Origin of the sequence: Chromobacterium violaceum ATCC 12472 (assembly GCF_000007705.1) — a bacterium.
In the GTDB taxonomy this organism is placed as follows: Bacteria; Pseudomonadota; Gammaproteobacteria; order Burkholderiales; family Chromobacteriaceae; genus Chromobacterium; species Chromobacterium violaceum.
Genome location: NC_005085.1, coordinates 951223 through 1007058, shown reverse-complemented (window position 1 = coordinate 1007058; position 55836 = coordinate 951223). Strand labels below are relative to the sequence as shown.

52 protein-coding genes, 4 tRNA genes, 1 pseudogene and 1 riboswitch (2 of these 58 cut by a window edge) are annotated in these 55836 nt (G+C 63.7%); of the genes and pseudogenes, 14 read left to right on the top strand and 43 right to left on the bottom strand.

The window, feature by feature from the left end; translation table 11 throughout:
- Positions 1 to 28, top strand: the 3' portion of a protein-coding gene (locus CV_RS04745) for an MFS transporter (protein ID WP_011134528.1). 1172 nt of this gene lie to the left of the window's left edge; only the last 28 of its 1200 coding nucleotides appear in the window; the start codon falls outside the window, past its left edge; its stop codon occupies positions 26 to 28.
- Between the two features lie 51 nt (positions 29 to 79).
- On the opposite strand, the gene CV_RS04740 is transcribed toward CV_RS04745, so the two are convergent.
- The 6 genes from CV_RS04740 to hppD form a co-directional block, all read right to left on the bottom strand.
- Positions 80 to 155 (bottom strand) — tRNA-Phe (locus tag CV_RS04740).
- A 6-nt stretch (positions 156 to 161) separates the two neighbouring features.
- Positions 162 to 237: transfer RNA gene (locus tag CV_RS04735), tRNA-Phe, on the bottom strand.
- 155 nt (positions 238 to 392) lie between these two features.
- Positions 393 to 1037 carry a maleylacetoacetate isomerase gene (maiA, locus tag CV_RS04730; protein WP_043595528.1) on the bottom strand — a complete coding sequence of 215 codons (645 nt, stop codon included), beginning with the start codon at positions 1035 to 1037 and terminating at the stop codon, positions 393 to 395.
- Entirely contained in the window at positions 1030 to 2007 is a 978-nt protein-coding gene (locus tag CV_RS04725) for a fumarylacetoacetate hydrolase family protein (RefSeq protein WP_011134526.1), read from the bottom strand. The genes maiA and CV_RS04725 overlap by 8 nt, the downstream gene beginning before the upstream one ends.
- A gap of 175 nt (positions 2008 to 2182) precedes the next feature.
- On the bottom strand, positions 2183 to 3316 hold the full coding sequence (locus CV_RS04720) for a homogentisate 1,2-dioxygenase (protein WP_011134525.1): 1134 nt from the start codon (positions 3314 to 3316) through the stop codon (positions 2183 to 2185).
- Positions 3317 to 3437: 121 nt separating this feature from the next.
- Positions 3438 to 4514, bottom strand: coding sequence for a 4-hydroxyphenylpyruvate dioxygenase (gene hppD / locus CV_RS04715; RefSeq protein ID WP_011134524.1), 1077 nt, complete (start codon positions 4512 to 4514; stop codon positions 3438 to 3440).
- Between the two features lie 422 nt (positions 4515 to 4936).
- Here hppD and CV_RS04710 point away from each other — a divergent pair, with 422 nt between their 5' ends.
- Positions 4937 to 5422, top strand: coding sequence for an Lrp/AsnC family transcriptional regulator (locus CV_RS04710; protein ID WP_011134523.1), 486 nt, complete (start codon positions 4937 to 4939; stop codon positions 5420 to 5422).
- 58 nt (positions 5423 to 5480) lie between these two features.
- Here CV_RS04710 and CV_RS04705 read toward each other — a convergent pair whose 3' ends face one another.
- The 3 genes from CV_RS04705 to ahcY all read right to left on the bottom strand — a co-directional run bounded on the left by CV_RS04705 (position 5481) and on the right by ahcY (position 8438).
- On the bottom strand, positions 5481 to 6026 hold the full coding sequence (locus tag CV_RS04705) for a TIGR00645 family protein (protein WP_011134522.1): 546 nt from the start codon (positions 6024 to 6026) through the stop codon (positions 5481 to 5483).
- A 52-nt stretch (positions 6027 to 6078) separates the two neighbouring features.
- The gene (metF, locus tag CV_RS04700; RefSeq protein WP_011134521.1) at positions 6079 to 6915 is read right to left on the bottom strand and encodes a methylenetetrahydrofolate reductase [NAD(P)H]; all 837 of its coding nucleotides are present in this window, start codon (positions 6913 to 6915) and stop codon (positions 6079 to 6081) included.
- Positions 6916 to 7037: 122 nt separating this feature from the next.
- On the bottom strand, positions 7038 to 8438 hold the full coding sequence (gene ahcY / locus CV_RS04695; protein ID WP_011134520.1) for an adenosylhomocysteinase: 1401 nt from the start codon (positions 8436 to 8438) through the stop codon (positions 7038 to 7040).
- Positions 8439 to 8510: 72 nt separating this feature from the next.
- Positions 8511 to 8602, bottom strand: a riboswitch (S-adenosyl-L-homocysteine riboswitch).
- 89 nt (positions 8603 to 8691) lie between these two features.
- Between ahcY and CV_RS04690 the strand changes: the two genes are divergently transcribed.
- Positions 8692 to 10278, top strand: coding sequence for a histidine kinase N-terminal 7TM domain-containing protein (locus CV_RS04690; protein WP_011134519.1), 1587 nt, complete (start codon positions 8692 to 8694; stop codon positions 10276 to 10278).
- 52 nt (positions 10279 to 10330) lie between these two features.
- Here CV_RS04690 and metK read toward each other — a convergent pair whose 3' ends face one another.
- A complete protein-coding gene (gene metK / locus CV_RS04685) occupies positions 10331 to 11500 on the bottom strand; it encodes a methionine adenosyltransferase (protein ID WP_011134518.1) in 1170 nt (389 codons plus the stop codon).
- 76 nt (positions 11501 to 11576) lie between these two features.
- Between metK and CV_RS04680 the strand changes: the two genes are divergently transcribed.
- Together CV_RS04680 and CV_RS04675 are read left to right on the top strand one after the other, a co-directional pair.
- Positions 11577 to 12473 (top strand): lysophospholipid acyltransferase family protein, encoded by an 897-nt coding sequence (locus tag CV_RS04680; protein ID WP_011134517.1) that lies wholly within the window; start codon positions 11577 to 11579, stop codon positions 12471 to 12473.
- Positions 12470 to 13336 (top strand): lipid A biosynthesis lauroyl acyltransferase, encoded by an 867-nt coding sequence (locus tag CV_RS04675; protein ID WP_011134516.1) that lies wholly within the window; start codon positions 12470 to 12472, stop codon positions 13334 to 13336. Before CV_RS04680 ends, CV_RS04675 begins: the two co-directional genes overlap by 4 nt.
- Positions 13337 to 13418: 82 nt before the next feature.
- Here the strand turns inward: CV_RS04675 and CV_RS04670 are convergent, their stop codons facing one another.
- Positions 13419 to 14153, bottom strand: a complete 735-nt coding sequence (locus CV_RS04670) for a ribonuclease T2 (RefSeq protein WP_011134515.1) — start codon at positions 14151 to 14153, stop codon at positions 13419 to 13421.
- A 362-nt stretch (positions 14154 to 14515) separates the two neighbouring features.
- Here CV_RS04670 and CV_RS22705 point away from each other — a divergent pair.
- A pseudogene (locus CV_RS22705) lies at positions 14516 to 15282 on the top strand (IS5 family transposase).
- A 352-nt stretch (positions 15283 to 15634) separates the two neighbouring features.
- Here the strand turns inward: CV_RS22705 and CV_RS04665 are convergent.
- The 19 genes from CV_RS04665 to tpiA form a co-directional block, all read right to left on the bottom strand.
- The gene (locus tag CV_RS04665; RefSeq protein ID WP_011134511.1) at positions 15635 to 16369 is read right to left on the bottom strand and encodes a ribonuclease T2; all 735 of its coding nucleotides are present in this window, start codon (positions 16367 to 16369) and stop codon (positions 15635 to 15637) included.
- Between the two features lie 147 nt (positions 16370 to 16516).
- Positions 16517 to 16813 carry a DUF2818 family protein gene (locus CV_RS04660; protein ID WP_011134510.1) on the bottom strand — a complete coding sequence of 99 codons (297 nt, stop codon included), beginning with the start codon at positions 16811 to 16813 and terminating at the stop codon, positions 16517 to 16519.
- A 10-nt stretch (positions 16814 to 16823) separates the two neighbouring features.
- The gene (gene nuoN, locus CV_RS04655) at positions 16824 to 18278 is read right to left on the bottom strand and encodes an NADH-quinone oxidoreductase subunit NuoN (RefSeq protein ID WP_011134509.1); all 1455 of its coding nucleotides are present in this window, start codon (positions 18276 to 18278) and stop codon (positions 16824 to 16826) included.
- 21 nt (positions 18279 to 18299) lie between these two features.
- Positions 18300 to 19799, bottom strand: coding sequence for an NADH-quinone oxidoreductase subunit M (locus tag CV_RS04650; RefSeq protein WP_011134508.1), 1500 nt, complete (start codon positions 19797 to 19799; stop codon positions 18300 to 18302).
- A gap of 40 nt (positions 19800 to 19839) precedes the next feature.
- On the bottom strand, positions 19840 to 21891 hold the full coding sequence (nuoL, locus tag CV_RS04645) for an NADH-quinone oxidoreductase subunit L (protein ID WP_011134507.1): 2052 nt from the start codon (positions 21889 to 21891) through the stop codon (positions 19840 to 19842).
- Positions 21892 to 21924: 33 nt separating this feature from the next.
- Positions 21925 to 22230: an NADH-quinone oxidoreductase subunit NuoK gene (gene nuoK, locus CV_RS04640; RefSeq protein WP_011134506.1), complete on the bottom strand. Its 306-nt coding sequence runs from the start codon at positions 22228 to 22230 to the stop codon at positions 21925 to 21927.
- A 28-nt stretch (positions 22231 to 22258) separates the two neighbouring features.
- Positions 22259 to 22903, bottom strand: coding sequence for an NADH-quinone oxidoreductase subunit J (locus CV_RS04635; RefSeq protein ID WP_011134505.1), 645 nt, complete (start codon positions 22901 to 22903; stop codon positions 22259 to 22261).
- A gap of 9 nt (positions 22904 to 22912) precedes the next feature.
- Positions 22913 to 23401: an NADH-quinone oxidoreductase subunit NuoI gene (nuoI, locus tag CV_RS04630; protein WP_011134504.1), complete on the bottom strand. Its 489-nt coding sequence runs from the start codon at positions 23399 to 23401 to the stop codon at positions 22913 to 22915.
- 20 nt (positions 23402 to 23421) lie between these two features.
- Positions 23422 to 24471 (bottom strand): NADH-quinone oxidoreductase subunit NuoH, encoded by a 1050-nt coding sequence (gene nuoH, locus CV_RS04625; protein ID WP_011134503.1) that lies wholly within the window; start codon positions 24469 to 24471, stop codon positions 23422 to 23424.
- A gap of 3 nt (positions 24472 to 24474) precedes the next feature.
- Positions 24475 to 26796 carry an NADH-quinone oxidoreductase subunit NuoG gene (gene nuoG / locus CV_RS04620; RefSeq protein ID WP_011134502.1) on the bottom strand — a complete coding sequence of 774 codons (2322 nt, stop codon included), beginning with the start codon at positions 26794 to 26796 and terminating at the stop codon, positions 24475 to 24477.
- 3 nt (positions 26797 to 26799) lie between these two features.
- On the bottom strand, positions 26800 to 28095 hold the full coding sequence (gene nuoF / locus CV_RS04615) for an NADH-quinone oxidoreductase subunit NuoF (RefSeq protein ID WP_011134501.1): 1296 nt from the start codon (positions 28093 to 28095) through the stop codon (positions 26800 to 26802).
- On the bottom strand, positions 28095 to 28595 hold the full coding sequence (nuoE, locus tag CV_RS04610) for an NADH-quinone oxidoreductase subunit NuoE (RefSeq protein WP_011134500.1): 501 nt from the start codon (positions 28593 to 28595) through the stop codon (positions 28095 to 28097). The genes nuoF and nuoE overlap by 1 nt, the downstream gene beginning before the upstream one ends.
- Entirely contained in the window at positions 28595 to 29848 is a 1254-nt protein-coding gene (locus CV_RS04605) for an NADH-quinone oxidoreductase subunit D (RefSeq protein ID WP_011134499.1), read from the bottom strand. The genes nuoE and CV_RS04605 overlap by 1 nt, the downstream gene beginning before the upstream one ends.
- On the bottom strand, positions 29841 to 30437 hold the full coding sequence (locus CV_RS04600) for an NADH-quinone oxidoreductase subunit C (RefSeq protein ID WP_011134498.1): 597 nt from the start codon (positions 30435 to 30437) through the stop codon (positions 29841 to 29843). Before CV_RS04600 ends, CV_RS04605 begins: the two co-directional genes overlap by 8 nt.
- A gap of 10 nt (positions 30438 to 30447) precedes the next feature.
- Entirely contained in the window at positions 30448 to 30924 is a 477-nt protein-coding gene (locus tag CV_RS04595; protein ID WP_011134497.1) for a NuoB/complex I 20 kDa subunit family protein, read from the bottom strand.
- Positions 30915 to 31271, bottom strand: coding sequence for an NADH-quinone oxidoreductase subunit A (locus tag CV_RS04590; RefSeq protein WP_011134496.1), 357 nt, complete (start codon positions 31269 to 31271; stop codon positions 30915 to 30917). Before CV_RS04590 ends, CV_RS04595 begins: the two co-directional genes overlap by 10 nt.
- 91 nt (positions 31272 to 31362) lie before the next feature.
- Positions 31363 to 31447 (bottom strand) — tRNA-Leu (locus CV_RS04585).
- 19 nt (positions 31448 to 31466) lie between these two features.
- Positions 31467 to 31823, bottom strand: coding sequence for a preprotein translocase subunit SecG (secG, locus tag CV_RS04580; RefSeq protein ID WP_011134495.1), 357 nt, complete (start codon positions 31821 to 31823; stop codon positions 31467 to 31469).
- 1 nt (position 31824) lies between these two features.
- Entirely contained in the window at positions 31825 to 32571 is a 747-nt protein-coding gene (gene tpiA, locus CV_RS04575) for a triose-phosphate isomerase (RefSeq protein WP_011134494.1), read from the bottom strand.
- A gap of 170 nt (positions 32572 to 32741) precedes the next feature.
- On the opposite strand from tpiA, the gene pstS reads away from it, so the two are divergent.
- The 5 genes from pstS to CV_RS04550 all read left to right on the top strand — a co-directional run bounded on the left by pstS (position 32742) and on the right by CV_RS04550 (position 38228).
- The gene (pstS, locus tag CV_RS04570; RefSeq protein WP_011134493.1) at positions 32742 to 33779 is read left to right on the top strand and encodes a phosphate ABC transporter substrate-binding protein PstS; all 1038 of its coding nucleotides are present in this window, start codon (positions 32742 to 32744) and stop codon (positions 33777 to 33779) included.
- A gap of 83 nt (positions 33780 to 33862) precedes the next feature.
- Positions 33863 to 34825, top strand: coding sequence for a phosphate ABC transporter permease subunit PstC (gene pstC / locus CV_RS04565; RefSeq protein ID WP_011134492.1), 963 nt, complete (start codon positions 33863 to 33865; stop codon positions 34823 to 34825).
- Positions 34826 to 34859: 34 nt separating this feature from the next.
- The gene (gene pstA, locus CV_RS04560; protein WP_076227590.1) at positions 34860 to 35750 is read left to right on the top strand and encodes a phosphate ABC transporter permease PstA; all 891 of its coding nucleotides are present in this window, start codon (positions 34860 to 34862) and stop codon (positions 35748 to 35750) included.
- A gap of 3 nt (positions 35751 to 35753) precedes the next feature.
- On the top strand, positions 35754 to 36527 hold the full coding sequence (pstB, locus tag CV_RS04555) for a phosphate ABC transporter ATP-binding protein PstB (RefSeq protein ID WP_011134490.1): 774 nt from the start codon (positions 35754 to 35756) through the stop codon (positions 36525 to 36527).
- Between the two features lie 246 nt (positions 36528 to 36773).
- A complete protein-coding gene (locus tag CV_RS04550) occupies positions 36774 to 38228 on the top strand; it encodes an inorganic phosphate transporter (protein ID WP_011134489.1) in 1455 nt (484 codons plus the stop codon).
- Positions 38229 to 38424: 196 nt separating this feature from the next.
- On the opposite strand, the gene recG is transcribed toward CV_RS04550, so the two are convergent.
- From recG to CV_RS04530, 4 genes are all read right to left on the bottom strand, one after another.
- Positions 38425 to 40473 (bottom strand): ATP-dependent DNA helicase RecG, encoded by a 2049-nt coding sequence (gene recG / locus CV_RS04545; protein WP_011134488.1) that lies wholly within the window; start codon positions 40471 to 40473, stop codon positions 38425 to 38427.
- A gap of 83 nt (positions 40474 to 40556) precedes the next feature.
- Positions 40557 to 40988 carry a DUF2147 domain-containing protein gene (locus tag CV_RS04540; protein WP_011134487.1) on the bottom strand — a complete coding sequence of 144 codons (432 nt, stop codon included), beginning with the start codon at positions 40986 to 40988 and terminating at the stop codon, positions 40557 to 40559.
- Positions 40989 to 41087: 99 nt separating this feature from the next.
- Positions 41088 to 41924 carry a PhzF family phenazine biosynthesis protein gene (locus CV_RS04535; RefSeq protein ID WP_011134486.1) on the bottom strand — a complete coding sequence of 279 codons (837 nt, stop codon included), beginning with the start codon at positions 41922 to 41924 and terminating at the stop codon, positions 41088 to 41090.
- Complete coding sequence (locus CV_RS04530) at positions 41924 to 42388, bottom strand: DUF4124 domain-containing protein (protein ID WP_011134485.1); 465 nt, start codon at positions 42386 to 42388, stop codon at positions 41924 to 41926. Before CV_RS04530 ends, CV_RS04535 begins: the two co-directional genes overlap by 1 nt.
- Positions 42389 to 42554: 166 nt before the next feature.
- On the opposite strand from CV_RS04530, the gene CV_RS04525 reads away from it, so the two are divergent.
- On the top strand, positions 42555 to 44312 hold the full coding sequence (locus tag CV_RS04525) for a carboxypeptidase-like regulatory domain-containing protein (RefSeq protein WP_140411177.1): 1758 nt from the start codon (positions 42555 to 42557) through the stop codon (positions 44310 to 44312).
- Between the two features lie 62 nt (positions 44313 to 44374).
- Here CV_RS04525 and CV_RS04520 read toward each other — a convergent pair whose 3' ends face one another.
- The 9 genes from CV_RS04520 to CV_RS04480 all read right to left on the bottom strand — a co-directional run bounded on the left by CV_RS04520 (position 44375) and on the right by CV_RS04480 (position 54248).
- Entirely contained in the window at positions 44375 to 44755 is a 381-nt protein-coding gene (locus CV_RS04520) for a RidA family protein (protein WP_011134483.1), read from the bottom strand.
- Positions 44755 to 45945: a radical SAM family heme chaperone HemW gene (hemW, locus tag CV_RS04515; protein WP_011134482.1), complete on the bottom strand. Its 1191-nt coding sequence runs from the start codon at positions 45943 to 45945 to the stop codon at positions 44755 to 44757. Before hemW ends, CV_RS04520 begins: the two co-directional genes overlap by 1 nt.
- Positions 45942 to 46535 carry an RdgB/HAM1 family non-canonical purine NTP pyrophosphatase gene (rdgB, locus tag CV_RS04510; RefSeq protein ID WP_011134481.1) on the bottom strand — a complete coding sequence of 198 codons (594 nt, stop codon included), beginning with the start codon at positions 46533 to 46535 and terminating at the stop codon, positions 45942 to 45944. Before rdgB ends, hemW begins: the two co-directional genes overlap by 4 nt.
- 67 nt (positions 46536 to 46602) lie before the next feature.
- A complete protein-coding gene (locus CV_RS04505; RefSeq protein WP_011134480.1) occupies positions 46603 to 47676 on the bottom strand; it encodes an ABC transporter substrate-binding protein in 1074 nt (357 codons plus the stop codon).
- A 103-nt stretch (positions 47677 to 47779) separates the two neighbouring features.
- A complete protein-coding gene (gene dusA / locus CV_RS04500; protein WP_011134479.1) occupies positions 47780 to 48823 on the bottom strand; it encodes a tRNA dihydrouridine(20/20a) synthase DusA in 1044 nt (347 codons plus the stop codon).
- 504 nt (positions 48824 to 49327) lie between these two features.
- Positions 49328 to 50509: a chromate transporter gene (locus tag CV_RS04495; RefSeq protein WP_011134477.1), complete on the bottom strand. Its 1182-nt coding sequence runs from the start codon at positions 50507 to 50509 to the stop codon at positions 49328 to 49330.
- 12 nt (positions 50510 to 50521) lie between these two features.
- The gene (locus CV_RS04490) at positions 50522 to 51499 is read right to left on the bottom strand and encodes a chromate resistance protein ChrB domain-containing protein (protein ID WP_011134476.1); all 978 of its coding nucleotides are present in this window, start codon (positions 51497 to 51499) and stop codon (positions 50522 to 50524) included.
- Between the two features lie 329 nt (positions 51500 to 51828).
- Positions 51829 to 51904, bottom strand: a tRNA-Ala gene (locus CV_RS04485).
- A gap of 49 nt (positions 51905 to 51953) precedes the next feature.
- Positions 51954 to 54248, bottom strand: a complete 2295-nt coding sequence (locus CV_RS04480; protein WP_011134475.1) for a PAS domain-containing sensor histidine kinase — start codon at positions 54246 to 54248, stop codon at positions 51954 to 51956.
- A 183-nt stretch (positions 54249 to 54431) separates the two neighbouring features.
- On the opposite strand from CV_RS04480, the gene CV_RS04475 reads away from it, so the two are divergent.
- Positions 54432 to 55436, top strand: a complete 1005-nt coding sequence (locus CV_RS04475) for a TRAP transporter substrate-binding protein (RefSeq protein ID WP_011134474.1) — start codon at positions 54432 to 54434, stop codon at positions 55434 to 55436.
- A 60-nt stretch (positions 55437 to 55496) separates the two neighbouring features.
- Positions 55497 to 55836: the 5' portion of a TRAP transporter small permease gene (locus tag CV_RS04470; protein WP_011134473.1), read on the top strand. It continues 251 nt past the right edge of the window; only the first 340 of its 591 coding nucleotides appear in the window; its start codon is at positions 55497 to 55499; its stop codon lies beyond the right edge, outside the window.

Sequence of the window (55836 nt, the reverse complement as noted above, 5' to 3'; positions counted from 1 at the left end):
CAAAGCCGCGGTGGAAGACGCCTGCTGAGCGCAGGCAATGCAAAAAGCCGAATCCTGAGGGATTCGGCTTTTCTTAATCTGGTGGCCAGTCGCGGAATCGAACCACGGACACGCGGATTTTCAATCCGCTGCTCTACCAACTGAGCTAACTGGCCTTGCTGTGGTGGCCAGTCGCGGAATCGAACCACGGACACGCGGATTTTCAATCCGCTGCTCTACCAACTGAGCTAACTGGCCACTTCTTCTGTCAGCGCTGTCACGCCGTCAGAGCCACGCATTTAATCAGAGGACGCCATTCGCGTCAAGGAATAATTGCAAAAAACAGCGGGCTGCAGGCCGTGAAAAACCAGCGGGCCGGCCGCCAGACGCAGCCGGCCCGTCGGATCAAGGGCTTACATCGCGTCCGGCTGCCGCGACGGATGCGCCTCGGCAAACGCTTGCAGATGCTCAAGCGCTTCCGCGACGCGGACGATGTTCGGATACGGCGCCAGATCCACGCCGAAACGACGGGCGCTGAACACCTGCGGCAGCAGGCAGACATCGGCCAGCGTCGGCGCATCGCCTGCCGCATACCGGCTCGGCGACTCGGCCAGCTGTTTTTCCAGCGCGTCGAAACCGGTGCGGATCCAGTGGCGGATCCACTCGGCCTTGCCTTCCTCGTCCTTGCCGTACTCGGTCTGCAAATACTTCCCCACGCGGGTGTTCTGCAAAGGATGGATGTCGGCGGCGATGGCGAGCGCCAGCGAGCGCACCCTCGCCCGCGCCGCCGGATCGGCCGGCAGCAGCCGCGGCGTGTCCGGGTAAGCCTCGTCCAGGTATTCGCAGATGGCCAGCGACTGCGCGATCCTGACGCCGCCGTCGTCCAGCAGCGGCACCAGTCCTTGCGGGTTGATCGCCAGGTACGCCGGGCTCCTCTGCTCGCCCTTGAGCAGGTTGACCGGCTGGTAATGGTAATCCAGCCCCTTGAAATTCAGCGCGATGCGCACCCGGTAAGCGGCGCTGGAACGGAAATAGCCGTACAACACGCGATCAGTCATGTTTCACCACGGTCTGTTCAATCGCGCCGAAAATGCTGTCGCCGGCGGCGTTCCGCATCTCGATGCGCACCGTGTCGCCCACTTTCATGAACGGCGTCTTGGGCGCGCCCTGCTCTATGGTTTCTATCATCCGCTGCTCGGCCAGGCAGCAGGAGCCGACCGAACGATCCTTGTTGGAGATGGTGCCGGAGCCGACGATGGAGCCGGCAACCAGCTCGCGGGTCTTGGACACGTGCGCCACCAGCTGCGGGAAGCTGAACTGCATCTCCACGCCGCAATCGGGCTTGCCGTAGAAGGCGCCGTTGTAGTCGACCAACAGCGGCAGGTGCACCTTGCCGCCATCCCAGGCGTCGCCCAACTCGTCCGGGGTGACCGCCACCGGCGAGAAGGCGGTGGCCGGCTTGCTCTGGAAGAAGCCGAAGCCCTTGGCCAGCTCCGGCGGGATCAGACCGCGCAGCGTCACGTCGTTGACCAGCATCAGCAGGCGGATGTACTTGGCGTCGGCGGGGGCGCCCAGCGGCACGTCGCCGGTGACCACCGCCACCTCGCCTTCGAAATCCAGGCCCCAGGCCTCGTCGCGCAGCGGGATGTCGGCGGTCGGTGCCAGGAAAGCGTCGGAGCCGCCCTGGTACATCAGCGGATCGGTGTAGAAGCTCGCCGGCACCTCGGCGCCGCGCGCCTTGCGCACCAGCTCGACGTGGTTCAGGTAGGCGCTGCCGTCGGCCCATTGGTAGGCGCGCGGCAACGGGCTCAGGCAGCGCTTGGCGTCGAAGGCGACCTCGTCCGGCACCTGGCCGTGGTTGAGCGCCTTGTAGACTTCCTGCAGCCTCGGCTCCGCCTGCGCCCAATTGTCCAGCGCCGCCTGCAGCGTGGCGGCGATCGCGGGCACCGCCACGGCGCGGGTGAGGTCGCGGCTGACGACCATCAACTGGCCGTCACGGGTGTGGTTGTGGTAAGTGGCTAGTTTCATCTTGATGTTCTTTCTGCTAGCGGCCGCTGCGGGCCGTTCCTCTATGTCAATTCTTCAGCCTGGCCTGAACGCGATTGCGTCGCGAGCGGGCCGAGGTCGGCGGGAGAAGCGCAGCGGTACAAATCGTACCGCGAGCATCGCAGCGCCAAGATCGGCTCGCGCAGCAGCAATGGCGTCAGGCCTGTTTGGGTTTCCAGCTGTCCACGTAGCCCTGCCACTCGACGCCGGCCAGCCCCGGCCCCTGCTCCAGCGCGTCGCGGGCGTCTATCATCACCGCCACTTCGTCGGTGAAGGTTTTCGGATCCGTCATCGCCTTGGCGAAGGCCTTCGGGTGCGGACCGTGGGTGAAGCCCGCCGGGTGGAAGGTCAGCATGCCGGGCTTGATGTTGTCGCGGCTGAAGAAGTCGCCGGCGTGGTAGAAGATCACTTCGTCGTAATCGTCGTTGTTGTGATAGAACGGCACCTTCAGCGCGCCCGGATCGGACTCGATCGGCCGCGGCACGAAGGTGCAGATCACGAAGCCATCGGCGACGAAGGTGGTGTGCGCCGACGGCGGCAGGTGGTAGCGGTGGCTCATCAGCGGGCGGATGTCGCGCCAGTTGACGCGCGCCACCGACAGATTGCCGTGCCAGCCGATGGCGTCCAGCGGGTTGTACGGGTAGGTGACGGTGGACAGCGCGCCGCGGCGCTTGATCACCACCTGCCATTCGTCTTCGGTCTGCTGCGCCTTGAAGGCGTCGTCGATGGCCGGCACGTCCAGCACCGCCTCGTCGAAAATCGCGTGCGGACCGACCAGGCCCTTTTCCGGCAATTGGTAGGCGCCGTTGCTGGTTTCGATCAGCAGCATCGTGGTCGGACTGGCCGGCTCGATGCGCCAGCTGGTGGAGCGCGGCACCAGGATGTAGTCGCCGTCGCGGTAGCTCAGGTGGCCGTAGTCGCAGAACAGCTCGCCGCTGCCGCCGTGGATGAACAAAAGGTCGTCGCCGTCGGCGTTGCGGGACAGCTGGGTCATCGCCTGGTCGCAGCGCCAGATGCGCAGCTTGCACTGGGCGTTGTGCAACACCAGCGGCGCGTCCCACGGCGCCGGCGTGCCGTGCGGCAGCTCGTTCAGGTCGTAGGCGCGGGGGCGCAGCGGGCCCTCCCAGGCGCTCCAGGCGGTCGGCGGGTGTTTGTGGTGCAGGTGGGTGGCCGGGCCGAAGAAGCCGCTGCGGCCCACTTCGCGCTCGTAGATGGCCTCGGCCGGGAAATCGGCGTGGGCCTGGCGCGAGATGGTGCCCTCGCGGTGCGGATAACTGATCCATTTACGCATTTTGGATGTCCTGTCGGCGCGGCCGCCTACGCGCGAACCGCGCCATTGCATGATGCACATACGGCAAGACGCCGCGGCGCCCGCCCGGAAACCCGGAGCCGGCCGCCGCGGCGGGAATGGATCAATCGGCCTTCAGCACGCCGCGGCGGATCTGGTCTTCCTCGATGGACTCGAACAGGGCCTTGAAGTTGCCTTCGCCGAAGCCCTCGTTGCCCTTGCGCTGGATGATCTCGAAGAAGATCGGGCCGATCACCGTCTCAGTGAAGATCTGCAGCAGGATGCCTTCCACCGGCGCGCCGTCGATCAGGATGCTGTTCTTCTTCAGGCGGGCGACGTCCTCGCCGTGGCCCGGCACGCGGGCGTCCACCTTTTCATAATAGGTGTCCGGGGTATCCAGGAAGCGGGTGCCGCGCGCCTTCAGCGTTTCCACTGTGGCGTAGATGTCGTCGGTGGTCAGCGCGATGTGCTGGATGCCCTCGCCGTTGTACTGGCGCAGGAATTCCTCGATCTGGCTCTTGTCGTCGGACGACTCGTTGATCGGGATGCGGATCTTGCCGCAGGGGCTGGTCATCGCCTTGGACACCAGGCCGGTCAGCTTGCCTTCGATGTCGAAGTAACGGATTTCGCGGAAGTTGGCGATGCCGGTGTAGAAATCGGCCCAGGTGGCCATATTCCCGCGCGCCACGTTGTGGGTCAGGTGATCGATCTCGGTCAGGCCGACGCCGTACGGATGCTGATCCACGCCCTCCAGCGGAACGAAGTCGATCTCGTAGATGTCCTTGTCCTTGCCGTAGCGGTCGACGAAGTACAGCGCGGAGCCGCCGATGCCTTCCACCGCCGGGATGTTCAGCTCCATCGCGCCGACCGGGCGCTGATACGGCTTGGCGCCGTGGGCCAGCGCGTACTCGTAGGCTTTGGCGGCGTCCTTGACGCGCCAGGCCATCGCACAAGCGGACGGGCCGTGCGCCTTGGCGAATTCGCTGGCCGGCTGGCTGCGTTCGGCGTTCAGGATGAAGTTGATGTCGCCCTGGCGGAACAGGCTGACGTCCTTGCTGCGATGGCGGGCCACCTCGGTGAAACCCAGCGACAGGAACAGCTGGCGCAGTTTCTGCACGCCTTCAGCGTCGGGGGCGGTGTATTCGACGAACTCGAAACCGTCGGTAGCGAGCGGATTTTGCAGCATGGCTTCCATTTTCATCTGTTTCTCCTCTGTTTATAGCCCCATACCTGTCAATCACGGCATGGACTATCAATTTTCGTTCAGACTTTTGTAAACGTGCGCGGATGGTCCGCGTTATGTAAGCTGACCGCATGCCCATCCGCAGGACGGAGGGAGCGGTTAGACGAGGCGTGAGGAAGCAGAGGCAAGGGGAAACGGAATGCGCGGCGGGACGTGCGCGCCGGCGCCGGCCGCCGATGGCGGTACGGCTTGGCTCTCCTCCGAACGACTCGTTATCTGCTGTCACACACCATCGACATGCATCGGCAGTCTTGCGCCGCCGTTTGCGATTTAGGCTTTTTATTCTATGGAAAGCGGCCGGCAATTATCTTGCTAAATGACTTTTTCCGGACGATATTGAAGAATAAAATGGCTCAACAATCCGATTATCAGGAGAAAATATGCCAAGTCTCACATTAGATAAGACAGACTTGCGTATTCTGGCCGAGCTTCAGCTTGACGGCCGGTTGACCAACGTCGAACTGGCCGAGCGCGTGGCGCTGTCGCCGTCGCCCTGCCTGCGCCGGCTGAAACAGCTGGAAGAGTCCGGCGTGATCCGCCAGTACGTCGCGCTGCTCGATCCCGCTCACATCGGTTTGGGCCTGCAGGCCTGGGTGCGCGTCACGCTGGAGAAGCGCGGCAACATGCACCTGCAGAGCTTCATCGAAGCGGTGCAGAACTGGCCGGAGGTGATCAACTGCTTCGCGATGACCGGCGAGATGGATTACCTGCTGCAGGTGTATTTCGAAGACATGGAGCACTTCTCGCGCTTCGTGATGGACGAGCTGCTGCAGCATCCCGGCGTGGAGGACGTCAAATCCAGCTTCGTGCTCAAGGAGATCAAACGCACCACCGCGCTGCCGCTGGGCCAGATGCGCGGCATCTGACCAGTCCCGCGCGGAAAAGCGAAACGGCCCTCACGGGCCGTTTCGCATTGGGGCGCGCTCAATGGCGCTGATGGTGGGCGGTGGTGCCGGCCAGCAACTTGTCGGTGTAGGCGATGGCTGCCGCCGACAGCAGGAAGGCCAGGTGCAGGAACAGCTGCCATTTGATGGTGTGCTCGTCGATGCGGCTGGCGTTGATGAAAGTCTGCAGCAGATGGATGGACGAGATGCTGATGATGGCCATCGACAGCTTCACCTTCAGCACCGAGGCGTTGACGTGGTCCAGCCACTCCGGCTGGTCCGGATGGGTGTCGATGCGCAGGCGGGACACGAAGGTCTCGTAGCCGCCCACCGTCACCATCACCAGCAGGTTGGCAATCATCACCACGTCGATCAGGCCCAGCACCGCCAGCATGATGTCGGTCTCGGTCAGGTGGTTCAGCCCCTCCAGCAGTTCCCACAACTGGGCGAGAAATTTCCACGCGTACACCCCCTGCACCACGATCAGGCCCAGGTAGATGGGCAGCTGCAGCCAGCGGCTGCTGAAGATCACCTGGCCGAGCAGCGATTTCCGGGGTTCGAATTGAGCGGATTGTTGGTCTTGCATGGGCTTTCCTGTCGTTCGCGGCCGCGGGCGGCGTCATTCCGCCCGCGCGCCGTCACAGGCCCAGCCTCTGCCAGATGGTGGAGACCAGGCCCGCCTGGTTCAATGTGTAAAAATGCAGGCCGGGCGCGCCGCCCTGCAGCAGGCGGTCGCACAGCTCGGTCACCACGTCCAGTCCCAGCGCGCGGATGGACGCGGTGTCGTCGTAATAGGACTGCATGCGCAGCCGCAGCCAGCGCGGCACTTCCGCCCCGCACATGTCGGAGAAGCGGCACAGCTGGCCGAAATTCGAGATCGGCATGATACCCGGCACGATGGGAATGTCCACCCCGCGCGCGCGGACTTCGTCGACGAAGCGGAAATAGCTGTCGGCGTTGAAGAAGTACTGGGTCATCGCCGAATCCGCTCCGGCCCTGACCTTGCGCACGAAGTTGGCGAGATCGTCCTCCGCCGAGCGCGCCTGCGGATGGAACTCCGGATAAGCAGCCACTTCGATGTGGAAATGGTCGCCGTGCTCGGCGCGGATGAATTCCACCAACTCGTTGGCGTAGCGGAATTCGCCGGCGGCCACCATGCCCGACGGGATGTCGCCGCGCAGCGCCACCAGGTGGCGGATGCCGTTGCCGCGGTACTCGTTGAGAATGGCGGCGATGTTCTCGCGGGTCGAGCCGATGCAGGACAGGTGCGGCGCGGCGGCCTGGCCCTCGCTGTGGATTTCCAGCACGGTGGACAAGGTGCCGTCGCGGGTAGTTCCGCCGGCGCCGAAAGTCACCGAGAAAAACTGCGGCTTGAACTGGGCCAGCTGCTGGCGCGTGGTGCGCAGCTTGGCCACGCCTTCCGGCGTCTTGGGCGGAAAGAATTCGAAACTGAAGGTACGCGGCGTCTGCGTCATGGTGATCCTCTCTATCGCGGTCCTGGCTGCCGGCCTCTTTGTGCCGTTGATCGTTTGGCGTGCCCGAAAAAAACGGACAGCTCCATTCTATGGGGACTGTCCGTTTCACCTTGGTTCAATAATCAATAACGATAGTGATCCGGCTTATAAGGCCCTTGCTTGGGCACGCTGATGTAGGCGGCCTGCTGGTCGGACAGCTCGGTCAACCGGGCGCCGATGCGCGCCAGGTGCAGGCGGGCGACCTTCTCGTCCAGGTGCTTGGGCAGCACGTACACTTTCTTTTCATACTTGTGGCCGTTGGCGAACAGTTCGATCTGCGCCAACACCTGGTTGGTGAAGCTGTTGGACATCACGAAGCTGGGATGCCCGGTGGCGCAGCCCAGGTTCACCAGGCGGCCTTCGGCCAGCAGGATCACGCGCTTGCCGTCGGGGAAGATGATGTGGTCGACCTGCGGCTTGATGTTTTCCCACTGGTACTGGCGCAAGCTGGCGACTTCGATTTCGCTGTCGAAGTGGCCGATGTTGCAGATGATGGCGTTGTTGCGCATCTTCTTCATGTGCTCGTGGGTGATCACGCCGACGTTGCCGGTGGCGGTGACGAAGATGTCGGCCTGGTCGGCCACTTCGTCCATCCGCACCACGCGATAGCCTTCCATCGCCGCCTGCAGCGCGCAGATCGGGTCGATTTCCGTCACCCACACGGTGGCGCCCAGGCCGCGCAAGCTCTGCGCGCAGCCCTTGCCCACGTCGCCGTAGCCCAGCACCACGGCCACCTTGCCGGCCACCATCACGTCGGTGGCGCGCTTGATGCCGTCCACCAGCGATTCGCGGCAACCGTACAGGTTGTCGAACTTGGACTTGGTGACGGAGTCGTTGACGTTGATCGCCGGGAACGGCAGATGGCCGTCCTTCTCCAGCTGGTACAGGCGGTGCACGCCGGTGGTGGTCTCCTCGGTCACGCCCTGGATGTGCTCCAGGCGCTTCGAGTACCAATGCGGATCGATGGCCAGGTGGCGCTTGATCGATGCGAACAGCGCGGTCTCTTCCTCATTGGTCGGATGGGCGATCACGCCGATGTCCTTTTCCGCCTTGCTGCCCAGCATCAGCAGCAAGGTGGCGTCGCCGCCGTCGTCCAGGATCATGTTGGCGGGCTGCCCCTCCGGCCATTCGAAGATCTTGTGGCTGAACTCCCAGTACTCGTCCAGGCTCTCGCCCTTGAACGCGAACACGGGAATGCCGGCGGCGGCGATGGCCGCGGCGGCGTGATCCTGGGTAGAGAAGATGTTGCACGACGCCCAGCGCACTTCGGCGCCCAGCGCCGTCAGGGTCTCGATCAGCACCGCGGTCTGCACTGTCATGTGCAGGCTGCCGGCAATGCGCGCGCCGCGCAACGGCTGCGCGGCGTGATATTCGTCGCGCGTCGCCATCAGGCCGGGCATCTCGGTCTCGGCGATGTTGAGTTCCTTGCGGCCCCAGCCGGCAAGCGCGATGTCAGCAACATGGAAATCGGAAAAATCAGCCATCGTGAAGCATCCTTGTTCACGCGGCCGGCCAGGATGCGGCCCACCCGCCATCCCGTGCCGCCACGGTCATGAGTCAGGTGAGCGCCGTTGGGTCGCGGGCCGGTGAACGGCCCGCGGCTGCCCGAGCCTGGGGAAGGGTTCTCCTCGCAGCGCTCCTCGGGTGACCGGAACATTATACCCAGTCGAATCGGAAAAGGTAGGACTTGTCATGTCAAAGCGATAAACTAGCGGCTTGCCTCCATTCCGGACCGCCATGAGTTTCGTGTTCACCCCGCTGGCCGCCTTGTCCGGCCTGGCCGCGCTGCTGGCGGCGGCCATCAGCGTGATCGCCTGGAGCCGCAGACGCTTCGCCGGCGTGCGCTGGCTGGCGCTGCTGATGGCCTCGGTCGCGTTCTGGGCCGCCGGCGCGATGTGCGAACTGTCCGTCACCAGCATAGCCGCCAAGCTGTTCTGGTCCAAGGTGGAATACCTGGGCACGCTGAGCACGCCGGTGCTGTTCTTGCTGCTGGCGCTGGACTACAACCATCTCTCGCTGCGCCGGCGCGCGCTGGCCCTGCTGTTCGCCATCCCCGCCATCTGCCTGCTGCTGGCCGCCAGCAACGAATACCACCACCTGGTGTGGACCCGCTTCCAGCCCAGCCCTTCCGGCTACAACCTGCTGGTCTACGGGCACGGTCCGGCGTTCTGGCTGGGCGTGGCCGGCTATTCCTACCTGATGATGCTGCTGGGCAGCCTGTTGCTGATCCGCGCGCTGCACTACTTTCCCGCTCATTTCCGCGGCCAGTCGCTGACGCTGATGCTCAGCGCGATCGCGCCGTGGTTCGGCAACATCCTCTATCTGACCGGCGCTTTCCCACTGCAAGGGCTGGACCCGACGCCGCACTCCTTCGCCTTCACCGGACTGATCTTCGCCATCGATCTGCTATACCTGCGCCAGCTGCACCTGGTGCCGGTGGCGCGCGCGCGGGCGTTCGAGGCCATGGGAGACGGCGTGGTGGTGGTCGACCACCAGTTGCGCATCCTGGACATCAACCCGTCCGGCGCCGGGATGCTGGGCGGCGCGCCGGCGGACTGGCCCGGCCAGCCCCTGCCCGCGCCATGGCTGGAGGCCAGCATGCTGGCTCCCGGCGCGCATCTTGAACTGATGCCGCCAGACGGCGGCCGCATCCTGGATGTCCGCATCTACGACATCGAGCCCTTCCACAAGCCGGCGCGCACCCGCATGCTGGTGATGCGCGACATCACGCTGCGCCGCCAGGCCGAAGACGCGTTGCGCGAGGCGAATCTGCAATTGACCGACAGGCTGGCCCAGATCGAGGCGCTGCAGGCGGCGCTGCGCGAACAGACGCTGCGCGATCCGCTGACCCATCTGTTCAACCGCCGCTACCTGGACGAAACCTTCGAGCGCGAGCGCGAACGGGCCGAGCGCGAGGGCAAGCCGATCGCGGTGGCGATGCTGGACCTGGACGACTTCAAGCGCATCAACGACCGGCACGGCCACCAGATCGGCGATCGCGTGCTGCAGGCGCTGGCCGGCCTGCTGCGGGAGCGGAGCCGGGCCGCCGACATCGTCTGCCGGCTGGGAGGCGAGGAATTCATGGTGGTGCTGCCCGGCAGCGACGCCGAACAGGCGCAGCACAGGGTCGAGGAATGGCGGCGCGCCTTCCACCAGATGGAGCATGCCGGCGAGCATCCGTTCCGCGCCAGCTTCTCCTGCGGCATCGCCGCCCTGCCCGGCAACGGCCGCGTGCTGGACGAGCTGTACCGCCGCGCCGACCAGGCGCTGTATCAGGCCAAGGCCGCCGGCAAGAACTGCAGCGTGCGCGCCGGACGCGGATAATAAAAAAACCGCCAGCGCGAACTGGCGGTTTCTTCGATGCAACCGGTTATGGTTACAGCCCGGCGTCGGCGCGCAGCGCCTCCACTTTGTCGGTGCGCTCCCAGCTGAACTCCGGCTCTTCGCGGCCGAAGTGGCCATAAGCCGCCGTCTTGCCGTAGATCGGGCGCAACAGGTCCAGCATCTGGATGATGCCCTTCGGACGCAGGTCGAAATGCTTCTTCACCAGTTCCACGATTTTCTCGTTCGGAATCTTGTTGGTGCCGAAGGTGTCCACCGCGATCGAGGTCGGCTCGGCCACGCCGATCGCGTACGACACCTGGATCTGGCACTGGCGCGCCAGGCCCGCCGCGACGATGTTCTTCGCCACGTAGCGGCCGGCATAGGCCGCCGAGCGGTCAACCTTGGACGGATCCTTGCCCGAGAACGCGCCGCCGCCGTGCGGCGCCGCGCCGCCGTAGGTGTCGACGATGATCTTGCGGCCGGTCAGGCCGCAGTCGCCCATCGGACCGCCGATGACGAAGCGGCCGGTCGGGTTGATCAGGAACTTGGTTTCCGGCGTGATCATCTCCGGCGGCAGCACCGGCTTGACGATGTCCTCGATCACCGCCTCGGACAGCGTCTTGTGGTCGATGTCCGGGCTGTGCTGGGTGGACAGCACCACGGTGTCGATGCGCTTGGGCAGGCCGGTGGCCGCGTCGTACACGCAGGTAATCTGGCTCTTGGCGTCCGGGCGCAGCCACGGCAGGCGGCCGTCCTTGCGCAGCTCGGCCTGGCGCTGCACCAGGCGGTGCGCGTAATAGATCGGGAACGGCATCAGCGTCGGCGTTTCGTCGCAGGCGTAGCCGAACATCAGGCCCTGGTCGCCGGCGCCCTGGTTCAGGTCCAGGCCCTCGCCCTCATTCACGCCCTGGGCGATGTCTGGCGACTGCTTGTCGTAGCAGGCCATCACCGCGCAGCCGCGGAAGTCGAAGCCCAGCTCGGAATCGTCGTAGCCGATGCGCTTGATGGTTTCGCGCGCGATCTTGATGTAGTCGACGTTGGCGGTGGTGGTGATCTCGCCGGCCAGGACCACCAGGCCGGTGTTGACCAGCGTCTCGGCCGCGACGCGGGCGTGCTTGTCCTCGCGCAGGATGGCGTCGAGGATGGCGTCGGAGATCTGGTCGGCTACCTTGTCCGGGTGGCCTTCGGAGACCGATTCCGAGGTAAACAGGTATTCACTCATTTATTATGCGTTCCCAAAAAATACAAAACCCTGTGATGGTAGAATAGGCCGCTTTCAGACCAAGACCGCTCAGCTTATGTCCAAGCTAGTCCAATTGCTACTGACCTTCCTGGCGAGCCTCCCATTATCCTGGCTACAAGGTTTGGGTGCCGCTCTGGGGCGGCTGACTTATCTCGCGTCCCCGCGGTTCGCGGCGCGGCTGCGGGAGAATCTGAGTTCTAGTAAAATCTGCCAAAACTATCAGCTTTTGCCACAGCAAGTCAAACTGGCGTCGGCGGAAACCGGCAAGGGCGCGCTGGAGCTGGCCATCGCCTGGTGCCGCAGCCCGGAAGCCATCGCCGCCATGGTCAAGCAGTGCCACGGCTGGGAACACGTCGAACAGGCTCTGGCCCAGGGTAAGGGCATCGTCTTCGTCACGCCGCACCTGGGCAGCTACGACATCGCCGGGCGCTACATCAGTTCGCGCCTGCCGTTTCCGCTGACCGCGATGTACCGCCCGCCGAAGCTGCAATGGCTGGAACCGGTGATGCAGGCCGGCCGCGCGCGCGGCAAGGGCCGCACCGCGCCGGCCACCGCGGCCGGCGTGCGTGTGCTGATGAAGGCGCTGAAATCCGGCGAGGCCACCATCATCCTGCCCGATCAGGTGCCCGGCAATGGCGAGGGCGTATGGGCGCCCTTCTTCGGCCGGCCCGCCTACACGATGACGCTGGTGCCCCGCCTGGCGCAAATGAACAAGGTGGCCACCCTGTTCTTCGTCGGCGAGCGCCTGCCCGGCGGCCAGGGTTTCGTCGTGCACATCGAACCGCTGGCCGAACCCTTCACCGGTGACAAGGAAGCCGATTGCGCGCGGATGAACGCGCAGGTGGAAAACCTGATCCGCCGTTTTCCGAGCCAGTATCTGTGGAGCTACAACCGCTACAAATGCCCGGCAGGCGTCGCCCGGCCGGACGCAGAACAACAAGGACACGCATGAAATTCGCTTTCGCCCTGCTATGGCTGATCCGCCTGCTGCCGATGCGGGTCATCGGCCTGCTCGCCGCCGGCCTCGGCAACCTCGCCTATCTGCTGGCGCGCGGCCGCCGCCGCGTCGGCCTGATCAACCTGAGGCTGTGCTTTCCGGACATGCCCATGGCCGAACGCAAGCGGCTGATCCGCAAGAACTGCCAGCACATGATACGGATGGTGCTGGAGTACGGCGTGTGCTGGTGGAGCTCAGCCAAGCGCATCGACGGCCTGGTCGAGATCAAGAACCTGCATTACGTCACCGATCTGCGCGACAAGGGCGAGGACGTGATCCTGTTCTACCCGCACTTCGTCGGCTTCGAGATGTGCGTCTACGCGCTGAACCAGTACATCCCTCTGGTCAGCGTGTACTCGCACCAGAAGAACGAGGCGCTGGACAAGCAGATCTACGCCGGGCGCCAGCGCTACGACAACGCCTACATCGTCTCCCGCCAGGAAGGCCTGCGGCCCATCATCAAGGCGATGCGCAAGGACCACGCGCCCTTCCTCTACCTTCCGGATCAGGATTTCGGCGTGCGCGATTCGCTGTTCGTCGACTTCTTCGGCGTCAAGGCTGCCACCATCACCGGCATGTCGCGCATCGCCAAGCTGGCGCGCGCCAAGGTGGTGCCGGCGATCGCCCGCCGCGTCGGCGACCGCTTCGAACTGGAGTTCTACCCGCCGTGGGACGGCTACCCCAGCGAGGACATCGAGGCCGACACCCGCCGGATGAACGCTTTCCTGGAAGACCGCGTCCGCGAGATACCGGACCAGTATTTCTGGCTGCACAAGCGCTTCAAGAACCGCCCTCAAGGCGAAACGCGCGTGTACTAACGGATACCCCGCACGTTTGCTCAGGGTTCTGCACGCTCAGGCCGCACTCACTCGGCTGGGCTGAGCGATGCAGAACGGTTGTTCAACTCGGGATCCATATCTGCCCATCGCAGCTGTCGGCGACATCGATTTTAACCGCCCCCCATAATGACGCTTCAGCCGGAAAGGCACTTATCTTTTGCGCGGATATCCTTATTTCCAAGCTAGTCAATAAGCTGTGTTGCTGAGCATCACGCTGGCAACGCAAGCTTAATGCCGAGCTGCTGGCAGCGCCAAAAGCATGAATGAAAGCCTGGCGGACTGCCTCTTGATCCACGACTTGTCCCTTCTTGCCTTCCAGATAGGCACCAAACGGGCTACTCACAACAAAATGTCTTAATTTCAATGCCTTAGAGAAATATTCATCACCTTGAAAACCAAAGCATTGCGCATGCTTTATGAACTCGCTGCTGATCAGATCGTCATCAATCAATCTGGGCATCACCTTGAGCAAATTGACCCGCACCTCATCCGACAGCTGCGGATCGTCAACGCTATGGCTGAAGTATAGGCAACCCTTGCTCCGCCAATCCTGGTCCTTAACGCCTTGCTCTTGCAGACTGACGGGCAAGGAAGGCCATAGCCCAAGCAGAGCGATTGCCGCGGCCGGGTTCTGCGGCGCCTGACAAGCTTGGCTCAATTTGCAAAAACCCGGCTGCCAAGCCAGTGTCAGTGTGTAATAGGAAAAATCCCCATTTCTAACCGCTTTCAAATTCCCCGCCATTGCAGGCAATGCAGTGATCAAGACCACGAGTACTAAACGGATCCGCGCGTACATTCCCGCTCCCTTTGGATTAAGCTCCCAAACTGCTTCGTAAGCTGATGCCGGAATTTTTGTATCCAGTCACCTGCAATCTACTTGAAAAGCCAAATTGGCAGGCATGCCATCCATCTAAATTTAATCAATCTTTAAAAAGATATAGAACATTTCACACACGTACGATAATTTTTAAGAAATTGAAATATATAGCCATGTCCCTCGAGCTTAGCCATATCGTCTCCGCCATGCGCTAACGCTAACCGGTAGAAAGAACTGTAGCGCTTGAACATCAACTTCACAGACGCGACTGATCATTGAATGGACTGACCCGGCTCCTGTAGGCATTCCTGCCTTATGATGCCGAGCCTTGTCAGACGGGCATGAGACATCAACTTGTCACCCAGAAGCTGTGGAAATCCTTACAGCAGCTGCTTGCCCTGCCACCTCGTCGCCGTGGCAGGGGTCGCCCCCGCTTGGATGATCGGGCCGCTCTGAACGGCATTCTATTTGTCCTCACCACGGGTATCCCATGGGAAGATCTGCCCCAGGAACTGGGCTTCGGCAGCGGCATGACCTGCTGGTGACGGCTACGAGATTGGCAGCTCAAAGGTCTCTGGGATCAGCGTCATCTGACATTGCTCACGCAGCGTCGACGGGGCGAGTGTTGCCAGCCCCGGGGGGGGGCCAAAAGACCGGCCCCAAACCCACCGATCGAGGCAAATGCGGCAGTAAACGGCACATCATCGTGGATCGCCGAGGTTTGCCACTGGCGCTGAGCATGACCGGCGACAACCGACACGACTCCATGGCCTTCGAAACTTTGGTCGATGCGATTCCTGCCATTCCTGGTTTGCCAGGGAGGCCCAAACAAAAGCCTTACAAGCTGCATGTCGACAAAGGTTACGACTACCGCCGTTGCCGTGAACACCTGAGCCGGCGCGGAGTCTTGGTGCGAATTGCTCGTCGCGGGGTGGAAAGCAGCGAGAAACTAGGTCGCCACCGTTGGGTGGTAGAACGTACCTATTCTTGGCTAGCGGGCTTCGGCAAGTTGCGCATCCGCTTCGAGCGGCGGCTGGATATGCATTACGCCTTGCTCAAACTCGCTTTCTCATTAATATGTCTTCGATTTATCGACAGGTTTTGTTAGCGAGTCTAAATAGCCTCATTCAGACCCACCAGTATGCTAGAGCACACTGGGCACGCGACTTCGAAACCAGATTCCCCGCTCCCCAAACAACCAGGCAGGACAATATGGCAACAGCGGAGCGGCCACTACCACTCCAACGCACTTGAAACCAAGCTGGAGGACTGCGGACCACAAGGCGATAGACTTACCACCTGACGCTTCGGCGGAGTGGCGTCTCATCATCACCGGCTTGAGTCGCCCCATGTTCCGTGTCGCCCAACAGCAGCCATTTATTGATTTTATGTAAAAAAATGAGCCAAACCTGCATTGAAGTTATGCAATAAAGCCCACTTAGCCGTTTTATCCACCCAGCCTACCAGCCTGGCAAGACAAATGGCTGGGAGCAGGTATCCTCGCGCTCGGCAACCGGCGTGTCCAGGAAGCTGTCCGCCTCGGGGAAGCTGTCCAGCTTGTCCTTCTTCAGCGTGAACCACAGCTCGGTCAGCACGTTACGGCCCTTGCCGTCCTTGGCGCAGCGCAGCTGCAGCGCGCCGCGTTCTCCCGTGGCGTAGCCCTTGGCGAAGGCATCCTTCACCTCCGCGTCGCTGCGGGTCTGGCCCGCCTGCGCCAGCAGGTAGCGGCCGAAATCGCTGTCCACCACAGCCTCGCGCATCTGCAGCGCGGTGGAGAAGAATTCGTTGGCGTCGTAACCGAAGCACTGCACATGCTTCACGTATTCATGGGTCTGCAGATCGCTGGCCAGCTGCGGCATGGTTTCCTTCAAGCGCTGCCGGAGCTCCTCGGACAGCAGCGGAACCGCCGTCACATGCGGCAGCATCGAACAGCCCGACGCCCACCATTGCTGAACCTTCACGCCCTTGTCTTCCAGGCTTTTCGGTTCCGAAGGCCACAAGCCGTGCAGGCCGATCAGTTCCTCCTTGGGCTGGCTGGGCAGGCAGCCTTCGCCGCCGGCGGTGCAAAAGCCCGGTTGCCAGGCCAGCGCGAAGGTGTAGTGGGCGAAGTCGCCGTTGCGGGCCGGCTTGAGCTCGTCGGCCTGGGCTAAACCCGCCAGCAGCGCGAACAGGGAGAGGGACAGTAGTTTTCGCATGATGTCGACCATTGGTTCATTCCGCATTTCATGCGGATATAAAATGTCAATTTCAATCAAAATGCGATATTAAGCAAGAAGCGGCAACAAATGACAATAAAAAAGCACTGCCTGGGCAGTGCTTTGTTGCTTGCGCGTCCGTGTTCCTCATTGTCCCGGCTTGCGCCAGAAATAACGGTAGACGAAGCCTGGGAAGGCCGCCACCACGAACAGCGCGAAGGTGGTGACGTAAAACTGCCAGTTCTGGGCATGCACCGGCATCGTCTGCGCTTCCAGCACGCGGGCCAACAGGCCCACCAGCAGGTAGAGCGCCGCCAGCTCGAGCGCCTGCCAGCCGAAGTGCTTGCGCGCCACCTTGAACACCCCCGCCACGCGGACGGTGGCGAACGGCAGGTTGGCGGCCGCCAGGGCCAGCAACAACAGAATCACGATGCCGGTCTGCATGGCCCGGTCCTTACATCATGCCCAGCGACTGGCGCATCGCCTGCGCGCACAGCTCGAGCAGCGACTGCGGCAGGATGCCCACCGCCAGCAGGGCCAGCGCGTTCAGCGACAGCACCAGCTTCATGTCGGCGCGCACGGCGATCGGGGCGCTGTCCTGGGCGTCGTCGAAGTAAATGGCCTTGACCACGCGCAGGTAGTAGAACGCGCCGATCACCGACATCAGCACCGAGAACACGGCCAGCTTGATCATGCCGATCTGCACCACCGCCTGGACCACCGCGAACTTGGCGTAAAAGCCTGCCAGCGGCGGGATGCCCGCCATCGAGAACATGGCCAGCAGCATCAGGAACGCGTACCAGCTGTTGCGGCTGTTCAGGCCCTTCAAGTCATCGATCTTCTCGCACTCGAAGCCCTTGCGCGACAGCGCCAGGATGATGCCGAAGCCGACCATGGACATGGCCACGTACACCACCGCGTAGAACAGCGCGGCGGAGTAGCCCTGCTTGGTGCCGGCCAGCACGCCCAAGAGCAGGAAGCCCATGTGCGAGATGGTGGAGTAAGCCAGCATGCGCTTGATGTTGGTCTGCACGATGGCGGTGATGTTGCCGATCGCCATCGACAGCACGGCGACGATCACCAGCATGCCCTGCCACTCTCCGGCCAGCGCGTCCAGGCCCTGGGCCAGGATGCGCAGCACGAACACGAAGGCGGCCAGCTTGGGCGCGGCGCCGACCATCAGCGTGACGGAGGTCGGCGAGCCCTGGTAAACGTCAGGCACCCACATGTGGAACGGCACGGCGCCCAGCTTGAAGCTCAGGCCGGCGACGATGAACACCAGGCCGAAGATCAGCAGCACGCCGTTGGCGGAATGCGACTTGATCGACTTGGCCACCGCGGCCAGCTCCAGCGAGCCGGTGGCGCCGTAAATCATCGAGATGCCGTACAGCAGCAGGCCGGAGGCCAGCGCGCCCAGCACGAAGTACTTCATCGCCGACTCGGTGGCCGGGACGGAGTCGCGCTGCAGCGCGATCAGCGAGTACAGCGCCAGCGACAGCAGCTCCAGGCCCATGTACAGGGTCAGGAAGTGGGACGCGGACACCATCAGGTTCATGCCCAACAGCGCGAACAGCGACAGCGAGAAGTACTCGCCCTTGAACAGGCCACGGTCGGCGGTGTACTGGCGGCTGTACACCAGCACGATGGCGGTGACGCCGTACATCGCCAGCTTGACCAGCGCCGCCAGCGGATCGGCGACGAACATGCCGGAGAAGGTGGTCACCGGGTACGGGGTAAAGGTGCATACCTGCGCGGCGGCGGCGCCCACCAGGGTCAGCAGCGTCAGGCCGTAGGTGACGCAGCGCTTTTCATCGGGGATGAAAAGATCCAGCATCAGCACCACCAGCAACGCGCCAATCAGGAACAGCTCCGGCATCGCGGGTATCAGGTTGAGATCAGCCCAATTCATTTGTGTGTATTCCTTCCGTCCTTACGGCAGCTTGGTCTGCGCGACGTGCGTGATCAGGTCGTTGACCGCCAGGTGCATCTTGGCGACGAAAGCCTGCGGGTACAGACCCATGCCCAGCACCATCAGCGCCAGGATGGCCAGCACCAGGAACTCGCGCTTGTTGACGTCGGACAGCTCCGCCACGTGCGGGTTGGCCACATCGCCGAAGATCACGCGCTTGTACATCCACAGCGTGTAGGCGGCGCCGAAGATCAGCGTGGTGGCGGCCAGCGCGGCGTACCAGAAGTTCACCTGCACCGAACCCATGATCACCATGAATTCGCCGACGAAGCCGGACGTGGCCGGCAGGCCGGAGTTGGCCATCGCGAACAGCATCATGAAAGCGGCGAAGATCGGCATCTTGTTGGCCACGCCGCCGTAGTCGGCGATGTTGCGGCTATGCACGCGGTCGTACATCACGCCGATGCAGAAGAACATCGCGGCGGAGACGAAACCGTGGGACACCATCTGTACCAGCGCGCCTTCGACCGCCCATTGGTTCATCTCGCTGCCGGCGAACAGGAACAGGCCCAGGGTCACAAAGCCCATGTGGGAGATGGACGAGTAGGCCACCAGCTTCTTCATGTCGGACTGCACCAGCGCCACCAGGCCGATGTAGACCACCGCCACCAGCGACAGGCCGATGATGATGGGCGACAGCTCGCGCGACGCGTCCGGCAGGATGGGCAGCGCGAACCGCAGGAAGCCGTAGGCGCCGATCTTCAGCGTGATCGCGGCCAGCACCATGGAGCCGCCGGTCGGCGCCTCCACGTGCGCGTCGGGCAGCCAGGTATGCACCGGCCACATCGGCACCTTCACCGCGAACGACAGGAAGAAGGCGACGAACAGCAGGATCTGCGCCGTCAACGTAATCTTGGCGATGTCGTGGAAGGCCAGGATCTCGAAGCTCTTGCCGGCCTGGAAGTACAGGTAGATCAGCGCGACCAGCATCAGCAGCGAGCCGAGCAGCGTGTACAGGAAGAACTTGATCGACGCGTAGACGCGACGCGGACCGCCCCAGACGCCGATGATCAAATACATCGGGATCAGCATGCCTTCGAAGAAGACATAGAACAGGATGGCGTCCAGCGCGGCGAAGGCGCCGTTGATCAGGCCGGACATGATCAGGAAGGCGGCCATGTACTGCGACACGCGCTTCTGGATCACTTCCCAGCCGGCGATCACCACCAGCAGCGTGGTGAAGCTGTTGAGCACCACGAACAGCATCGAGATGCCGTCCACGCCCAGGTGGTAGTTGATGTTGAGCGAAGCGATCCACGGCTTCATCTCTTCGAACTGCATGCCGCCGCTCAGGTTGTTGAACTCGGTGAACAGCGGGATCGACAGCAGGAAGCCCGCCAGGGCTCCCGCCACCGCCAGCCAGCGCGCCAGCGGCGCGCGCTGGTCGCCGCCGGTGGCCAGCACTGCCAGGCCGGCCAGTATCGGCGTCCAGATCACCAGACTTAACAGATTTGTGGACATAGTCAAACCTATATTGTTATTTCAATCCCGGAATCCGGACTCAGCGCAGGATCAGCGGCAGGAACCACCAGGTCATCAGACCCAGCACGCCGATGATCATCGCGGTGGCGTAGCTGTAGATGAAACCGGTCTGCGCGCGGCGCACCACGCTGGAGAACCAGCCCACCAGCTTGGCGGTGCCGTTCACCACCAGGCCGTCGATCAGCAGCATGTCGCCCACCTTCCAGAAGAAGGTGCCGATGGCGCGGGAACCCTTGGCGAACACGGCGAAGTAGATCTCGTCCAGGTAGTACTTGTTTTCCAGCAGCTTGTGGATCGGGGCGCACTTTTCCTTGATGGCGGCCGGGATGTGCGGCGCCTTCATGTAGAAGTACCAGGCCACGACGACGCCGGCGATGGCCAGCCACAGCGGCAGCGTGGTGAACGAGTGCAAGGTCATGGCGGCTGCGCCGTGGAACTCGTGCGCCAGCTCTTCCATGCCCGGGTGCGCCTCGTTGTTGACCGAGATCACGCCCTTGAAGAAATCGCCATAGACCAGCTTGTCGATGGCGAAGTAGCCCACCAGCACCGACGGAATGGCCAGCAGCACCAGCGGCAGGGTCACCACCCACGGCGATTCGTGCGGCTTGTCGTTCGGGCCCAGGCCATGGTGGTGGTCGTGGGACACTTCTTCCTCATCGCTGTCGCCATGGTGCTCGTGGTGCGAACCATGGTTCTCCATCCAGCGCTCCTTGCCGTGGAAGACCAGGAAGTACATGCGGAAGGAGTAGAAGGCGGTGACGAACACGCCGGCCACGACGGCGAAGTAGGCGAAACCGGCCGCGGACAGGTGCGAAGCGGCGACCGCCTCGATGATCGAGTCCTTGGAGTAAAAGCCGGAGAAGAACGGCGTGCCGATCAGCGCCAGCGAGCCCAGCAGCGAGGTCAGCCAAGTGATGGGCATGTACTTGCGCAGGCCGCCCATGTTCCGCATGTCCTGATCGTGGTGCATGCCGATGATCACCGAGCCGGCCGCCAGGAACAGCAGCGCCTTGAAGAAGGCGTGGGTCATCACGTGGAACATCGCCACCGAGTACGCCGACGCGCCCAGCGCCACGGTCATGTAGCCCAGCTGCGACAGCGTGGAGTAAGCCACCACGCGCTTGATGTCGTTCTGGACGATGCCGAGGAAGCCCATGAACAGCGCGGTGATCGAGCCTGCCACCATCACCACGTTCAGCGCGGTGTCGGACATCTCGAACAGCGGGCTCATGCGCGACACCATGAAGATGCCTGCGGTCACCATGGTGGCCGCGTGGATCAGCGCCGAGATCGGGGTCGGGCCTTCCATCGAGTCCGGCAGCCACACGTGCAGCGGGAACTGGGCGGACTTGCCCATCGCGCCGATGAACAGCAGGATGCAGGTGACGGTCAGCAGCGACCACTGCTGGCCGGGGATGATCTCGATGGTCTTGTGGGCCAGCACCGGCGCCGCGGCGAACACGTCGCTGTAGTTCAGCGAGCCGCCGAAGTAGGCCAGCACCAGGCCGATGCCCAGCAGGAAGCCGAAGTCGCCGACGCGGTTGACCAGGAAGGCCTTCAGGTTGGCGAACACCGCCGTCGGACGCTTGAACCAGAAGCCGATCAGCAGGTAGGACACCAGGCCCACCGCTTCCCAGCCGAAGAACAGCTGGACGAAGTTGTTGCTCATCACCAGCATCAGCATCGAGAAGGTGAACAGCGAGATGTAGCTGAAGAAACGCTGGTAGCCCGGATCATCCTGCATGTAGCCGATGGTGTAGATATGCACCATCAGCGACACGCTGGTGACCACCACCAGCATCATCGCGGTCAGCGAGTCGACCAGGAAGCCGACCGAGTACTCGTAGCCGCCGACGGTCAGCCAGGTGTAGACCGGTCCGTTGAACACTTCCGCGCTTCCGTTGAGGAAACCCAGAAGCACCTTGAGCGACAGCGCGGCGGACACCGCCACGCCGGCTATCGTGACGACGTGCGAAGCGCGCCGTCCGATCGCCCATCCAAACAGGCCCGCAATGATGGAACCCGCCAGCGGGGCGAGTGCAATCAGCAGGTATAAGCTCTTCATATCCATGCTTTTGTGCTTTGTAATGGTTCCGGTTTGCCGTTAGCCCTTGAGGCTGCCCAAGTCTTCAACGTTGATGCTCTGCAGGTTGCGGAACAGCACCACCAGGATCGCCAGACCAATGGCGGACTCGGCGGCGGCAACCGTCAGGATGAAGAACACGAAGATCTGGCCTGCCGAATCCGACAGGTAGTGCGAAAACGCGATGAAGTTGAAATTCACCGCCAGCAGCATCAGCTCGATGGCCATCAGCAGAATGATCAGGTTTTTCCGGTTCAGGAAAATACCGAGCACGCTGATGGCGAACAGGATGGCGGCCAGCACCAGAAAGTGAGTCAGTGTCAGCACGTTTCCTCCCTTATTGGTTGATTGGCCGTCAGGCCTGTTGCTCACCGGAATCGGCCTGTTCGGCTTCTTCCACTTTTTTCACGGCGTCCATCTTGACGATGCGGACGCGGTCTTCGCGGCGTACCTTCACCTGGACGGCGGGGTCGATCACCTTGCTGTCCTTGCGCGTGCGCATGGTCAGGCCGATGGCGGCGATCATCGCCAGCAGCAGCACCACGGCGGCGATCTCGAACGGCAGCAGGTAGGTGGTGTACAGCTGGCTGCCCAGCATCTTCACGTTGCTGAAGTCGGCGGCCAGCGGCGCGGCAGCCTTGTACTGGGACAGGCTGGCTTGCGGGCTGACCAGGATCAGCGCCATTTCGAACACCATGATGGCGCCGACGGTGGCGGCCACCGGCAGGTTCTTCCAGAAGCCTTCGCGCAGCTTCTCGATGTTGATGTCCAGCATCATCACCACGAACAGGAACAGCACCATCACCGCGCCGACGTAGACCAGCACCAGGGTGATCGCCAGGAACTCCGACTCCATCAGCAGCCAGTGGCCGGCGCTGGTGAAGAAGGCCAGCACCAGGTACAGCGCGGCGTGCACCGGGTTCTTGGCCGTCACCACGCGCAGGCCGGCGAAGACCAGGATGGCGGACAGAACGTAGAAAATTACCGTAGTTAGGTTCATGGCCTCCCCTTAGCGATACTTGGCGTCGGCCGCCTTGTTGGCGGCGATTTCGGCCTCGTACTTGTCGCCGATCGCCAGCAGCATCGGCTTGGTGTAGTAGAGGTCGCCACGTTTTTCACCGTGGTATTCGAAAATGTGGGTTTCCACGATGGCGTCCACCGGACAGGCTTCCTCGCAGAAGCCGCAGAAGATGCACTTGGTCAGGTCGATGTCGTAGCGCGAGGTGCGGCGGGTGCCGTCTTCGCGCTGCTCGGACTCGATGCTGATCGCCATCGCCGGGCACACCGCCTCGCACAGCTTGCAGGCGATGCAGCGCTCTTCGCCGTTGGCGTAGCGGCGCTGCGCGTGCAGGCCGCGGAAACGCGGCGAAATCGGCGTCTTCTCTTCCGGGAACTGCACGGTGATCTTGCGGGCGAAGAAGTAGCGGCCAGTGACCATCAGGCCCTTGACCAGCTCCACCAGCAGGAAGGTCTTGAAAAAGTTGCGGATCGAATTCATTTTTTCACCTATCCCCTGTCTCAGAGCTTCCAGATGGACAGCGGGCTAAACATCCACGCGCCAACCACCAGGATCCACACCAGGGTCACCGGGATGAACACCTTCCAGCCCAAACGCATGATCTGGTCATAGCGATAGCGCGGGAAGGTGGCGCGGAACCACAGGAAGCAGAACAGCACCAGCGCCATCTTGACCGCCAGCCAGAAGAAGCCGCCGGCGCCCAGGATGCCCCAGGAAGCCGGGAACGGCGACAGCCAGCCGCCCAGGAACAGCAGCGAGGTCAGCGCGGCGACCAGGATCATGTTGGCGTACTCGGCCAGGAAGAAGATCGCGAACGCCATGCCCGAGTATTCCACGTGGAAACCGGCGACGATTTCGGATTCGCCTTCCGCCACGTCGAACGGCGCGCGGTTGGTTTCGGCCACGCCGGAAATCAGGTAGACGATGAACAGCGGGAACAGCGGAATCCAGTTCCAGGACAGGATGGAGCCGCCGCCCTTGCCGAACGACTGCTGATGCACGATGTCGACCAGGTTCAGGCTGCCGGAAACCATCAGCACGCCCACCAGCGCGAAGCCCATCGCCAGTTCGTACGAGACGATCTGGGCGGCGGAACGCATCGCGCCGAGGAAGGAGTACTTCGAGTTGCCCGCCCAGCCGGCGATGATCACGCCGTACACACCCATCGAGGTCAGCGCCAGGATGTACAGCAGCGAGGCGTTGACGTTGGCCAGCACCAGCTTGTCGGTGAACGGAATCACCGCCCAGGCCGCCAGCGCAGGTCCGATGGACAGCACCGGCGCCAGCAGGAACAGGCCCTTGCTGGAGTTGGTCGGCAGGATGATTTCCTTCATCAGCAGCTTCACCGCGTCGGCGATGGGCTGCAGCAGGCCGAACGGACCCACGCGGTTGGGGCCGATGCGGATCTGCATGTAGCCGATCACCTTGCGCTCGGCCAGCGTCAGATACGCCACGCAGCCCAACATCGGCAGCACGATGGCGATGATCTTCAGCAGGGTCCACACCAGGAGCCCCGCGTCAGTGCCAAGAATACCTTGCAAGAACTCCATCGCTTACCCCTGCTTGATCTCGATTGCGTCGAACATGCCGCCCAGCGCCAGCGTGGAAGCGTGCGCTGCGGCAACCCGTACCACGTCGGCCGGCAGGCTGTCGTCGGCTTCGATCCGGACGCGAGCCTCGCCCTCGCCCTGCTTCAGCAGCGCGGTGGAGCCGGCGGCCACGCCCAGCTTGGCCAACAGGCTGCTGTGCGCGTGGGCGGTTGCGGCGCCCTTGGCCTCGTTGGTGGCTTGCAGCGACGGCGCGCGGCGGCAGATGGCGTCGGCCTGGTACATCGGCACTTCGCCGACGCGGACGATGCCGGAACCGGCGGCCGGATTGGCGGCGACCTTGGACAGCGCGTTGTTCAGCCTGGACGCGAAGTCGCCGAACTCGGCGCGCACTTCCTCGGCGCTGTTCTGCTCGAAGCCGGACAGGTTCAGCATATTGCCCAGCACGCGCAGCACCTTCCAGGCCGGACGGGTTTCGCCCAGCGGCTTCACCACGCCGTTGAAGGTCTGCAGCTTGCCTTCCATGTTGACGAAGGAGCCGGCGGTCTCGGAGAACGGCGCGATCGGCAGCAGCACGTCGGCGTAGTCCAGCAGGCCTTGGCCCTTGTAGGCGGTCAGCGCGATCACGGTGGCGGCCTGCTTCATCGCGGCCACGGCGGCCTGCGGGTTGTAGCTGTCGAACTCCACTTCGGCGTTCAGCAGGAAGTAGGCTTTCTTCGGCTTGGCGATCATCGCGGCGGCGTTGTCGCCGTTCTTGGGCAGCGCGCCCACCAGTTCGGCGCCCACGCTGTTGGCGGCTTCGGCCAGGATGCCGAAACGCGCGCCGGACAGGCGGGAGATCTCCTGGGCCAGCGACAGCAGCTGGCCGTAGGCCGGATGGCGCTGCGCCACGTTGCCCAGCACGACGGACGCGGTTTCCGCGCCGGTCAGGCTTTCGGCGATGCGGCGGGCTTCGGCGGACACTTCCACCGCGGCCAGATCGATCTCGCTCGCGCCCGACTTGATCTCGGCCACGGCCTTCAGCACTTGCGACAGCGCGTTCACCAGCGCCAGCGGCGACACGATCAGCTTGCCCTTGATCTGGGTCAGCAGATTGTCGTCGGCGACATGGATAATGTTCAGCTCGCCGCCCTTCTTGACGGACTGGCGCAGGCGCGAAGCCAGCAGCGGCTGTTCCTTGCGCAGCGTGGAGCCGACCACCAGCACCGACTTGGCCTCGGCCAGTTCGACGATGGAGGAGCCCAGCCATTCCGCGCCCTGCTTGGCGCTGTCCGCGGAGAAGTCGCTGCGGCCCAGGCGGTAGTCGACGGCTTCGACGCCGAAGGCGCGCGCCAGCTTCTGCGCCAGGTGCAGTTCTTCAGTGGTGGAGTGCGGATTCAGCAGGAAGCCGATGGCGTCCTTGCCGTGATCGGCGGACACGCCGCTCAGGCCCTTGACCACGTAGTTCAGCGCGGTTTCCCAGTCGGTCTCGTGCCACTTGCCGTCGAACTTGATCATCGGCTTCTGCAGGCGCTCGGCACTGTTCAGGCCTTCGTAGGAGAAACGGTCGCGGTCGGCGATCCAGCACTCGTTGATGGCCTCGTTTTCCAGCGGCAGCACGCGCATCACTTCGTTGCTCTTCACCTGCACCACCAGGTTGGAGCCCAAGCCGTCGTGCGGGCTCACCGACTTGCGGCGGGACAGTTCCCAGGCGCGGGTAGTGTAGCGGAACGGCTTGGAGGTCAGCGCGCCCACCGGGCACAGGTCGATGACGTTGCCGGAGATTTCCGAGTCCACGGTCTTGCCCAGGAAGGGCAGGATCTCGGAGAACTCGCTGCGGTTGGCCATGCCGATTTCCTGGAAGCCGCCCACTTCCTCGGTGAAGCGGACGCAGCGCGTGCAGTGGATGCAGCGCGACATTTCCTCGGCGGAGACCAGCGGGCCCATGTCCTTGCCCACCACCACGCGCTTGTCTTCCTCGTAGCGCGAGGTGGAGTTGCCGTAGCCCACGGCCAGATCCTGCAGCTGGCATTCGCCGCCCTGGTCGCAGATCGGGCAATCCAGCGGGTGGTTGATCAGCAGGAATTCCATCACGCCCTGCTGGGCCTTCTTGGCCAGCGGCGACGCGGTATGGACCTTCATGCCGTCGGTGACCGGCGTGGCACAGGCCGGCAGCGGCTTCGGCGCCTTTTCCACTTCCACCAGGCACATCCGGCAGTTGGCCGCGATGGACAGCTTCTTGTGGTAGCAGAAGTGCGGAATGTAGGTGCCCACCGAGTGGGCAGCCTCGATGACGGTGCTGCCTTGCGGCACCGTCAGTTTCTTACCGTCGATTTCGATTTCAAGCATCGCTCAACACCATTTGTGATCCACCAAGGTCTTTCCGTGTTCGATCGCGTACTCGAACTCGTTGCGGAAATGCTTGGTGAAACTGCGAACCGGGAACACCGCGGCGTCGGCCAGCGCGCAGATGGTGCGGCCGGCCATGTTGTTGCCCACGGAATCCAGGAGCTCCAGATCGCCCTTGCGGCCCTGGCCGCTGGCGATGCGATGGATCACCTTGTACAGCCAGCCGGTGCCTTCGCGGCACGGCGTGCACTGGCCGCAGGATTCTTCGTGGTAGAAATAGGCCAGACGCTCCAGCGCCTTGACCATGCACACGTCCTCGTTCATCACGATCACGGCGCCCGAACCCAGCATCGAACCGGCTTTGGCGATGCTGTCGTAGTCCATGGTGCACTGCATCATGATGTCGGCCGGCAGCACCGGAGCGGACGAGCCGCCCGGGATCACCGCCTTCAGCTTCTTGCCGTCGCGCATGCCGCCGGCCATTTCCAGCAGCTCGGAGAACGGGGTGCCCAGCGCGATCTCGTAGTTGCCCGGACGGTTGACGTGGCCGGAAACCGAGAACAGCTTGGTGCCGCCGTTGTTCGGCTTGCCCTTCTCGAGGAAGGTCTGCGCGCCGTCGCGGATGATGAACGGCACCGAGGCGAACGATTCGGTGTTGTTGATGGTGGTCGGCTTGCCGTACAGGCCGAAGCTGGCCGGGAACGGCGGCTTGAAGCGCGGCTGGCCCTTCTTGCCTTCCAGCGACTCCAGCAGCGCGGTTTCCTCGCCGCAGATGTAGGCGCCGTAGCCGTGATGGGCGTAGAGCTCGAAGTTGAAGCCGGAGCCCAGGATGTTCTGACCCAGGAAGCCCGCCTTGCGCGCCTCTTCCAGCGCTTCCTCGAACAGCAGGTAGTCTTCGAAGATTTCGCCGTGGATGTAGTTGTAACCCGCCTTGGTGCCCATCGCGTAACCGGCGATGATCATGCCCTCGATCAGCGAGTGCGGGTTGTAGCGGATGATGTCGCGGTCCTTGAAGGTGCCCGGCTCGCCCTCGTCGGTGTTGCAGACGACGTATTTGTCGCCCGGGAACGAGCGCGGCATGAAGCTCCATTTCAGGCCGGTCGGGAAGCCCGCGCCGCCGCGGCCGCGCAGGCCGGAGTTCTTCACTTCCGCGATCACGTCCTCTTGCGTCATCTTGGAGTCGAGGATGCGGCGCAGCGCCTGGTAGCCGCCGCGGGCCACGTAGGCGTCCAGACGCCAGCAGTCGGGCTGCGCGGTGTCGACGCCGTCGAAAATCACGCCATTAGCGAAGACAGCCATTATTTCAACTCCGCCAGTTTTTTATCGATTGCTTCGGGCGTCATGAAGCTGCACATCTTGTGGTTGTTCACCAGCAAGACCGGCGCGTCGCCGCAGGCGCCCATGCATTCGCCTTCCAGCAGGGTGTACATGCCGTCGGCGCTGGTTTCGCCGATGGCGATGCCCAGCTTCTTCGAGATGTACTCCGCGGCGTTGACGCCGCCGGACAGCGCACAGGGCAGGTTGGTGCAGACGGTGATCTTGAATTTGCCCACCGGCTTCATGTCGTACATGTTGTAGAAGGTGGCGACTTCGTAGGCGGCCACCGGGGCGATGCCCAGGTAGTTCGCGACGAATTCGATCAGCTCCGGGTTCAGGCAGCGCGCTTCCGGGGTTTCACCGGCGGCGCGCCGCTCGTCCAGCGCGATGCGCAGCGCGCCCATGACGGCGGAGCGCTTCTGGTCGGCCGGATATTTGGCGACCTCGCGGTCGATCAAGGCTAGCGATTGTGCGGACAGCATCAGCGGTCAATCTCCCCAAACACGATATCCTGCGTACCGATGATCGCGACGACGTCGGCGATCATGTGGCCGGTGGCCATCTCGTCCAGCGCGGCCAAGTGGGCATAGCCCGGCGCGCGGATTTTCAGGCGGTACGGTTTGTTGGCGCCGTCGGACACCAGGTAGATGCCGAACTCGCCCTTCGGGTGCTCCACCGCGGCGTAAGCCTCGCCTTCCGGCACGTGCATGCCTTCGGTGAATAGCTTGAAGTGGTGGATCAGGTCTTCCATGTTGGACTTCATGCCTTCGCGCGAAGGCGGAGCCACCTTATGGTTGTCGGTGATCACCGGGCCGGGATTGGCGCGCAGCCAGGCCACGCACTGCTGGATGATGCGGTTGGACTGGCGCATTTCCTCGACGCGGACCAGGTAGCGGTCGTAGCAGTCGCCGCCCACGCCCACCGGCACGTCGAAGTCCATCTTGTCGTAGACGTCGTAAGGCTGGGTCTTGCGCAGGTCCCAGGCGATGCCGGAGCCGCGCAGCATCGGACCGGTCATGCCGAGGTTCAGCGCGCGCTCGGGCGTCACCACGCCGATGCCCACGGTCCGCTGCTTCCAGATGCGGTTGTCGGTCAGCAGGGTCTCGTATTCGTCGACATAGGTCGGGAAGCGCTTGGTGAAGTCTTCGATGAAGTCCAGCATCGAGCCCTTGCGGCCTTCATTCAGGCGCGCCAGCTCCTTGGCGTTCTTGATCTTGGACACGGTGTACTGCGGCATGCTGTCCGGCAGGTCGCGGTAGACGCCGCCCGGACGGAAGTAGGCCGCGTGCATCCGCGCGCCGGAAACCGCCTCGTAGCAATCCATCAGGTCCTCGCGCTCGCGGAACGCGTACAGGAACATGGTCATCGCGCCGATGTCCAGCGCGTGGGCGCCGATCCACAGCAGGTGGTTCAGGATGCGGGTGATCTCGGCGAACATCACGCGGATGTATTGCGCGCGCTCGGGCACCTCGATGCCCATCATCTTCTCGATCGCCAGGCAGTACGCGTGCTCGTTGCACATCATCGACACGTAGTCGAGACGGTCCATGTAGGGCAGCGACTGGATGAAGGTCTTGCTTTCGGCCAGCTTCTCGGTGCCGCGATGCAGCAGGCCGATGTGCGGGTCGGCGCGCTGGACGACTTCGCCGTCCAGCTCCAGCACCAGGCGCAGCACGCCGTGCGCGGCCGGGTGCTGCGGGCCGAAGTTGAGGGTGTAGTTACGGATCTCAGCCACCGTAATTCTCCTCGCGGATGATGCGCGGGGTGATTTCGCGCGGTTCGATGGTGACAGGCTGATAGATCACGCGCTGCTGGGTCGGGTCGTAGCGCATTTCCACGTAGCCGGACAACGGGAAGTCCTTGCGGAAAGGATGGCCGACGAAACCGTAGTCGGTCAGCAGGCGGCGCAGGTCGGGGTGGCCTTCGAACACGATGCCGTACAGGTCGAACGCTTCGCGCTCGAACCAGTTGGCGGCATTCCAGATGCCGTTGACCGACGGGATGACCGGGAAATCGTCGTCCTCGGCGAAGACGCGCAGGCGGATGCGGTGGTTCAGCTTGACAGACAGCAGGTGGTACACGGCGGCGAAGCGCGGGCCGTCCCACGGCTCGTCACGATAGGCGCTGTAGTCCATGCCGCAGACGTCGATGCACTGCTCGAAGGCGAGATCGGCGTGGTCGCGCAGCGTCTGCGCGACGGACAGCAGATCGGACGCCTTGCACACGATGGTCAGCTCGTCCAGGGCCAGTGTGCTGCGCACGAGCTTGTCGCCCAGCGCCTCGGCCACGACCGAACCCAGCGCTTCCATTTTCTTGGAGGCCATAGTTTCTACCTTAGCGGGCGATGGTGTTGGTACGTTTGATCTTGTTCTGCAGCTGGATGATGCCGTACAGCAGCGCCTCCGCGGTCGGCGGACAGCCCGGCACGTAGACATCGACCGGCACGATGCGGTCGCAACCACGAACAACGGAATAGGAATAATGGTAGTAGCCGCCGCCGTTGGCACAGGAACCCATCGAGATCACCCAGCGCGGCTCGGCCATCTGGTCGTAAACCTTGCGCAGGGCCGGAGCCATCTTGTTGCACAGCGTGCCGGCGACGATCATCAGGTCGGACTGGCGGGGGCTGGGGCGGAAAACGACGCCGAAGCGGTCGAGGTCATAGCGCGCCGCGCCGGCGTGCATCATCTCCACCGCGCAACAGGCCAGGCCAAAGGTCATCGGCCACAGCGAACCCGTGCGGGTATAGTTGATAAGCTTGTCGGCTGTCGTCGTGACGAAGCCTTTCTCTAGAATCCCTTCTACTCCCATTCCAGAGCTCCCTTCTTCCACATGTAGACGAAGCCGAGCGTCAGCACGGCCAGAAACTCGACCATCACGCCCAAACCATAGACGCCCAGATCCTTCAACACCACGGCCCACGGAAACAGGAAGGCGATTTCCAGGTCGAACAGGATGAAGAGAATGGCGATCAGGTAGTAGCGGACGTCAAACTTCATGCGGGCATCTTCGAAGGCCTCGAAGCCGCATTCGTATGGAGAAAGTTTTTCAGCGTCGGGACGATTCGGCGCCAGCAGTTTGCCCAAGACGATTGGGCCCACGCCGACCAGAAGTCCGACGATGACAAACATCAGAATGGGAAAGTAGTTTTGCAGCATTTCCCGTACACCCCCAAAAAAAGAGGGGTCGCCCCCTCTTGGCTCCAAATAAAACAGGCCACCGGAGTCCCGGTGGCCTGTTTTTGAATGGTGGTGCCGACAGTGAGACTCGAACTCACACAGCTTTCGCCACTACCCCCTCAAGATAGCGTGTCTACCAATTTCACCATGTCGGCACAGCAAAGCTTTACATTGTCACTCCGGAATCTTGGAAGCCGTTCCCGAAGCGTTTTTATTAGGCGCGCCTGCCGGGATTTGCGGCGCAACCTGTTCAATCTTACTGCCATTGCCCATCACGCCGAGATCGCTCTTTCCACCCCCGGAAAGAAACACCAGCGCCATGGAAGTCGAGAAGAACACCACGGCAACAACCGCAGTCGTTCTACTCAAGAAATTCGCAGAACCAGACGCCCCGAACAGACTGCCGGACGAGCCGCTACCAAAGGCCGCACCCATATCCGCACCCTTGCCATGCTGCATCAGAACAAGGACGATGATAGATGCTGCGGACAGCAGATTAACAATCCAAATAAGCGTCTTGAGAAGTTCCATACTATATCATTTTTCCTGCGGCTTGGCAAATCACTCTGAATGAATCGGCGTCCAGAGAGGCTCCTCCGACCAGTGCTCCGTCGACGTTTTCCGTCGCCAGAATCGCTTCGGCATTCTCTGCTTTGACACTGCCGCCGTAGAGGACGCGAATCTTAGCGGAGCCGCCAGCGTTTTGCAAGCACCAATTTTTGATGAATGCATGGATCTCCGCGATCTGCTCAAGCGACGCCACCTTGCCGGTGCCGATGGCCCATACCGGTTCGTAGGCGACGACGTATTCACCATCGGCGATATCGGACAGGATGGCAAGCTGTTCCCGCACCACGTTCAGATAATCGCCCGCCTCCCGTTGCGCCAGCGTCTCGCCGACGCACAGCACCGGAGTCACGCCGGCGGCGATGGCGTTGCGCATCTTGGCCAGCAGCGCCGCGTTGTCCTCGCGGAAATACTGGCGGCGCTCGGAGTGGCCGACCAGCGCGTAGCGGCAGCCGACGTCGGCCAGCATCGCGGCGCTCACCTCGCCGGTGAACGCGCCGTCGGCGGCGAAACGGCTGACGTCCTGGGAGGACAAGGCGATTTTGCCGCCCTTCAGCTGCTCGGCCAGCGCCGCCAGATAGACGGCGGGAGCGGCGATGCCGACGCCCTCGCGATTGGTCTGCCCGTCGGCCAGCAGGGCCGCCGCCAGCTGTCGGGCGCTGTCGCCGCGGGTGTTCATCTTCCAGTTGCCAATCACCAGTTTGCCGGACATGCGTCTCTCCCCTTCCATGTTTTGCTTGGCGCCGATTATAGCGCGCCGCCGCGCCGCGCTCCAACGGGGCTGGATCAAGCATTTACGACTTGTAATATTAATGAAAGATTTGCCCGATACGATGGCGACCATCACAACGCAGTCCCATCCTTTCGTTCGGGAGTTAAGCAATGAAACAGTCTGTTCGTCTGGCCGCCATCCTGGGTTCCACGCTGATCGCAGGCTCGGTCTACGCGGCTGACATCACCGGCGCCGGCGCGACCTTCCCCTACCCGCTGTACGCCAAGTGGGCGGCGACGTACAAGGGCAGCACCGGCAACAACATGAACTACCAGTCCATTGGCTCCGGCGGCGGCATCAAGCAGATCCAGTCCAAGACCGTGGATTTCGGCGCCTCCGACATGCCGCTGAAGCCGGAAGAGCTGGAAAAGGCCGGCCTGACCCAGTTCCCGACCGTGATGGGCGGCGTGGTGCCGGTGTACAACATCCCGGGCATCGCCGCCGGCCAGATCAAGTTCACCGGCCCGCTGCTGGCCGACATCTACATGGGCAAGGTTTCCAAATGGAACGACGCCGCCATCGCCAAGCTGAACCCGGGCGTCAAGCTGCCTGACCAGCGCATCTCGGTGGTGCGCCGCTCCGACGGCTCCGGCACCACCTTCATCTTCACCAATTACCTGTCCAAGGTTTCGCCGGAATGGGCGAAAGACGTCGGCTCCAACACCGCCGTCAGCTGGAAGGGCAGCTCGGTCGGCGGCAAGGGCAACGAAGGCGTGGCCAACTACGTGTCGCGCATCAAGGGCGCCATCGGCTACGTCGAATACGCCTACGCCAAGCAGAACAAGCTGGCCTACGGCCTGCTGCAGAACCAGGCCGGCGCTTTCGTGAAGCCGGATGAGGCCTCGTTCAAGGCCGCCGCGGCCAACGCCGACTGGAAAAAGGCCCCGGGCTTCTACCTGCTGCTGACCAACCAGCCGGGCAAGGCCAGCTGGCCGATCGCCGGCGCCACCTTCATCCTGATGCACAAGAAGCAGGACAAGCCGGCCCAAGCCGCCGAAGTGCTGAAATACTTCGACTGGGCTTACAAGAACGGCGACAAGACCGCGCAGGAGCTGGACTACATTCCGATGCCCGACAATGTGAAGGGCGTGATCCGCACCAGCTGGAAACAGATCACCGACGGCAGCGGCAAGGCTGTCTGGAACTGACCGGCGGCGCTTATACTGTCGCATCCGGGCCGGGGGGAGTTCGCTTCCTCCGGCCTTGTGTCTGAACCATCAAGAATCGGCGCATGCATAAACTGAGCAATGAGCAGCAGCTGGGGCGCCAGCAGCTGCTGGACAAAACCTTCCGCGTGACCACCCGCTGCTTCGCCTTCCTGGTGCTGGCGCTGCTGGTGGGCATCCTTCTTTCGCTGCTGGCCGGCGCCATGCCCGCGATCAAGGGCTTCGGCTGGAGCTTCCTGTTCAATACCGACTGGGATCCGGTGCAGGGCAAATTCGGCGCCGTGGTGCCCATCTTCGGCACCCTGGCCACCTCCTTCATCGCCCTGCTGATCGGCGTGCCGGTCAGCTTCGGCATCGCGCTGTTCCTGACCGAGCTGTGCCCAACCTGGCTGAAGCGCCCGCTGGGCATCGCCGTCGAGCTGTTGGCCGGCATCCCGTCCATCATCTACGGCATGTGGGGCCTGTTCGTGTTCGCGCCCTTCTTCGCCGACCACATCCAGCCGTGGATCATCGACCACCTGGGCGAGGCCCCGCTGATCGGCTTCCTGTTCCAGGGCGCGCCGATGGGCATCGGCCTGTTCACCGCCGGCCTGATCCTGGCCATCATGGTGATCCCCTTCATCGCCTCGGTGATGCGCGACGTGTTCGAAGTGGTGCCGACCATGCTGAAGGAGTCGGCCTACGGCCTCGGCTCCACCACCTGGGAGGTGGTGCGCCACGTGGTGCTGCCCTACACCAAGACCGGCGTGGTCGGCGGCATCATGCTGGGCCTGGGCCGCGCGCTGGGCGAGACCATGGCCGTCACCTTCGTGATCGGCAACTCCACCCGCTTTTCCACCAGCCTGTTCGAGCCGGGCAACTCGATCGCCTCCTCGCTGGCCAACGAGTTCGCAGAGGCCAACGGCGACCTGTACATGGGCTCGCTGATCGAGCTGGGCCTGATCCTGTTCTTCATCACCTTCGTGGTGCTGTCCTGCTCCAAGCTGCTGCTGCTCCGCCTGAAGAAACAGGAAGGCAAGCCTTCCTGACATGAAAGACGTCTCAACGATGAGCCAAGCGACAATGAACGACGCCTTGCGCACCGCCCCCGCCTCCGGCCTGAAGCAGGACAGCGCCGTCTACCGCCGGCGCCGGCTGACCAACCGCCTGACCATGGTCGCCTCCATCCTGACCATGGCCTTCGGCCTGTTCTGGCTGTTCTGGATCCTGATCACGCTGCTGCAGCATGGTCTGTCCGGCATCAACTGGCAGGTGTTCACCGAAAGCACGCCGCCGCCGGGATCCGCCGGCGGCCTGGCCAACGCCATCTACGGCAGCCTGGTGATGACCGGCTTCGGCACGCTGTTCGGCACGCCGATCGGCATCCTGGCCGGCATCTACCTGGCCGAGTTCGGCCAGCGCGGCTGGCTGGCGCCGGCCACCCGCTTCATCAACGACATCCTGCTGTCGGCGCCCTCCATCGTGATCGGCCTGTTCGTGTACGAGGTGTACGTGGTGTCGGTCGGACACTTTTCCGGCTGGGCCGGCTCCTTCGCGCTGGCCATCCTGGTGATCCCGGTGGTGGTGCGCACCACCGAGAACATGCTGCGCCTGGTGCCGGGCAGCCTGCGCGAAGCCGCCGCCGCGCTGGGCGCGCCGCAATGGAAGGTGACGTTGACCGTGACGCTGCGCGCGGCCAAGGCCGGCGTGCTCACCGGCATCCTGCTGGCCGTGGCGCGCATTTCCGGCGAAACCGCGCCGCTGCTGTTCACCGCGCTGAACAACCAGTTCTTCAACAGCAATATGAACCAGCCGATGGCCAACCTGCCCATCGTGATCTTCCAGTTCGCGATGAGCCCCTACGAGGACTGGCACCAGCTGGCCTGGGCCGGCTCGCTGCTGATCACCTTCAGCGTCCTCGCCCTGAACATCGTCGCCCGCTGGATGGGCGGCCGCAAGAATCAATCGAATTAAGGCATGACAACCATGACCAGCACCGCCTCCAAGCTCGAGGTCCGCGACCTGAACTTCTTCTACGGCAACTTCCACGCGCTGAAGGGCATTCAGCTGGAGATCGCGCCGCGCAAGGTGACCGCCTTCATCGGCCCGTCCGGCTGCGGCAAGTCGACGCTGCTGCGCACCTTCAACCGCATGTACGAGCTCTACCCCGGCCTGCGCGCCGAGGGCGAGATCATGCTGGACGGCCAGAACATCCTGGGGCGCGACATCGACGTCAACCTGCTGCGCGCCAAGGTGGGCATGGTGTTCCAGAAGCCGACGCCGTTCCCGATGTCGATCTACGACAACATCACTTTCGGCGTGAAGCTGTATGAGAAGCTGTCCAAGGGCGAGATGGAGGACCGCGTCGAGTGGGCGCTGCGCAAGGCCGCGCTGTGGGACGAGGTGAAGGACAAGCTCAAGCAGTCGGGCAACTCGCTGTCCGGCGGCCAGCAGCAACGGCTGTGCATCGCGCGCGCGGTGGCCTCCAAACCGGAAGTGCTGCTCTTGGACGAGCCGACCTCGGCGCTGGACCCGATCTCCACCGCCCACATCGAAGAGCTGATCCACGAACTGAAAGAGGATTACACCATCGCCATCGTCACCCATAACATGCAGCAGGCGGCGCGGGTGTCCGACTACACCGCCTACATGTATCTGGGCGAGCTGGTGGAGTTCGGCAACACCGACACCATCTTCACCACCCCGCAGAAGAAGGCGACCGAGGACTACATCACCGGCAAATTCGGCTGACCCCCGCCGTGGAATCCGGCTGGCGCCCCCGCGCCGCCAGCCGTTTTTCATGCCCTCCGGCTAAGCAATAATGATGACGCCATTTTGTAAAATCATGGACTTAGCCGTCTTGCAACCCTGGGCTGTCAAGAAGATTTTGCCGTTTTCGCAGGCAAAACCACACGCTTTGTTTTTTTTTTATAAAGACTTGACGGCCATGGCGCGGAACACAACAATCCCGCCTTTACTGATAAACGCTGACTCGCCATGCTGGACCTGTTTTCCGGGCTCGATACCCATGTAGCCATCACGCTGATGCTTTCGCTGGGCTTCGTGCTCGCATTTGAGTTCATCAACGGTTTTCACGACACCGCCAACGCCGTCGCCACCGTCATCTACACCCAGTCGATGAAGCCGCGCCTCGCCGTGTTCTATTCCGGCGTCTGCAACTTCCTCGGCGTGATGAGCGGCGGCTTGGCCGTCGCCTACGCCATCGTCCACCTGCTGCCGGTGGATCTGTTGATCTCGGTGAACACCAGCCGCGGCATGGCCATGGTATTCGCGCTGCTCGCCGCCGCCATCCTGTGGAACCTGGGCACCTGGTATCTGGGCCTGCCCGCCTCGTCCAGCCACACGCTGATCGGCGCCATCCTGGGCGTCGGCGTGGCCAACAGCTTCATCAACCACACCTCGCTGTCCCACGGCATCAACTGGGGCAAGGCAATCGACGTCGGCGCCTCGCTGTTGGTGTCGCCGATCGCCGGCGCGGTGATGGCCGGCCTGATCGTCATCCTGCTGCGGCGCTTCCGCCCGCGCAGCAACGTCCACAAGACGCCGTACCAGCGCCAGCAAGTCGAAGGCCGCAAGCATCCGCCGTTCTGGACCCGCTTCATGCTGATCGTGTCGGCGATGGGCGTCAGCTTCGCCCACGGCTCCAACGACGGCCAGAAGGGCGTCGGCCTGGTGATGCTGGTGCTGATCGGCATCGTGCCGGCCAAGTTCGTGCTGAACCTGGACAGCACGCCGTACCAGCTGGAGCGCACCCGCGACGCGGCGCAGCACCTGCAGCAGTTCTACCAGCGCCATGAGGCCGACCTGTCCAAGATCATCGTCAAGTCGAACAGCACCAGCCAGTACGAGTGCCACCCGCAGCAGACCGTGGCCACCGCCGACCAGCTGCTGAAACTGATGGGCGACGGCAACGATTACCACACCCTCAGCGCCTCGCAGCGCTGGGACGTGCGCACCCAGCTCCTGTGCCTGGACGACGCCGCCAAGAAGGCCGCCGACCTGCCCAAGCTGTCGTCCGACGACAAGCAGCTGCTGAGCAATCTGCGCAAGGACCTGACCACCACCACCGAATACGCGCCCACCTGGGTGATCGTCGCCGTGGCCTTGGCGCTGGGCATCGGCACCATGATAGGCTGGCGCCGCGTGGTGAAGACCGTGGGCGAAGGCATAGGCAAGAAGGACATGACCTACGCCCAGGGCGTGGCCGCGCAGACCACCGCCGCCGTCTCCATCGGCCTGGCCAGCTGGTTCGGCTTCCCGGTGTCCACCACCCATGTGCTGTCCAGCGGCGTGGCCGGCACCATGATCGCCGACAAGGCCGGCCTGCAGATGAGCACCGTGCGCTCCATCGCGCTGGCCTGGCTGTTCACGCTGCCGGCCTCGATGGCCCTGGCCGCCGGCCTGTACTACCTGGCGGCGCAGTGGTTCTGACCCAAACCGCGCCCAAACGCAAAAGCCGCTCGATGAGCGGCTTTTTTCTTGCTTGATCCAGGTCAACGGAGCGGCTGTCCGCGCTTGAACGAAAAATTCACTGTTTGCTAATATACGCCTGCTTCATTAATGGTTTCTTTTGTTTGCAGCAATCCTCCCTCGCCGCCGCGATTTCCCCCAATCGCGGCGGATTTTTTTATGCCTTGAGGAATTGCTCGCGCCCGGCCAGCCAGCGCTCCAGATGCGCCTCGGCCTCTCTCGGCCAACGTTCCAGCAGCACCGGCGCCAAATCGCGCGCGGCCTCCAGCAGCGCCTGGTCCTGCTCCAGGTCGGCGAAGCGCAGCATGGGCAGGCCGCTCTGCCGCGCGCCCAGGAATTCGCCCGGGCCGCGGATCTGCAGATCCTGGCGCGCGATCTCGAAACCATCGGTATTCTCGTAGATCACCTTCAGCCGGGCCTTGGCCAGATCGGACAAGGGGTTCTCGAACAACAGCACGCACACGCTCCTGGCGCTGCCCCGCCCCACCCGCCCGCGCAGCTGGTGCAGCTGGGCCAGGCCCATGCGCTCGGCGTGCTCGATCACCATCAGGCTGGCGTTGGGCACGTCGACGCCGACCTCGATCACCGTCGTCGCCACCAGCACGTCCAGCTGGCCCGCTCCGAACGCCGCCATCGCCTCGGCCTTCTCCGCCGCCTTCATCCGGCCGTGCACCAGGCCGATGCGGCGGCCCGGCAAATCCTGCTGCAGCTGCTGGTGGCAATCCACCGCCGTCTGCAGCTGCAGCGCCTCGGACTCCTCGATCAGCGGGCACACCCAGTAGGCCTGGTTGCCCTCGGCGCAGGTCTTCTCGACGAACTGCACCACCTCGGCGCGGCGCGGGCTGCCGATCAGCTTGGTGACGATGGGCGTGCGGCCCGGCGGCAGCTCGTCTATCGCCGATACGTCGAGATCGGCGTAGAAGCTCATCGCCAGCGTGCGCGGAATCGGCGTGGCCGACATCATCAGTTGGTGCGGCTCCTCGCCCTTGTCCTGCAGCGCCAGCCGCTGGCCGACGCCGAAGCGGTGCTGCTCGTCGACGATGGCCAACCCCAGCTTCTGGAAGGCGACGTCGTCCTGGAACAGGGCATGAGTGCCCACTGCCAGCCGGCACTGGCCGGAGGCGATCTCGTCCAGCGCCTGCTGCTTCGCCTTCTTCCGCAGGCTGCCGGACAGCCAGGACACGCCCAGCCCCAACGGCGCCAGCCAGCCGGACAGCTTCAGGTAATGCTGCTCGGCCAGGATTTCGGTCGGCGCCATCAGCGCCACCTGGTAGCCGGCCTCGATCGCCGACAGCGCGGCCAGGGCGGCGACGATGGTCTTGCCGCTGCCGACATCGCCCTGCAGCAGCCGGTGCATCGGATGCGGCTGGCGCAGGTCGGCGCGGATTTCGTCCAGCACCCTGCGCTGGGCGCCGGTCAGCTGGAACGGCAGGCTGGCCAGCAGTTTTCCGCTCAGGCTGCCGTCGCCGGCGATGCGCGGCGCGTGGCCCAGCCGGCGCGCGCGGTAGGCGAGGCGCATCGACAGCTGCTGCGCCAGCAACTCGTCGAATTTCAGCCGCTGCCAGGCCGGCAGCCGCGGATCGGCCAGTTGCTGGGCCGACCATTCCGGCGGCGGCTGGTGCAGCAGGCGGATGGCGTCGGCGAACGGCTGCAGCGCCAGCGGCGCCATCAGCGGCGCCGGCAGCAACTCGTCCAGCCGCTGCGATTTCAGCTCGGCATGCACCAGCTTGCGCAGCACCGGCTGGGTCAGGCCGTTGACCGTCGGGTACACCGGCGTCAGGCTGTCGGCCAGCGGCGCGCCCTCGCGCACCTCGCGGGTCTTGGGATGGACCATCTCGTCGCCGGCGAAGCCGCGGCGGATTTCGCCCAGCGCGCGGATGCGGCTGCCCTCGGCGAACTGCTTGAGCTGGCTGGGGTAGAAATGGATGAAGCGCAGCATCAGCGTGCCGCTGCCGTCCTCGATCTGCACCCTGAGCTGCTTGCGCGGCTTGTAGCTGACCTCGTGCGCGGTGACGGTGCCCTCCACCAGCGCCGGCTGGCCGTAAGGCGCGTCGGCGATCGGATAGATGTGGGTTTCGTCCTCGTAGCGCAGCGGCAGGTGCAGCACCAGGTCGAAGCGGCGGCGTATGCCCAGCTTTTCCAGCTTTTTGACCAGCGCGGCCGGCGCCGCCGGCGGCTGGTTGGCGAGATCGATCGGCGAATTCATGAGTAGCGATTGTACCCAACAATGCGAAAGGCGGAAGCGGCTCGCGCCGGCTTCCGCCTCGTCATTCGGTCAGAACTGCCGGCTTACTGCTGGCGCTCCCACACCTGGGTGCGGAAGAAGGGACCGATGTAGCCGCGCACGCGCAGCTTTTTGCCGTCGTCCATCAGCTTGGCGCCGGAGGTGTAGATCTTGCCGGACTTCGGATCCAGGATCTGGCCATCCGACCATTCCTCTCCGTTCTTCTTCAGGCCCCACAGGATCTGCATGCCGTTCACCGGCTTGCCCTTGTTGGCGCCGTCGCATTTGTCGCACACCGCGTCGGGATGCAGGTAGAGCTTGATCACCTTGCCGGTCAGCTCGCCGTTGGCGCCCTCGTTGATCTGCACCAGGGCCTTGGCCTGCTTGGTTTCGTCGTCTATGGTCTTCCACAGGCCAGCGGCGCTGCCTGCCAGCGCCAGCTGGCTGAGCAGGCCCAGCGCAGTCGCGAGGCAGGCGGCTTTGGCGATTCGGATCATGATGTTTTTTTCCTCGTCTCGTTTGTTATGAAACAGCGGTTTGGAGTAGCGGCTCTAGGATGCCAATAGCCGGCAGGCCAGTCAAGCCGGCTAACGGAATCAGCAGCGGAACACGCCTTCGCCCATGAACTGGGCCCGTCCGCCCACGCGGACCGCGCCGGCCGCGTCCACGTCCAGGTAAAGCGCGTTGGGCCGGTTGATGGCCTCGCCCTGCTCCACCCGCCACGACAGCGGCGCCAGGCCGTTCAGCGCGCACCAGCCGCCAAGATTGGCGCAGGCGCTGCCGGTGCCGGGATCCTCGATCACAGCGCCCAGCTGCTCGAAGAACAGCCGGACCGTGGCGACGCCATCGTCCTGATGCCAGACATAGGCGATGCTGCGTCCAGGCCGCAGCGTCGCATGCCGGACGAACAGCGCCGGATCGGGCTGGGCGCGCAGCACCGCCTCGCGGCTGGAGAGGCCGATCAGCAGCTGCGCGCTGCCGGCATCCACCCATTGCGGCGCATGCAGCACATCCTGCGCGGACAGCCCCAGCATCGCCGCGGCCTCGTCGATCCCGCAGCCCGGCCTGGCGGTCGCAGGCAATGCTTGCAGCCGGAACACGCCGTCCCGATGCGTGATCGGAATCAGGCCGGAGCGGGTGCGCAGCGTGAAATCGTCGCCCAGCTCGCCGCGCGCGTGCAGCGCGGCGGCGCTGCCCAGCGTGGGGTGGCCGGCAAACGGCAATTCGTAGCTCGGCGTGAAGATGCGCAGGCTGGCCGCGCATTCGGCGTCGCCGGGAAACAGGAACACGGTCTCCGATAGGTTGAACTGCCGCGCGATCAATTGCATTTCCTCGCCGGACAGGCCCGAGGCATCGGTGAACACCGCCAGCGGGTTGCCGCCGAAACGCTGCTCGGCGAACACGTTGACGATCTGGAAGCGGTAAGCGCCCATCAATCCTCCTTATATAGATGGCATGCCCGATCCTGCATCTGATCCTCCACCTTGGCAAGCCGCGACTTCGCGCGTTCGGCCTCCCGCAGCGGCTGGCCGCGGCGCAGGTTCGCGTCCAGCGCCGCGCGCTTGGCGTCCAGCCGGCGGCAGTGCTCGCGCTCGGCCAGCCATTTCCTGCGCTGGACGCTCCGCTCGCGCTGTTCCATCCTGGCATCCGCCTGACGATTCTTGTCGCGCTTGTCGGACCACTGCCGCAATTGCTCGCGGTAGCGCTGCGCCGCCTGGCCCGCATCATTCTGTTCGATCACGCTGAACGGATGCGTGGCCATCTCCACCGGCCGGCTGCCGGTTGGGCATGGCTGCTGGCCATAGACCACGCCGCCGTCGGCGTTCCGGCACTTGAATACTTCGGCCAGGCACAGGTCCGCGCCCAACAGCAAGCCGAGCAGGAAAAGCTTTTTCATCTCGCGGCCTCAGAGTCTCGGTCTCTGAACCATGCCCCACTTCCCTCCGCCTCGCCACTGCCCGGCCGGACAAAAATGACAAACACGAAATGTCAATGTACTATCACGTCCTAATTTTTCTTCCCCGCTCTGCAAAACCAGAATCATTCGAATGATGAATACCGTGATGAAACAACCCATTCTCGCCTTGGCCTGCGCGCTCGCGCTGACGGCCTGCGAAAGCAGCGACGACCACGCGGCGTCCGGCGCCAGCGGCCAGACGCTCGGCCAAATCAGTGGCACCGCGGCTTCCGGCGCCCCCTTGGACAATGGCACGATCACGATCAAAGACGCACAGGGCCGCGCGATTACAGTGCAGACCGATGCGCAAGGACGCTACAGCGCGGACTTGAGCCAGTTCGCCTCGCCTGCGCTGCTGGAAGCCACGGGCCTGATCGGCGGCATGCCGGTATCGCTCCACTCCGTCGCCACGCAAGCCGGAACCGTCAATATCACCCCGCTGACCGATGCCATCCTGTCGATGAGCAGCGGCGCCGAGGCAAGCGAGTGCTTCCTCAACGCCGCGGCTTGCACGGCAAAGTTCGACATTGCCAAACTGGAGCAGAGCCAGGCCAGTCTGAAAGCCGCGCTGGCCCCCCTGATGCAGGCGGTCGGCCTGGATAGCCGCACCGATCTGCTGCGGACCGCCTTTGCCGCCGACAAGACCGGGCAGGATAAATTGCTGGAAATGGTGGACGTCTCCGCCGACGGCCAAGCGGGAAGCATCCGTTTGCAAAGCAAGCGCGCCCAAACGGCAATTAAGGTGAGCCGCGATCAAAAGCCAACCCCCTTACCGGCCGACGATCTACCCGACCTGAGCCGGCTGGATGAGCTGGCCGCACAGCTGAACGCCGCGTATCTCAGCGCGGACGGCCTGGACAAGCGCCTGGCGACATTGCTCAACGACGATTTCCAGTTTGACGGCGACAATGCGGCGCAATACCTCGCGCGGGAAATGGATGACGCCGGATACGGGGAAACCTATGTCGGCGGACGTTTCTCGCCGCCGAAAGTGGAAACCTGCTACAGCGCCGCGCTTTGCCAGATTTCGATGACGGTCCGCGTGCCGGGCATGGCGCCCGGGTCTTTCCGCATGAAGGCCCGCTTGCAGAAAGAAGGCTGGAAGCTGGCGGGAAATGACAGCCCGGTCTCCTTGGAAATCGGACCTGGGGCCCGCCAGATCATCAGCGCCGCCGACAAGAGCAACGTCAAGGTCAGCCTGCTGACTCTGGCGCTCAGCCAGTATGCCCGGCACGACAACCCGGTCTACCCCCAGTCAGACCGCCCCGCGCCGCAAGTGATCGCCCGCAGCGCCCAGCTGCTGGCGGACGGCAAAGCCATCCTGACCCTGAAGGAAAATGCGGAGTGCGAACAGCTGGAGCCGCAGGAGCTGGCATCGGCGAACCCTGACTATCATTGTCCGGTGAATTATCTGACGCCCGACGGCTTCGCGGCCGTCTACAACGATGCCTTGAGTCGGAACGTTCTGAAATTGCGCTTTTACGCCGATGATCACTTCGCCCAGCCGGTCGGCAAGGACGTCATTCCGCGCGCGCCGCTGTTCACCGCCAATCAGATCAGCCAACAAGCCTTTCCCACCCTGACCAGCGACACGCTGCAGACGCTGACCAAGGCCAACGGCGCCAGCGATCTGAAATTGGCCTGGCAAGTGCCGCCGCAACTCTGGTTCAACAGCCTGTCGCTGGACATGCGTCAACAAGGCCAGCCACAGCGCTTCGAAGACAGCGCGGGCGCATTAGCCAATCCGCTAGCGCTCAACGCTCACAAGAGCCCCACGCTGACCGCGCCCGACTTCCTGCGCGTCACGGTCTGGAGCCTGGATAGGCAAGGCCGGGGCCTCTACACCCGCTATCAACTGCGTTGAAACCGTTGTCCAGCAAAAAGCCCCGGCAAGCCGGGGCTTTCTTCATCGCGGACGCGGCGCGCTTACAGCACCAGCACCGCTTCGGCTTCCACCAGCACGCCCTTGGGCAGGCTGGCCACGCCGACGGCGGCGCGGGCCGGGAACGGCTGGCTGAAGTACTGGCCCATGATTTCGTTGAAGGTGGCGAAGTTGGACAGGTCGGTCAGGTAGGCATTGAGTTTGACGATCTGGTCCAGGCTGCCGCCGGCGGCTTCGCACACGGCCTTCATGTTCTTGAACACCTGGTGGGTTTCGGCGGCGAAACCGCCTTCCACCACGGTCATGGTGGCCGGATCCAGCGGGATCTGGCCGGACAGGTAGACGGTGTTGCCAGCCTTGACGGCTTGCGAGTAGGCGCCGATGGCGGCCGGAGCCTTGTCGGTGTGGATAATTTCCTTAGCCATTATTCATCTCCTTCTTTGAGGAACAGGGTGAGCAAATCGTTGAGGAAACGCTGGCCTTTCAGCGTCGGGCGCAGGATGGCGCCGTCGGTATCCAGCAGGCCTTGCGCCTGGGCTGCGTCCAGCTGGCGGCGGATCAGCGCCAGCGGCAGCCCGGTGCGCTCCTGGAACAGGCGGCTCTCGAAGCCGCTGGTCAGGCGCAGCAGGTTCATCATGAATTCGAACGGCAGGTCGGCGCGGGCGACCTTCTGGCTGCTTTGCAGCGGCGCGCCGGCCGCCACCGCCTTCAGATAGGCCGCCGGCTGCTTGTGCCGCATCTGGCGCACAATGCCGGCGTGGCTGCTGATCTTGCCGTGCGCGCCGGCGCCGATGCCGACGTAGTCGCCGAACTGCCAGTAGTTGAGATTGTGGCGGCTGTGGCGGCCGGGTTTGGCGAAGGCCGAGGTTTCGTAGTGATCGAAACCGGCGGCCTCCAGACAGGACTCTATCGCCTCCTGCATGTCGGCCGACACCTCGTCGTCCGGCAGGTTTTGCGGCGTCTGCGCCGCGAACAGCGTATTCGGCTCGATGGTCAGGTGGTAGGCCGACAGATGGGTGATGCCATAGGACAGCGCGGTGTTCAGGTCGGACAGCGCCTCATCCAGGGTCTGGCCCGGCAGCGCGTACATCAGATCCAGATTGACGTTGTCGAAGTGGGTCAGCGCGATCTCCACCGCGCGCTTGGCCTCGTCGCCGTCATGGATGCGGCCCAGCGCCTTCAGGTGCTTGGGATTAAAGCTCTGGATGCCGATCGACAGCCGGTTGATGCCGGCCTCGCGATAGCCGCGGAAGCGCTCGATCTCGAAGGTGCCGGGATTGGCCTCCATCGTGATCTCGGCGTCCGGATGCAGCTTCATCCGCGCCCGCACCCCGGCAAGCAGCGCGTCCATCGCCTGCGGGCTGAACAGGCTGGGCGTGCCGCCGCCCATGAAGATGCTGGTCAGCGGCCGGCCCCATACTTCCGGCAAGCTGTATTCCAGATCGCGCAGCAGCGCGTCGACATAGGCCATCTCGTCGAAGCCGTTCTTCGGCTCGTGCGAATTGAAATCGCAGTACGGGCACTTGCGGATGCACCACGGGAAGTGGACATACAGCGCCAAGGGCGGCAGCTCGCGCAGGCCGCCGGTCAACGCCGACAGGTCGACCACGCTCATGCCAGCGCCTTGAGCTTGGCCATCAGCGCGGCCAGCGCCTGGCCGCGGTGGCTGACGCGGTTCTTTTCGGCGGCGTCCAGTTCGGCCACCGATACGCCGTAGCCCGGCAGATGGAAATGCGGGTCGTAGCCGAAGCCGCCTTCGCCCGCGGCCTCGTCGCGCACCTCGCCCAGCCAGATGCCGTCGGCCACCAGCGGTTGCGGGTCGTCGGCGTGGCGCACCAGCACCAGCACGCAGTAGTACCAGGCGCGGCGGTTGGCCTCGCCCTGCAGCTTTTCCACCAGCAGCGCGTTGTTGCGCGCGTCGGACTTGGGTTCGCCGGCGAAGCGCGCGGAGAACACGCCCGGCGCGCCGCCCAGCGCCTCGACGCAGATGCCGGAATCGTCGGCCAGCGCCGGCAGGCCGGTCAGCCGGCTGGCATGGCGCGCTTTCTCCAGCGCGTTTTCCAGGAAGGTGTGATGCGGCTCCGGACATTCCGGCACGTCGAAGTCGCGCTGCGGGCGCACGGTGACGCCGAGCTCGGCGAACAACGCGCCGAATTCCTTCAGCTTGCCGGCGTTGTTGCTGGCGAGGACCAGTTGATCGAACATCTTTTCGCTCTTTCTATCTTGTCGGTGCGGCCGGACCGGAACGATGGCGTCCGGCCAGGCCGCCAGCTTAGCGGCTGACCTTCACTTCCGTCCACATCCGCGCCAGCGCGCGGCGCTCTTTCGGCGTCAGCTCGCGCAATACCGTCCATTTCTTCGCCTGCTCCGGCGTCGGATGGATCACCGGGCTGGCTTTCAGGTCGGCGCGGAAATATTGGCTGGCGGTGGCCACCGGATTGGTCGCGCCGTTGAGGTTGGTCAGCTGGGCGGCGTTCTGTCCGTCCAGCATGAAGTTGATGAACTGGTGGGCCAGGTCCGGCCGTTTGGCGCTGGCGGTGATCGCCATGGTATCGACGCCCAGCTCGTTGCCTTCGCGCTGCGGCACGTTGCCGATATGGAATGGCCTCTTGGTCAGGCGCGCGTCCTCGCTGGCCTGGAAGAATTCGGTGGAATAGCCGAGCGCCACCCAGATGTTGCCGACCGCCAGCTGCTTCAGGTAACTGGCGTTGGAAAAGGCCGCCCAGTAAGGCTTGGCGCGCTTGATCACATCGCGCGCGGCGCGCATGTCGGCGTCCGAGGCCTGGTTCGGGTCCTTGCCCAGGTAGAACAGCGCGGCGGCGAACACCTCGCGCGAGCTGTCCAGCACCGTCACCTTGCCCTTGATCTTCTGCAGCACGTTCGGATCGAAAATCACCGACCAACTGGAGGGATCCACGCCCAGCTGCTTAAGCTTCTCGACGTTGTAGCCGACGGAGGTGAGCGAAAGCACGGTGGGGATGGTGTAGCGGTTGGCCGGATCGTAGCCTTGCGACAGATAGGCCGGCGCCACGTTCTTCAGATTGGGGATCTGGCGGTGATCCAACGGTTGCAAAAGCTTCTGCTTGGTCATGGCCTGCACGACGAAGCTGGATGGAAACACCATGTCGTAGCCCTTGGCTCCGGCGGCCAGCTTGGCCAGCATTTCCTCGTTGTCGCCGTAATAGTCCTGCACCACCCTGCAACCGCAGCGCTTCTCGAACTGCCTGATGGTGTTGTCGGACAGCGAGCCGCTCCAGTTGTAGATGTGCAGCACGTCATTGGGACCGGCCCAGGCCAGGCCGGAAGACAGCGACAGGGCGAGCATCAGCTTTTGCAACTTTTTCAATTGGGATTCACCTCCAGACGGTCATGCCGGGCATGACAACCATGACAAAAGGCGGCCGCAGCCGCCTGGCGAAGACAGCCGCCCGTCGGCGGCCATCGGATAATCAGGCGCGGCGGCCGGCCAGCGTCGCCTCGTAAGCCTGGCGGAGCAGGCCGGCGTCGGCGCCGTCCAAGAGCTTGGCGTCGGACAGCATCCGGCGCCAGTTGCGCGCGCCGGGCAGGCCCTGGAACAGGCCAAGGATGTGGCGGGCGATGTGGCGGACATTGCTGCCGTCGCCCAATCGCGCCGTGACGTAAGGCATCATCGCCTCCACTACCGCCACGCGTTCCGGGCGAGCGGTTTCGTCGCCATAGAACAGCGCGTCCCAGTCCGCCATCAGCCAGGGATTGTGATAAGCCTCGCGGCCGACCATCACGCCGTCCACGTGCTTCAGGTGCTCGGCGATCTCGGCGTTGGTCTTCACGCCGCCGTTGATCAGGATCTCCAGATCCGGCCGCTCCCGCTTCAGCCGGTAGACGTAATCGTACTTCAGCGGCGGAATTTCGCGGTTTTCCTTCGGGCTCAGGCCCTTCAGGATGGCGTTGCGCGCGTGGACGATGAAGGTTCGGCAGCCGGCCTCGGCCACGGTGTCCACGAATTCGCGCAGGTAATCGTAATGCTCGATCTGGTCGATGCCGATGCGGTGCTTGACCGTCACATCGATATCCACCGCGTCGCGCATCGCCTTCACGCAATCGGACACCAGTTGCGGCTCCGCCATCAAACAGGCGCCGAAAGCGCCCTTCTGCACTCTTTCCGACGGGCAACCGACATTAAGGTTCACCTCGTCATAGCCCCATTGCTGGGCCAGCTTGGCGCAGGTGGCCAGTTCGGCCGGCTCCGACCCGCCCAGTTGCAGCGCGACCGGATGCTCGGCCTCGTCGAAGCGCAGATGGCGGGCGACGTCGCCATTCAGCAGCGCGCCGGTGGTCACCATCTCGGTGTACAGCCAAGTGTGGCGCGTGATCTGGCGGGCGAAGTAGCGGTAATGGCGGTCGGTCCAGTCCAGCATCGGCGCGACGGACAGGCGGCGCGGCGGCAATCTCACTGAATTTCCTTGATCGGCGCGGCTTTCCGCACCATTAAATGCAATCTTCTTACTATTCATTCCGTACGATTTTCGCCCGTTTGCATCGCTATGGCGCGACAACGGAAGCCTCTCGCCAGAGACATCGCAGCGGTCGCAAGCGTCTCGCAACCCTAAATGGCCACCAGCTCGGCAACGATCTCTAAGCAGTTGAAAAAACGGAGAATTATCCTACCCCCTGCGAGTATGGGTCAAGCGCCCGGCGTGATAATTTTCAGGGAGGCCCCACGCCCCTCAGCAGACCGGCCGGGAACGGGAAGGCAAGTGACTCAAGGACGACGGCGTGATCCAAAGACTCACGATGACGCGGCAACCCGGCAAGCGCATCGCCGCTCCCAGATCGGACGGTCCGGTCGATGCCGGTCCCGAGGCCGGGTCAAGGACCTCGGGGCTGACGATGATGGTTGCCCCACTGCCGCAATCCCGGCGGCCGGGTTCCCACGCCGCGCCGCGCCATGTGGCGCGAGGTTGCGTGGCAGCAGGCGTTGCGATCATACGCTAAACGCCTGACTCCTCAGATTGATGTCAGCGATGCAGCAACGGGTATAACAATAGGCCGATTAAAGCGGCACCGACGACGATCATCGGCTCTTGCAGCTTCTTGAAGCGCCACAGCAACAGAATGGTGCCAAGCGCCAGCAGCACGGTCGGCGCATCGACCAGCGAGCGTTTGGCGATCACGATGACCGAACCGGTGATCGCCCCCACTGCCGCCGCAGTGATGCCGTTCACGAACGCCGCCACCCCCGGCAACTTGCCGTACTTCTTGAAGTACGGTGCGGGCAGCACGGTGAACAGGTAGCACGGCAGAAAGGTGCCCAGCGCCGCTACGCAGGCGCCGGGAAAGCCGGCTACCAGGTAACCGATGAAACCCACCGTAATGACCACCGGTCCCGGAGTGATCATGGCGACGGCCACGGCATCGACGAATTGCTTGTCGTTGAGCCAGTGGTGCTCGGTTACCACGCCACCGTAGAGGAACGGGACGATGGCCAGGCCTGAGCCGAACACAAAGGCCCCGGCCTTGGCGAAGAAAATACCAATCTGGCCCAACAACGACTGATCCAGTCCGACCAGTAAGCCGCTGACGCTCGGCAACTGGGTAACGGCAATAGCATTCAGGCGGCCTTTACCCAGCCATTTGGGCGGCGCGCGCCAGAACCAGCTCAGCACCCCGGCGGCCACGAACAGCCAGGCGATTTCCGACTCTGTGATCACCGTGACCGAGAGCAAGGCCAGAAAGATTGCCCACAGCAGCTTGTCCTTGCCAACGCTCTTGGTGGTCAGCTTGTAGGCGCTGATGGCAATGATGCCGATCACAGCGGCACCCACCCCGTAGAACACGGCATGCATCCATTCCAGACCGCCAAACCGTTGGTAGGCCCAGCCCAGCAGAACCACCATAAAAAACGAGGGCAGCACGAAGGCCAGCCCGGCTAGGGTGGCGCCCAGGGTGCGGTAATGCACATAGCCGAGGTAGATGGCCGTTTGCGCGGCCATCGGCCCCGGCGCCAGCTGGGCCAGTGCAATCCCTTCCTTGTAGTCGGCTTCGGCGATCCAACCATGACGCTCGACCAGGTCCCGGTGCATGTAGCCGACCAAAGCGACCGGGCCGCCGAAACCGAAGGTGCCAAGACGCAGGAAGTACAGTACCAGTTGCCACAAGGTGTAGGCAGGATGCGTACCGATGGGGGCAGCATTGCTCAAGGCGATCTCCTTCTACAGAGTGGGTGCCCGCGAACCTTGCGGTCTGGCCGCTTCCTGGAAATGGGCGTAGAGCGAGTCCAGGACGTTGCTGATGTCGGCCAGCAGCAGGTCATCGTCCGCTATCCGGCTGCGTGAGCCGCCCAGTACGGCTTCAAAGCCGGTCCCTTCGGGCACCACGCTGCCGCCGACGTCAAGCGCATGCACCAGCTCACCGAGCCGGGACAAGGCCGGGTCGTGCTCAAGGCCGAAACTCGCGAGCAACACCTCGAACGTCACCCGTTCCCCGATATGGGTGAATGCGGCCCCGTCGAAATCGAAGCCCAGCGCCTCGGCCGGACAGGCATGCACATCGGTCAGCCAAGCAAAGCGCGCGGCGGGGTCGATGAAGCGACGGATCAGCCAGGCAGAGGCGACCCGATCCACCCATGGCCGCGCCCGAGTGGCCCACAAGCGTTGCTGGTAGTCGGCCAGCTCGAGACGGGGGATGTCTCCGCCCACCGCCAACGGCTCATCCGGCGAGTAGTGGCGGGTCAGCCACTTCTCCGCGTCGTTGCATTGCCGACGGGCCGACTTCAGCGACTCACCGGCAAAAAAGTCGATGGCGGCGATAGCTTCCAACTCCTTGCGCAGCTGACGCAGACTGCGCCTGGCATCGCTCTCCGCTCCCGGCGGCTGTGCCAGCAGCGCCGCCAGCGCCTCGCCCCATTGCTGGTAGGCCTCGCTGCGGTCGAACAGCGCCCGCCATCCCGCCTGGGTTGCGGGGTCGTCTTCCACCACCTGCAGCACATGCGCCATGCCATCAGCGGCCAACAGCTCATCGCGCCAGTTCGCCAGCATCTGACGCAGTTCTGGCCTGGCCGGCAACAGGTAGACGCCGTCACGCAGCGCGGCAGCGCCGATCGCTTTCATCTGCCGCCATAGCCGCACACGCAAGGTGCCGTTCCGCCCAGCTACAGTGGCAACCAGCACAAGCCAGTTGATCGGATTCATTGCATCTCCTTTGCAATGAACATTACACCATTTTCAATACAATATTTATTACATTTTTCGCAAAAATAATTACATAAGATTATAGCCAAGCAGAATGCCAGCTGGCCAAAATCGACGATTTGTACCCATAAGCTGGCCAAAAGCAGGAACGACGTTTCAAACGTAAAAAGCCTTGCTGAGCAAAGCTTTCAAGGGATGGGTATGGAGAAAAACGGAATGAATGTGGGACGTTGGAGTGGCTAGAAACACTAAACGGGAAGTATAAGCTGGCCGTTTCGGCCAACTTATGCTTCCCGTCACACACAAGGCAGAACCTGCCTGAAGAATTCTGGTGGACCGAAGGAGGATCGAACTCCCGACCTCTGCATTGCGAACGCAGCGCTCTCCCAGCTGAGCTATCGGCCCATGGCGCAGCATGTTAACACAGCGGCATTTTGCTTGACCAGCCCCTGAATTACCTCTCCTCCGTTCCGGCCAGCGGCAGGCTGAACCAGAACACGCAGCCGCCTTCCGGGCTGCTGACCGCGCCGAACTCGCCGCGGTGGAATTCCACGATGGAACGGCAGATGTTGAGGCCGATGCCCATGCCCTCCGGCTTGGTGGAGTAGAACGGGGTGAACAGATTGTCCTGCATGCCTGCGGCCAGCCCGGGGCCGTTGTCCACCACCTCCACCCGCCATTGGCCGTTCTCGACGCAGGTATGCAGCTCCACGCCGGGGCGCGGCGTGCCCGCCTCAACCAGCGCCTCGATCGCGTTCTTCATCAGGTTGAGCAATACCTGCTCGATCAACACCGGGTCCATGTCCACCCGGCAGGCGCGGCGGTCGGCCGCTAGCTGCAGGCTGACGCCGTTCTTGGCGGCCAGCGGCTCGGCCAGGCCCAGCGCGCGCTGCACCGAGCGCGCCGGCTCCACCCGCTCCAGCTGCGGCTCGTGCTTCTTGACGAAGGCGCGGATGCTGCTGACGATCTGCGCCGCGCGCCGCGACTGCTCGGCGATGGCGTGGATGGCGTCGCGCACGCCCGCCGGCAGCGCCAGCTCTTCCGGCAGCCGGCGGCTGACGCCGGCTGCGTAAGTATGGATAGCGGTCAACGGCTGGTTCAGCTCGTGCGCCAGCGTGGATGCCATCTCGCCCATCGCGATCAGCCGCGCGGTGTTCTGGAAGCGCTCCTGCTGCGCCTGCTCGCGCTCCTCGCGCCGGCGCTCGGCGGTGACGTCGCTGAGAATGGCCAGCCAGGCCGCTTCGCCGCTCACCCACTCGATGCGGCGGCGGCGGATCAGCAGGCAACGCTCCCCGGTGGCGATGAATTCCTGGCCGTAGTCGTCGCCGCTCTGGTCGGCCCGCAGGCCGGGCAGCAGCACGCAGCACGGCGCGTCAGCGTCGCCCACCTGCGATAGTTCGGCAAAGCCGGGGTTGGCGTACAGCAGCTGGCCGCTGCCCTCGTCCACCACGCATACCCCGGCGGCCAGGCCGTTGAGCACGGTGAGGAAACGGCGGTGGGCGGTATCCAGCGCCTTGCGCTGGCGCTGGCGCTCGGTGATGTCGAACAGCGACGCGATCCAGCCGCGCTGGCGGCCATCCTCCTCCACCAGCGGGGTGGCGAACAGCCGCACCACCAGCGTGTCGCCGCGCTTGCGCATCAAGGTCAGCTCGAAGCCCTGTTCCGGCTGGCGATTGTCGCGCACTGCGTCCATCGCGTCGGCCAGCACGCCATGCTGGTCCGCCGGCCAGAACGGATGCGGCGGGTGGCTGCCCACCAGCTCTTCCGGCGCGAAGCCCAGCATGTCGCAGAAGGCGCGGTTGACGCGGACGATCTCGCCTTCCAGCCCGATGGCCACCAGGCCGCTTTTCATCGAATCCTCTATCGCCTGCCTGAGCGACACCTCCTTGGCCAGCCGCTGCTCGGCCAGCAGCCGCTCGCGCATGTGGCGGCGGATGCGCCACACCGCGTACAGCAGGGTCAGCAGCAGCAGCGCGATCACCACCGTCAGCACCGGCAGGGTCAGGCCCAGGCCGCTGCGGTAGCTGACCGCGCGCAGGTAGAGACCGTAGCCGGGCGGGTCGAAGCCGGTCTGGTGCGAGATGGTGCCCGGCTGCTCGGCGGCGTCGAATTTCTGCGCCAGCGTCTTGCCGCCCAGATCGACGATGCTGATGTAGTTCTTGGAGGCGATCCACCACGGCACCTGGTGGTAAAGCAGCGCGTCAAGCTGGTAGGACAGCCTCAAACCGCCCAGCAGCTGCCCATCGTGGACGATGGGTATCGCCAGGTCGAAACGGTACTTGCCGTCCTGTCCCTGGTAGGGCGCGCCGTAGCTGGGCCGCGACAGGCGGCCGGCGCGCCACTGCGCATCGTATTCCGACGGCCCCAGCTGCCGCTCGTCGCGCCTCAGCCCGTGCGGATCCCACTCCACCCGGCGGTCGGCGCCGATGCGCTCCAGCGTCACCAGCTCCGGGTTCTCCCGCAGATAGAACGCCGCCAGCTGGGCGAAGCGCCGGCTGTCCACCTTGCCGGCGGCGATGTCGCGCGCCAGCGTGTCGCCCCATTCCTGGTGGGCTTCCAAATGCATGCGCAGCGACTGTTCCAGCCACAGCACCTCCTGGATCAGATTGTCCTGCTGCTCGTCGCGCCAGTCGCGGTACACCAGGTAGCTGAGGCTGCACAGCGCCAGCAGCAGCGCGACCAGGGCCAGGCTGGCGCCCAGCCACAGGCGGTGGGGAATGCGTCGAATGCGGGAATGAGAGGGCGGCATGGCTGAAACCGGACAATGGCACGTCTGCGATGATACCTCGCCCAAAGAACAGCGGGGACCATGCCCATGTTCTGGAATTCCCTAATGGCCAAACAGGCCTAGAGCTTCTACTTTACCGACAACAATAACCGGTTTTCAGCCGGGGCAAACAACACAACGCTACAAACGGATGGAGATCCCTACATGAAACTGAAGCACGCCGCGCTGGCCGTCTGCGCCAGCCTCACCCTTTCCGGATTCGCCCAGGCGGCCGGCGAGATCGTCATCAAGTTCAGCCACGTGGTGGCGCCGGAGACGCCCAAGGGCAAGGCCGCCGAATATTTCAAGAAACTGGCCGAGCAACGCACCCACGGCAAGGTCAAGGTGCAGGTCTATCCCAACAGCCAGCTCTACAAGGACAAGGAAGAACTGGAAGCGCTGCAGCTGGGAGCGGTTCAGATGCTGGCGCCCAGCCTGGCCAAATTCGGCCCGCTGGGGGTGAAGGAATTCGAGGTCTTCGACCTGCCCTATGTGTTCGATAACTACGACGAAGTCAACAAGGTGATGCACGGCCCGCTCGGCAAGCAATTGCTGGGCAAGCTGGAAACCAAGGGCATCAAGGGCCTGGCCTACTGGGACAACGGCTTCAAGAACTTCTCGGCCAACAAGCCGATCAAGAGCCCGACCGACCTCAAGGGCATGAAGATCCGCATCCAGTCGTCCAAGGTGCTGGAAGAGGAAATGCGCACCCTGGGCGCGCTGCCGCAGGTGATGGCCTTCTCCGAGGTCTACCAGGCGCTGCAGACCGGCGTGGTGGACGGCACCGAGCTGGAAGCGTCCAATCTTTACACCAGCAAGGCCTACGAGGTGCAGAAGAACCTGACGCTGACCCAGCACGGCTTCCTCGGCTACGCGCTGATCGTCAACAAGAAGTTCTGGGACGGCCTGCCGGCCGACGTCCGCGCCCAGCTGGACAGCGCGGTGCAGGACGCCTCCGTCTACGCCAACAAGATCGCCAAGGAAGAAAACGACAAGGCCGTGGCCGCGATCAAGGCCTCCGGCAAGACCAAGGTCTACGTCCCCACGCCGCAGGAGCGCGAGGCCTTCAAGAAGGCGCTGCTGCCCGTTCATCAGAAAATGGCTTCCCGCATCGGCCCCGATCTGCTAAAGCAGATCTATAAGGAAACCGGCTTCAACCCCGGCAAGTAACAGGCCTGCAGCCGCGCATCGTCCGATGCGCGGCTGCGCTGCGCGCATAGGAAACCCGCCATGCTGAAATTCCTCGACCATCTCGAGGAGTGGATGATTGCCTGTCTGATGGGGGCCGCCACCCTGATCACTTTCGTAGCGGTGCTGCACCGCTACGGCTCGGGCATTCCCGCTCTTCAACCCTACCTGGCCCACATCAATCTGTCCTGGGCGCAGGAGCTCACCGTTTACCTGTTCGTGTGGATGGCCAAATTCGGCGCCGCCTACGGCGTGCGCACCGGCATCCACGTCGGCGTCGACGTGCTGATCAACCGCCTGCCCGACAGGACCCGCGCCCGCTTCATCGTGTTCGGCCTGTTGGCCGGCGCGCTGTTCACCGGAGCCATCGCCGTGATGGGCG

Bases quoted from the DNA above. Each gene is read 5' to 3' on its own strand.
- hppD (WP_011134524.1), bottom strand. From the start codon at position 4,514: ATGAAAATGGAAGCCATGCTGCAAAATCCGCTCGCTACCGACGGTTTC.
- CV_RS04530 (WP_011134485.1), bottom strand. From the start codon at position 42,388: ATGAAAAAGCTTTTCCTGCTCGGCTTGCTGTTGGGCGCGGACCTGTGC.
- metK (WP_011134518.1), bottom strand. From the start codon at position 11,500: ATGAGTGAATACCTGTTTACCTCGGAATCGGTCTCCGAAGGCCACCCG.
- pstS (WP_011134493.1), top strand. From the start codon at position 32,742: ATGAAACAGTCTGTTCGTCTGGCCGCCATCCTGGGTTCCACGCTGATC.
- CV_RS04490 (WP_011134476.1), bottom strand. From the start codon at position 51,499: ATGAATCCGATCAACTGGCTTGTGCTGGTTGCCACTGTAGCTGGGCGG.
- CV_RS04480 (WP_011134475.1), bottom strand. From the start codon at position 54,248: ATGCCGCCCTCTCATTCCCGCATTCGACGCATTCCCCACCGCCTGTGG.
- CV_RS04665 (WP_011134511.1), bottom strand. From the start codon at position 16,369: ATGCGAAAACTACTGTCCCTCTCCCTGTTCGCGCTGCTGGCGGGTTTA.
- CV_RS04660 (WP_011134510.1), bottom strand. From the start codon at position 16,813: ATGCAGACCGGCATCGTGATTCTGTTGTTGCTGGCCCTGGCGGCCGCC.
- CV_RS04590 (WP_011134496.1), bottom strand. From the start codon at position 31,271: ATGCTGCAAAACTACTTTCCCATTCTGATGTTTGTCATCGTCGGACTT.
- metF (WP_011134521.1), bottom strand. From the start codon at position 6,915: ATGACGCAGACGCCGCGTACCTTCAGTTTCGAATTCTTTCCGCCCAAG.
- CV_RS04680 (WP_011134517.1), top strand. From the start codon at position 11,577: ATGTCCAAGCTAGTCCAATTGCTACTGACCTTCCTGGCGAGCCTCCCA.
- CV_RS04705 (WP_011134522.1), bottom strand. From the start codon at position 6,026: ATGCAAGACCAACAATCCGCTCAATTCGAACCCCGGAAATCGCTGCTC.
- nuoN (WP_011134509.1), bottom strand. From the start codon at position 18,278: ATGAATTGGGCTGATCTCAACCTGATACCCGCGATGCCGGAGCTGTTC.
- maiA (WP_043595528.1), bottom strand. From the start codon at position 1,037: ATGACTGATCGCGTGTTGTACGGCTATTTCCGTTCCAGCGCCGCTTAC.
- hemW (WP_011134482.1), bottom strand. From the start codon at position 45,945: ATGAGCGTGGTCGACCTGTCGGCGTTGACCGGCGGCCTGCGCGAGCTG.
- ahcY (WP_011134520.1), bottom strand. From the start codon at position 8,438: ATGGCTGATTTTTCCGATTTCCATGTTGCTGACATCGCGCTTGCCGGC.
- nuoL (WP_011134507.1), bottom strand. From the start codon at position 21,891: ATGGATATGAAGAGCTTATACCTGCTGATTGCACTCGCCCCGCTGGCG.
- secG (WP_011134495.1), bottom strand. From the start codon at position 31,823: ATGGAACTTCTCAAGACGCTTATTTGGATTGTTAATCTGCTGTCCGCA.
- nuoH (WP_011134503.1), bottom strand. From the start codon at position 24,471: ATGGAGTTCTTGCAAGGTATTCTTGGCACTGACGCGGGGCTCCTGGTG.
- CV_RS04540 (WP_011134487.1), bottom strand. From the start codon at position 40,988: ATGATCCGAATCGCCAAAGCCGCCTGCCTCGCGACTGCGCTGGGCCTG.
- CV_RS04475 (WP_011134474.1), top strand. From the start codon at position 54,432: ATGAAACTGAAGCACGCCGCGCTGGCCGTCTGCGCCAGCCTCACCCTT.
- CV_RS04595 (WP_011134497.1), bottom strand. From the start codon at position 30,924: ATGGGAGTAGAAGGGATTCTAGAGAAAGGCTTCGTCACGACGACAGCC.
- CV_RS04525 (WP_140411177.1), top strand. From the start codon at position 42,555: ATGAAACAACCCATTCTCGCCTTGGCCTGCGCGCTCGCGCTGACGGCC.
- CV_RS04710 (WP_011134523.1), top strand. From the start codon at position 4,937: ATGCCAAGTCTCACATTAGATAAGACAGACTTGCGTATTCTGGCCGAG.
- nuoF (WP_011134501.1), bottom strand. From the start codon at position 28,095: ATGGCTGTCTTCGCTAATGGCGTGATTTTCGACGGCGTCGACACCGCG.
- nuoG (WP_011134502.1), bottom strand. From the start codon at position 26,796: ATGCTTGAAATCGAAATCGACGGTAAGAAACTGACGGTGCCGCAAGGC.
- CV_RS04600 (WP_011134498.1), bottom strand. From the start codon at position 30,437: ATGGCCTCCAAGAAAATGGAAGCGCTGGGTTCGGTCGTGGCCGAGGCG.
- pstC (WP_011134492.1), top strand. From the start codon at position 33,863: ATGCATAAACTGAGCAATGAGCAGCAGCTGGGGCGCCAGCAGCTGCTG.
- rdgB (WP_011134481.1), bottom strand. From the start codon at position 46,535: ATGTTCGATCAACTGGTCCTCGCCAGCAACAACGCCGGCAAGCTGAAG.
- CV_RS04635 (WP_011134505.1), bottom strand. From the start codon at position 22,903: ATGAACCTAACTACGGTAATTTTCTACGTTCTGTCCGCCATCCTGGTC.
- tpiA (WP_011134494.1), bottom strand. From the start codon at position 32,571: ATGTCCGGCAAACTGGTGATTGGCAACTGGAAGATGAACACCCGCGGC.
- pstB (WP_011134490.1), top strand. From the start codon at position 35,754: ATGACAACCATGACCAGCACCGCCTCCAAGCTCGAGGTCCGCGACCTG.
- CV_RS04550 (WP_011134489.1), top strand. From the start codon at position 36,774: ATGCTGGACCTGTTTTCCGGGCTCGATACCCATGTAGCCATCACGCTG.
- CV_RS04670 (WP_011134515.1), bottom strand. From the start codon at position 14,153: ATGTACGCGCGGATCCGTTTAGTACTCGTGGTCTTGATCACTGCATTG.
- CV_RS04720 (WP_011134525.1), bottom strand. From the start codon at position 3,316: ATGCGTAAATGGATCAGTTATCCGCACCGCGAGGGCACCATCTCGCGC.
- dusA (WP_011134479.1), bottom strand. From the start codon at position 48,823: ATGAATAGTAAGAAGATTGCATTTAATGGTGCGGAAAGCCGCGCCGAT.
- CV_RS04675 (WP_011134516.1), top strand. From the start codon at position 12,470: ATGAAATTCGCTTTCGCCCTGCTATGGCTGATCCGCCTGCTGCCGATG.
- CV_RS04535 (WP_011134486.1), bottom strand. From the start codon at position 41,924: ATGGGCGCTTACCGCTTCCAGATCGTCAACGTGTTCGCCGAGCAGCGT.
- CV_RS04690 (WP_011134519.1), top strand. From the start codon at position 8,692: ATGAGTTTCGTGTTCACCCCGCTGGCCGCCTTGTCCGGCCTGGCCGCG.
- CV_RS04650 (WP_011134508.1), bottom strand. From the start codon at position 19,799: ATGTCCACAAATCTGTTAAGTCTGGTGATCTGGACGCCGATACTGGCC.
- pstA (WP_076227590.1), top strand. From the start codon at position 34,860: ATGAACGACGCCTTGCGCACCGCCCCCGCCTCCGGCCTGAAGCAGGAC.
- nuoI (WP_011134504.1), bottom strand. From the start codon at position 23,401: ATGAATTCGATCCGCAACTTTTTCAAGACCTTCCTGCTGGTGGAGCTG.
- CV_RS04520 (WP_011134483.1), bottom strand. From the start codon at position 44,755: ATGGCTAAGGAAATTATCCACACCGACAAGGCTCCGGCCGCCATCGGC.
- nuoE (WP_011134500.1), bottom strand. From the start codon at position 28,595: ATGCTGTCCGCACAATCGCTAGCCTTGATCGACCGCGAGGTCGCCAAA.
- CV_RS04725 (WP_011134526.1), bottom strand. From the start codon at position 2,007: ATGAAACTAGCCACTTACCACAACCACACCCGTGACGGCCAGTTGATG.
- recG (WP_011134488.1), bottom strand. From the start codon at position 40,473: ATGAATTCGCCGATCGATCTCGCCAACCAGCCGCCGGCGGCGCCGGCC.